General features: G+C 42.8%; 71 protein-coding genes, 2 rRNA genes, 1 pseudogene and 2 other annotated features (2 of these 76 running past the window's edge). Of the genes and pseudogenes, 71 read left to right on the top strand and 3 right to left on the bottom strand.

The annotated features are described in order from the left end of the window. The 65 genes and pseudogenes from gltX to MHH68_RS00935 form a co-directional block, all read left to right on the top strand. A protein-coding gene (gene gltX, locus MHH68_RS00615) for a glutamate--tRNA ligase (protein WP_061406513.1) crosses the window boundary here: on the top strand, positions 1-325 show its final stretch. The gene continues 1,127 nt to the left of window position 1, outside the view; 325 of the gene's 1,452 nt are visible here — the last part of the coding sequence; the start codon falls outside the window, past its left edge; it ends in the stop codon at positions 323-325. Next, positions 325-556: a binding site (T-box leader), on the top strand. (Overlaps the previous gene by 1 nt.) Before the next feature lie 82 nt (positions 557-638). Beyond that, on the top strand, positions 639-1,292 hold the full coding sequence (gene cysE / locus MHH68_RS00620) for a serine O-acetyltransferase (protein WP_012008691.1): 654 nt from the start codon (positions 639-641) through the stop codon (positions 1,290-1,292). Further along, positions 1,289-2,689, top strand: a complete 1,401-nt coding sequence (cysS, locus tag MHH68_RS00625) for a cysteine--tRNA ligase (protein ID WP_003217177.1) — start codon at positions 1,289-1,291, stop codon at positions 2,687-2,689. Before cysE ends, cysS begins: the two co-directional genes overlap by 4 nt. 3 nt (positions 2,690-2,692) lie before the next feature. Then, a complete protein-coding gene (locus MHH68_RS00630) occupies positions 2,693-3,124 on the top strand; it encodes a Mini-ribonuclease 3 (protein WP_003217007.1) in 432 nt (143 codons plus the stop codon). Then, complete coding sequence (rlmB, locus tag MHH68_RS00635) at positions 3,108-3,857, top strand: 23S rRNA (guanosine(2251)-2'-O)-methyltransferase RlmB (protein ID WP_003217141.1); 750 nt, start codon at positions 3,108-3,110, stop codon at positions 3,855-3,857. The genes MHH68_RS00630 and rlmB overlap by 17 nt, the downstream gene beginning before the upstream one ends. 2 nt (positions 3,858-3,859) lie before the next feature. Then, positions 3,860-4,372: a ribosome-dependent mRNA decay endonuclease Rae1/YacP gene (rae1, locus tag MHH68_RS00640; protein WP_003216949.1), complete on the top strand. Its 513-nt coding sequence runs from the start codon at positions 3,860-3,862 to the stop codon at positions 4,370-4,372. A gap of 63 nt (positions 4,373-4,435) precedes the next feature. Next, positions 4,436-5,092, top strand: a complete 657-nt coding sequence (sigH, locus tag MHH68_RS00645; RefSeq protein WP_003217132.1) for an RNA polymerase sporulation sigma factor SigH — start codon at positions 4,436-4,438, stop codon at positions 5,090-5,092. A 76-nt stretch (positions 5,093-5,168) separates the two neighbouring features. Beyond that, the gene (gene rpmG / locus MHH68_RS00650; RefSeq protein ID WP_012008694.1) at positions 5,169-5,318 is read left to right on the top strand and encodes a 50S ribosomal protein L33; all 150 of its coding nucleotides are present in this window, start codon (positions 5,169-5,171) and stop codon (positions 5,316-5,318) included. Positions 5,319-5,353: 35 nt separating this feature from the next. Next, positions 5,354-5,530, top strand: a complete 177-nt coding sequence (gene secE / locus MHH68_RS00655; protein WP_003216942.1) for a preprotein translocase subunit SecE — start codon at positions 5,354-5,356, stop codon at positions 5,528-5,530. A gap of 170 nt (positions 5,531-5,700) precedes the next feature. Beyond that, entirely contained in the window at positions 5,701-6,234 is a 534-nt protein-coding gene (gene nusG, locus MHH68_RS00660; protein WP_003217197.1) for a transcription termination/antitermination protein NusG, read from the top strand. A 171-nt stretch (positions 6,235-6,405) separates the two neighbouring features. Then, entirely contained in the window at positions 6,406-6,831 is a 426-nt protein-coding gene (gene rplK, locus MHH68_RS00665) for a 50S ribosomal protein L11 (RefSeq protein WP_003216956.1), read from the top strand. A 99-nt stretch (positions 6,832-6,930) separates the two neighbouring features. Continuing rightward, positions 6,931-7,629 carry a 50S ribosomal protein L1 gene (gene rplA / locus MHH68_RS00670; RefSeq protein ID WP_007496292.1) on the top strand — a complete coding sequence of 233 codons (699 nt, stop codon included), beginning with the start codon at positions 6,931-6,933 and terminating at the stop codon, positions 7,627-7,629. Positions 7,630-7,677: 48 nt separating this feature from the next. Beyond that, positions 7,678-7,818 (top strand) — a sequence feature (ribosomal protein L10 leader region). 69 nt (positions 7,819-7,887) lie between these two features. Then, positions 7,888-8,388, top strand: a complete 501-nt coding sequence (gene rplJ, locus MHH68_RS00675) for a 50S ribosomal protein L10 (RefSeq protein WP_003217048.1) — start codon at positions 7,888-7,890, stop codon at positions 8,386-8,388. Positions 8,389-8,429: 41 nt separating this feature from the next. Next, positions 8,430-8,795 carry a 50S ribosomal protein L7/L12 gene (rplL, locus tag MHH68_RS00680; RefSeq protein ID WP_008345418.1) on the top strand — a complete coding sequence of 122 codons (366 nt, stop codon included), beginning with the start codon at positions 8,430-8,432 and terminating at the stop codon, positions 8,793-8,795. A 97-nt stretch (positions 8,796-8,892) separates the two neighbouring features. Next, the gene (locus MHH68_RS00685) at positions 8,893-9,498 is read left to right on the top strand and encodes a class I SAM-dependent methyltransferase (protein ID WP_061406515.1); all 606 of its coding nucleotides are present in this window, start codon (positions 8,893-8,895) and stop codon (positions 9,496-9,498) included. Positions 9,499-9,753: 255 nt separating this feature from the next. Continuing rightward, the gene (gene rpoB / locus MHH68_RS00690; protein ID WP_041815109.1) at positions 9,754-13,335 is read left to right on the top strand and encodes a DNA-directed RNA polymerase subunit beta; all 3,582 of its coding nucleotides are present in this window, start codon (positions 9,754-9,756) and stop codon (positions 13,333-13,335) included. Positions 13,336-13,396: 61 nt separating this feature from the next. Beyond that, entirely contained in the window at positions 13,397-16,996 is a 3,600-nt protein-coding gene (rpoC, locus tag MHH68_RS00695; protein ID WP_061406517.1) for a DNA-directed RNA polymerase subunit beta', read from the top strand. A gap of 145 nt (positions 16,997-17,141) precedes the next feature. Beyond that, positions 17,142-17,390, top strand: a complete 249-nt coding sequence (locus MHH68_RS00700; protein ID WP_003216985.1) for a 50S ribosomal protein L7ae-like protein — start codon at positions 17,142-17,144, stop codon at positions 17,388-17,390. 112 nt (positions 17,391-17,502) lie between these two features. Then, positions 17,503-17,922, top strand: coding sequence for a 30S ribosomal protein S12 (gene rpsL, locus MHH68_RS00705; protein ID WP_003216962.1), 420 nt, complete (start codon positions 17,503-17,505; stop codon positions 17,920-17,922). Positions 17,923-18,042: 120 nt separating this feature from the next. After that, positions 18,043-18,513, top strand: coding sequence for a 30S ribosomal protein S7 (gene rpsG / locus MHH68_RS00710; RefSeq protein WP_003216884.1), 471 nt, complete (start codon positions 18,043-18,045; stop codon positions 18,511-18,513). 54 nt (positions 18,514-18,567) lie between these two features. Next, on the top strand, positions 18,568-20,646 hold the full coding sequence (fusA, locus tag MHH68_RS00715; protein ID WP_058015803.1) for an elongation factor G: 2,079 nt from the start codon (positions 18,568-18,570) through the stop codon (positions 20,644-20,646). Between the two features lie 118 nt (positions 20,647-20,764). Further along, complete coding sequence (gene tuf / locus MHH68_RS00720; RefSeq protein WP_058015804.1) at positions 20,765-21,955, top strand: elongation factor Tu; 1,191 nt, start codon at positions 20,765-20,767, stop codon at positions 21,953-21,955. Positions 21,956-22,065: 110 nt separating this feature from the next. Further along, positions 22,066-23,025 carry an alpha/beta hydrolase gene (locus tag MHH68_RS00725; protein ID WP_339164700.1) on the top strand — a complete coding sequence of 320 codons (960 nt, stop codon included), beginning with the start codon at positions 22,066-22,068 and terminating at the stop codon, positions 23,023-23,025. 218 nt (positions 23,026-23,243) lie between these two features. Beyond that, positions 23,244-23,552, top strand: a complete 309-nt coding sequence (rpsJ, locus tag MHH68_RS00730) for a 30S ribosomal protein S10 (RefSeq protein ID WP_003156464.1) — start codon at positions 23,244-23,246, stop codon at positions 23,550-23,552. Positions 23,553-23,589: 37 nt separating this feature from the next. Beyond that, a complete protein-coding gene (gene rplC / locus MHH68_RS00735) occupies positions 23,590-24,219 on the top strand; it encodes a 50S ribosomal protein L3 (RefSeq protein WP_012008703.1) in 630 nt (209 codons plus the stop codon). Between the two features lie 27 nt (positions 24,220-24,246). Further along, a complete protein-coding gene (gene rplD, locus MHH68_RS00740) occupies positions 24,247-24,870 on the top strand; it encodes a 50S ribosomal protein L4 (protein ID WP_003217216.1) in 624 nt (207 codons plus the stop codon). Then, positions 24,870-25,157 (top strand): 50S ribosomal protein L23, encoded by a 288-nt coding sequence (rplW, locus tag MHH68_RS00745; RefSeq protein WP_003217016.1) that lies wholly within the window; start codon positions 24,870-24,872, stop codon positions 25,155-25,157. Before rplD ends, rplW begins: the two co-directional genes overlap by 1 nt. 28 nt (positions 25,158-25,185) lie before the next feature. Further along, positions 25,186-26,019 carry a 50S ribosomal protein L2 gene (rplB, locus tag MHH68_RS00750; protein WP_003217065.1) on the top strand — a complete coding sequence of 278 codons (834 nt, stop codon included), beginning with the start codon at positions 25,186-25,188 and terminating at the stop codon, positions 26,017-26,019. 57 nt (positions 26,020-26,076) lie between these two features. Beyond that, the gene (gene rpsS, locus MHH68_RS00755) at positions 26,077-26,355 is read left to right on the top strand and encodes a 30S ribosomal protein S19 (RefSeq protein ID WP_003216920.1); all 279 of its coding nucleotides are present in this window, start codon (positions 26,077-26,079) and stop codon (positions 26,353-26,355) included. A 17-nt stretch (positions 26,356-26,372) separates the two neighbouring features. Then, complete coding sequence (gene rplV / locus MHH68_RS00760) at positions 26,373-26,714, top strand: 50S ribosomal protein L22 (protein WP_058015806.1); 342 nt, start codon at positions 26,373-26,375, stop codon at positions 26,712-26,714. Positions 26,715-26,717: 3 nt separating this feature from the next. Beyond that, complete coding sequence (gene rpsC / locus MHH68_RS00765; RefSeq protein ID WP_003217241.1) at positions 26,718-27,374, top strand: 30S ribosomal protein S3; 657 nt, start codon at positions 26,718-26,720, stop codon at positions 27,372-27,374. A 1-nt stretch (position 27,375) separates the two neighbouring features. Further along, positions 27,376-27,810, top strand: a complete 435-nt coding sequence (gene rplP, locus MHH68_RS00770) for a 50S ribosomal protein L16 (RefSeq protein ID WP_003156478.1) — start codon at positions 27,376-27,378, stop codon at positions 27,808-27,810. Further along, on the top strand, positions 27,800-28,000 hold the full coding sequence (gene rpmC, locus MHH68_RS00775; RefSeq protein WP_003217155.1) for a 50S ribosomal protein L29: 201 nt from the start codon (positions 27,800-27,802) through the stop codon (positions 27,998-28,000). The genes rplP and rpmC overlap by 11 nt, the downstream gene beginning before the upstream one ends. Positions 28,001-28,025: 25 nt before the next feature. After that, complete coding sequence (gene rpsQ, locus MHH68_RS00780) at positions 28,026-28,289, top strand: 30S ribosomal protein S17 (protein WP_012008705.1); 264 nt, start codon at positions 28,026-28,028, stop codon at positions 28,287-28,289. Positions 28,290-28,328: 39 nt separating this feature from the next. Beyond that, positions 28,329-28,697, top strand: a complete 369-nt coding sequence (gene rplN, locus MHH68_RS00785; RefSeq protein ID WP_003216882.1) for a 50S ribosomal protein L14 — start codon at positions 28,329-28,331, stop codon at positions 28,695-28,697. A 35-nt stretch (positions 28,698-28,732) separates the two neighbouring features. After that, entirely contained in the window at positions 28,733-29,044 is a 312-nt protein-coding gene (rplX, locus tag MHH68_RS00790) for a 50S ribosomal protein L24 (protein ID WP_003217151.1), read from the top strand. 25 nt (positions 29,045-29,069) lie between these two features. After that, entirely contained in the window at positions 29,070-29,609 is a 540-nt protein-coding gene (gene rplE / locus MHH68_RS00795) for a 50S ribosomal protein L5 (protein WP_003217159.1), read from the top strand. Positions 29,610-29,631: 22 nt separating this feature from the next. Continuing rightward, a complete protein-coding gene (rpsN, locus tag MHH68_RS00800) occupies positions 29,632-29,817 on the top strand; it encodes a 30S ribosomal protein S14 (RefSeq protein ID WP_008356542.1) in 186 nt (61 codons plus the stop codon). Between the two features lie 31 nt (positions 29,818-29,848). After that, the gene (gene rpsH / locus MHH68_RS00805) at positions 29,849-30,247 is read left to right on the top strand and encodes a 30S ribosomal protein S8 (protein ID WP_003217040.1); all 399 of its coding nucleotides are present in this window, start codon (positions 29,849-29,851) and stop codon (positions 30,245-30,247) included. Between the two features lie 31 nt (positions 30,248-30,278). After that, positions 30,279-30,815: a 50S ribosomal protein L6 gene (gene rplF, locus MHH68_RS00810; protein WP_058015807.1), complete on the top strand. Its 537-nt coding sequence runs from the start codon at positions 30,279-30,281 to the stop codon at positions 30,813-30,815. 32 nt (positions 30,816-30,847) lie between these two features. After that, positions 30,848-31,210, top strand: coding sequence for a 50S ribosomal protein L18 (rplR, locus tag MHH68_RS00815; RefSeq protein WP_003216951.1), 363 nt, complete (start codon positions 30,848-30,850; stop codon positions 31,208-31,210). A gap of 24 nt (positions 31,211-31,234) precedes the next feature. Further along, complete coding sequence (rpsE, locus tag MHH68_RS00820; protein WP_003217179.1) at positions 31,235-31,735, top strand: 30S ribosomal protein S5; 501 nt, start codon at positions 31,235-31,237, stop codon at positions 31,733-31,735. Between the two features lie 13 nt (positions 31,736-31,748). After that, positions 31,749-31,931 (top strand): 50S ribosomal protein L30, encoded by a 183-nt coding sequence (gene rpmD, locus MHH68_RS00825; protein WP_003217067.1) that lies wholly within the window; start codon positions 31,749-31,751, stop codon positions 31,929-31,931. Positions 31,932-31,961: 30 nt separating this feature from the next. Further along, the gene (gene rplO, locus MHH68_RS00830; RefSeq protein WP_339164704.1) at positions 31,962-32,402 is read left to right on the top strand and encodes a 50S ribosomal protein L15; all 441 of its coding nucleotides are present in this window, start codon (positions 31,962-31,964) and stop codon (positions 32,400-32,402) included. A 1-nt stretch (position 32,403) separates the two neighbouring features. Then, a complete protein-coding gene (secY, locus tag MHH68_RS00835) occupies positions 32,404-33,696 on the top strand; it encodes a preprotein translocase subunit SecY (RefSeq protein WP_012008710.1) in 1,293 nt (430 codons plus the stop codon). Positions 33,697-33,751: 55 nt separating this feature from the next. Further along, on the top strand, positions 33,752-34,405 hold the full coding sequence (locus MHH68_RS00840) for an adenylate kinase (protein ID WP_012008711.1): 654 nt from the start codon (positions 33,752-33,754) through the stop codon (positions 34,403-34,405). Beyond that, on the top strand, positions 34,402-35,148 hold the full coding sequence (gene map / locus MHH68_RS00845) for a type I methionyl aminopeptidase (RefSeq protein WP_003217210.1): 747 nt from the start codon (positions 34,402-34,404) through the stop codon (positions 35,146-35,148). The genes MHH68_RS00840 and map overlap by 4 nt, the downstream gene beginning before the upstream one ends. Before the next feature lie 27 nt (positions 35,149-35,175). Continuing rightward, positions 35,176-35,482, top strand: a pseudogene (locus tag MHH68_RS00850) (RNA-binding protein). Further along, a complete protein-coding gene (gene infA, locus MHH68_RS00855; protein ID WP_003217190.1) occupies positions 35,460-35,678 on the top strand; it encodes a translation initiation factor IF-1 in 219 nt (72 codons plus the stop codon). The pseudogene MHH68_RS00850 and the gene infA overlap by 23 nt, the downstream one beginning before the upstream one ends. A gap of 31 nt (positions 35,679-35,709) precedes the next feature. Continuing rightward, entirely contained in the window at positions 35,710-35,823 is a 114-nt protein-coding gene (gene rpmJ / locus MHH68_RS00860) for a 50S ribosomal protein L36 (protein ID WP_003156543.1), read from the top strand. 21 nt (positions 35,824-35,844) lie between these two features. Beyond that, the gene (gene rpsM, locus MHH68_RS00865) at positions 35,845-36,210 is read left to right on the top strand and encodes a 30S ribosomal protein S13 (protein ID WP_003217023.1); all 366 of its coding nucleotides are present in this window, start codon (positions 35,845-35,847) and stop codon (positions 36,208-36,210) included. 20 nt (positions 36,211-36,230) lie between these two features. After that, positions 36,231-36,626, top strand: a complete 396-nt coding sequence (gene rpsK / locus MHH68_RS00870) for a 30S ribosomal protein S11 (protein ID WP_003217231.1) — start codon at positions 36,231-36,233, stop codon at positions 36,624-36,626. Positions 36,627-36,801: 175 nt separating this feature from the next. Beyond that, complete coding sequence (locus MHH68_RS00875; protein ID WP_003217009.1) at positions 36,802-37,746, top strand: DNA-directed RNA polymerase subunit alpha; 945 nt, start codon at positions 36,802-36,804, stop codon at positions 37,744-37,746. Positions 37,747-37,822: 76 nt separating this feature from the next. Further along, positions 37,823-38,185: a 50S ribosomal protein L17 gene (rplQ, locus tag MHH68_RS00880; protein ID WP_003216944.1), complete on the top strand. Its 363-nt coding sequence runs from the start codon at positions 37,823-37,825 to the stop codon at positions 38,183-38,185. A 124-nt stretch (positions 38,186-38,309) separates the two neighbouring features. Further along, entirely contained in the window at positions 38,310-39,152 is an 843-nt protein-coding gene (locus tag MHH68_RS00885) for an energy-coupling factor ABC transporter ATP-binding protein (protein ID WP_008356549.1), read from the top strand. After that, a complete protein-coding gene (locus tag MHH68_RS00890) occupies positions 39,128-39,997 on the top strand; it encodes an energy-coupling factor ABC transporter ATP-binding protein (RefSeq protein ID WP_044139648.1) in 870 nt (289 codons plus the stop codon). The genes MHH68_RS00885 and MHH68_RS00890 overlap by 25 nt, the downstream gene beginning before the upstream one ends. Next, a complete protein-coding gene (locus tag MHH68_RS00895; protein ID WP_058015810.1) occupies positions 39,994-40,791 on the top strand; it encodes an energy-coupling factor transporter transmembrane protein EcfT in 798 nt (265 codons plus the stop codon). Before MHH68_RS00890 ends, MHH68_RS00895 begins: the two co-directional genes overlap by 4 nt. An 11-nt stretch (positions 40,792-40,802) precedes the next feature. After that, positions 40,803-41,546: a tRNA pseudouridine(38-40) synthase TruA gene (truA, locus tag MHH68_RS00900; RefSeq protein WP_268498230.1), complete on the top strand. Its 744-nt coding sequence runs from the start codon at positions 40,803-40,805 to the stop codon at positions 41,544-41,546. A gap of 166 nt (positions 41,547-41,712) precedes the next feature. Beyond that, complete coding sequence (gene rplM, locus MHH68_RS00905) at positions 41,713-42,150, top strand: 50S ribosomal protein L13 (RefSeq protein ID WP_003217042.1); 438 nt, start codon at positions 41,713-41,715, stop codon at positions 42,148-42,150. A gap of 20 nt (positions 42,151-42,170) precedes the next feature. Then, positions 42,171-42,563 carry a 30S ribosomal protein S9 gene (gene rpsI / locus MHH68_RS00910; RefSeq protein WP_003217273.1) on the top strand — a complete coding sequence of 131 codons (393 nt, stop codon included), beginning with the start codon at positions 42,171-42,173 and terminating at the stop codon, positions 42,561-42,563. A gap of 189 nt (positions 42,564-42,752) precedes the next feature. Then, positions 42,753-43,268, top strand: a complete 516-nt coding sequence (locus MHH68_RS00915) for a GNAT family protein (protein ID WP_061406523.1) — start codon at positions 42,753-42,755, stop codon at positions 43,266-43,268. 97 nt (positions 43,269-43,365) lie between these two features. Next, complete coding sequence (locus MHH68_RS00920) at positions 43,366-44,112, top strand: amidohydrolase family protein (protein WP_061406525.1); 747 nt, start codon at positions 43,366-43,368, stop codon at positions 44,110-44,112. Positions 44,113-44,132: 20 nt separating this feature from the next. Beyond that, the gene (locus tag MHH68_RS00925; RefSeq protein WP_339164708.1) at positions 44,133-44,606 is read left to right on the top strand and encodes a GNAT family N-acetyltransferase; all 474 of its coding nucleotides are present in this window, start codon (positions 44,133-44,135) and stop codon (positions 44,604-44,606) included. A gap of 108 nt (positions 44,607-44,714) precedes the next feature. Beyond that, positions 44,715-45,143, top strand: coding sequence for a serine hydrolase (locus MHH68_RS00930; RefSeq protein ID WP_339164710.1), 429 nt, complete (start codon positions 44,715-44,717; stop codon positions 45,141-45,143). Between the two features lie 48 nt (positions 45,144-45,191). Then, positions 45,192-45,794, top strand: coding sequence for a hypothetical protein (locus tag MHH68_RS00935; RefSeq protein ID WP_339164712.1), 603 nt, complete (start codon positions 45,192-45,194; stop codon positions 45,792-45,794). Positions 45,795-45,829: 35 nt separating this feature from the next. Here the strand turns inward: MHH68_RS00935 and MHH68_RS00940 are convergent, their stop codons facing one another. Beyond that, positions 45,830-46,399 carry a DUF4825 domain-containing protein gene (locus MHH68_RS00940; protein ID WP_339164713.1) on the bottom strand — a complete coding sequence of 190 codons (570 nt, stop codon included), beginning with the start codon at positions 46,397-46,399 and terminating at the stop codon, positions 45,830-45,832. 145 nt (positions 46,400-46,544) lie between these two features. Between MHH68_RS00940 and MHH68_RS00945 the strand changes: the two genes are divergently transcribed. The 3 genes from MHH68_RS00945 (at position 46,545) to MHH68_RS00955 (ending at position 48,922) form a co-directional block, all read left to right on the top strand. Next, positions 46,545-46,988, top strand: a complete 444-nt coding sequence (locus MHH68_RS00945) for a DUF2521 family protein (RefSeq protein ID WP_339164715.1) — start codon at positions 46,545-46,547, stop codon at positions 46,986-46,988. 58 nt (positions 46,989-47,046) lie between these two features. Next, complete coding sequence (cwlD, locus tag MHH68_RS00950) at positions 47,047-47,760, top strand: N-acetylmuramoyl-L-alanine amidase CwlD (RefSeq protein ID WP_008345202.1); 714 nt, start codon at positions 47,047-47,049, stop codon at positions 47,758-47,760. A 103-nt stretch (positions 47,761-47,863) separates the two neighbouring features. After that, positions 47,864-48,922, top strand: a complete 1,059-nt coding sequence (locus MHH68_RS00955; protein WP_339164717.1) for a P-loop NTPase — start codon at positions 47,864-47,866, stop codon at positions 48,920-48,922. Between the two features lie 38 nt (positions 48,923-48,960). On the opposite strand, the gene gerD is transcribed toward MHH68_RS00955, so the two are convergent. Further along, entirely contained in the window at positions 48,961-49,539 is a 579-nt protein-coding gene (gene gerD, locus MHH68_RS00960; RefSeq protein ID WP_339164718.1) for a spore germination lipoprotein GerD, read from the bottom strand. A gap of 90 nt (positions 49,540-49,629) precedes the next feature. Between gerD and MHH68_RS00965 the strand changes: the two genes are divergently transcribed. Then, entirely contained in the window at positions 49,630-50,232 is a 603-nt protein-coding gene (locus MHH68_RS00965) for a KinB-signaling pathway activation protein (RefSeq protein WP_058015820.1), read from the top strand. On the opposite strand, the gene pdaB is transcribed toward MHH68_RS00965, so the two are convergent. Beyond that, entirely contained in the window at positions 50,225-50,989 is a 765-nt protein-coding gene (gene pdaB, locus MHH68_RS00970) for a polysaccharide deacetylase family sporulation protein PdaB (RefSeq protein WP_339164720.1), read from the bottom strand. The genes MHH68_RS00965 and pdaB overlap by 8 nt on opposite strands. Positions 50,990-51,367: 378 nt before the next feature. On the opposite strand from pdaB, the gene MHH68_RS00975 reads away from it, so the two are divergent. Together MHH68_RS00975 and MHH68_RS00980 are read left to right on the top strand one after the other, a co-directional pair. Next, a 16S ribosomal RNA gene (locus tag MHH68_RS00975) occupies positions 51,368-52,916 on the top strand. 182 nt (positions 52,917-53,098) lie between these two features. Beyond that, positions 53,099-55,497, top strand: a 23S ribosomal RNA gene (locus MHH68_RS00980) (it continues 532 nt past the right edge of the window). The 16S and 23S rRNA genes sit together here, the layout of an rRNA operon.

Raw genomic sequence — 55,497 nt, forward strand, 5'->3', positions numbered from 1 at the left:
TGGAGCAGAAATTGTTGAGTTAACAGAGTTGTTCTTTAAGGAGCAAATTGAGTATAATCAAGAGGCGAAGGAAGTTCTAGCAGAAGAGCAAGTACCAGAAGTCATGGCATCTTTTGCTGGTCAGCTTGAACGACTTGAATCTTTCACACCTGATGAAATCAAGGCTGCTATTAAAGCGGTACAAAAAGAAACAGGGCATAAAGGCAAGAAACTCTTCATGCCAATTCGTGTGGCTGTCACAGGACAAACGCATGGCCCAGAACTTCCGCAAAGTATTGAACTACTAGGAAAAGAAACGGTATTAAACCGCATTAAACAAATATAAGGAAATCGTTGCGAGGGAGAAGTACAATGTTTTCGCCCATCACAGAAAGAGTCTCCACCGGCTGAAAGAGACTTATGGGCAGACGTTGGAAATGCACCCTCAAGACCCTTGAGGAACACGAGTACGTTAGTATGCAAGGGCGGTACCCTCCGTTATGGGATTAAGTTGAGAAGGCTGCGAAATGAGGGCTTTCTAAACAGAGTGGAACCGCGTTTTCAAAACGTCTCTGTCATATGGCAGAGGCGTTTTTTATTTGTCCAAAAAAGAGAGCAAGTCCGAAGAGAGATTGATGGGGAAGAACGGGGGGAAGCATGTGTTTTTCAAAATGCTGAAAGAAGACATTGATACTGTGTTTGATCAAGATCCTGCTGCTAGAAGCTATATTGAAGTAGTGCTAACCTATTCAGGGCTTCATGCGATTTGGGCTCATCGTATCGCGCATGCATTTTATAAGCGGAAGCTGTACTTTCTTGCTCGGATCATTTCTCAGGTCAGCCGGTTTTTCACAGGGGTGGAAATTCACCCTGCGGCAACCATTGGCAGGCGATTCTTCATTGACCACGGTATGGGAGTGGTGATTGGGGAAACATGTGAAATTGGAGACAACGTCACTGTTTTCCAAGGCGTGACATTAGGGGGAACAGGGAAAGAAAAGGGAAAGCGGCACCCGACCATTTTAGACGATGCGCTCATTGCGACAGGTGCAAAAGTGCTCGGTTCCATTACTGTCGGAAAAGGAGCCAAGATTGGAGCGGGGTCGGTCGTGTTAAAGGACGTACCGGACCATTCCACCGTTGTCGGTATACCTGGGCGAGTCGTCGTTCAAAATGGTAAGAAAATTAATCGTGATCTCAATCATCAAGATTTGCCAGATCCAATTTCCGATCGTTTCAAAGAATTGGAACGAGAAATGGAAAAGCTAAAAGGTGAGCTGGCTTCATTGAGCAGAAAGGAAGAACAATCATGACAATCAATATTTATAATACATTGACACGTAAGAAAGAAGAATTCGTCCCGCTTGAACCAGGAAAGGTCAAGATGTATGTGTGCGGACCAACCGTTTATAACTACATCCATATTGGGAATGCAAGACCTGCTATTGTTTATGACACTGTACGTAAGTATTTAGAATACAGTGGCTATGATGTGAACTTTGTCTCAAACTTTACAGATGTGGATGATAAACTCATCAAAGCAGCCAATGAACTCGGAGAAGATGTTCCGACGATTGCTGACCGTTTTATCCAAGCCTACTTTGAAGATGTCAGTGCACTAGGCTGCAAAAAAGCCGACCTTCACCCGCGAGTGACGGAAAATATGGATGATATCATTGCATTTATTGCGACATTGATTGAAAAGGGCTACGCCTATGAAGCAGATGGTGACGTGTATTACAGCACACGCTCATTTGAAGGCTACGGAAAGCTCTCTCACCAGTCGATTGATGAACTAAAGACAGGTGCCCGTATTCGTGTAGGTGAGAAGAAACGAGATGCGCTGGACTTTGCTTTATGGAAGGCCGCAAAGGACCAAGAAATCTCATGGGATAGCCCGTGGGGCGAAGGACGCCCAGGCTGGCATATCGAATGCTCAGCCATGGTTAAAAAATATTTAGGTGATACGATCGATATTCATGCAGGCGGACAGGATTTAACCTTCCCTCACCATGAAAATGAAATCGCTCAATCTGAGGCTTTGACAGGCAAACCTTTTGCAAAGTATTGGATGCATAACGGATATATTAATATTGAGAATGAAAAAATGTCAAAATCACTAGGCAACTTTGTGCTCGTGCATGACATTGTGAAAGAACAAGATCCTGACGTACTTCGATTCTTTATGTTGTCGGTTCACTACCGTCATCCAATTAACTACTCAATGGACTTACTAGAGAGTACAAAGAGTGCGTTTAACCGGCTCAAAACGTCGTATGCTAATTTACATCATCGCCTTGAAAGCAGCACGAATATCACAGAAGATAATGCTGAATGGCTGGCGAAGGTTGAAGAGCAGCGAGCGACGTTTATTTCTGAAATGAATGATGACTTCAATACGGCAAATGCGATCTCTGTTTTATTCGAACTTGCGAAACAGGCGAATTATTATATGGAAAATGATCATACTTCGGAGGAAGTGATCAAGGCATTTATCGGCTTGTTCCAAGAAATCACCTCTGTCCTTGGCTTCTCATTAGAAGAAAAGCATACGCTTGACGAAGAAGTAGAAGCGTTAATTGAAAAACGCAATGAGGCTAGAAGAAATCGTGATTTTGCGCTATCTGATCAAATTCGTGACCAGTTAAAGAGCATGAATATTGTATTGGAGGATACTCCTCAAGGTACTCGCTGGAAAAGAGGAGAATAGGTCATGTTGAATTTTGAAAAGCTGAAAGACGGTAAACAATTGAACGGACTTGCGCTTGCTTATATGGGTGATGCCATTTTTGAAGTCTACGTGAGGCATCACCTCCTCCAAACGGGGGCGACAAAACCAAATGAGCTGCACAAACGAGCAAGCAAAATTGTTTCAGCTAAATCTCAGGCAGCTATTTTATTTACGCTTCAGCAGCAAGGCTTTTTCACTGAAGCAGAAGAAGCGGTGTTGAAAAGAGGAAGAAATGCAAAATCAGGCACAGTGCCTAAAAACACAGACGTTCAAACGTATCGTTATAGTACGGCGTTTGAAGCGCTCATGGGTTATTTATTTATTGAAAAGCAGGACGAACGCTTAGAAGAGCTGATTAGTCAGGCGATTGAAATCGGAACGTCAGGGAGGAAGACAAATGAGTCAGCAACATGATTATGTGATTGGGAAAAATGCAGTGATTGAAACACTGAAGTCAGATCGGGAGTTATACAAGCTCTGGATGGCAGAAAACACTGTAAAAGGACAAGCACAGCAGGTCATTGAACTCGCAAAAAAACAAAATATCACCATTCAGTATGTTCCGAGGAAAAAGCTTGATCAAATGGTTACAGGTCAGCACCAGGGAATCGTTGCACAAGTAGCAGCATATGAATATGCAGAATTAGACGATTTATATCAAATCGCTGAACAGCGGAATGAACAGCCGTTCTTTCTGATCTTAGATGAAATTGAAGACCCACATAATTTAGGTTCCATTATGCGTACAGCAGATGCTGTAGGTGCACACGGGATTGTCATTCCGAAAAGGAGAGCGGTCGGCTTAACGACAACTGTTGCCAAAGCATCCACTGGAGCAATTGAACATATTCCTGTTGCCAAAGTCACCAATCTTTCAAGAGCTCTTGATGAGATGAAAGAAAGAGGAATCTGGGTCGCGGGAACAGATGCGTCTGCCAAACAGGATTACAGACAATTTGATGGCACGATGCCGCTTGCTCTCGTGATTGGCAGTGAAGGGAAAGGGATTGGCCGATTGATCAAAGAAAAGTGTGATTTTCTGATTAAGCTGCCTATGGCTGGAAAGGTCACTTCGTTAAACGCGTCAGTTGCTGCTAGTCTATTGATGTATGAAGTGTATCGAAAACGTTATCCGTTAGGAGAATAGAGATGGACATCCTCTTAGTCGATGGATACAACATGATAGGTGCATGGCCGCGGCTGCAGCACTTAAAGGAAAACAGCTTTGAAGAAGCCAGAGACATACTGATTCAAAATTTAGCAGAATATCAAGCATACACAGGGTATCGAGTCATTGTCGTATTCGATGCCCATATGGTCAAAGGAATCGAAAAAAAGCGGATCAATCACCGGGTAGAGGTCATCTTTACGAGAGAGAATGAAACAGCTGATGAGCGGATTGAAAAGCTTGCCCAGGATTTGAATAATATTCGGACGCAGATTCATGTGGCGACCTCAGACTTTACAGAACAATGGGCAATCTTTGGACAAGGAGCTCTTCGGAAGTCGGCTCGAGAGCTTTTAAGAGAGATTGAAGTGATCGAACGAAAGATTGAAACGAGAGTCAAAAAGATTACTTCTGATAAACCAGCATCCAAGATTGAATTGTCAGAAGATGTATTGAAAACGTTTGAAAAATGGCGGCGTGGGAATCTAGAATAGCTTGACGATATTTCAACCATTAATGTATAATATTTCTATCTAGGTGCGGTCGGGGGGATCGAAGTGAATCTAAACAACAGCAAGGATAAATCCATCAGAGAGCAATTTTGCCAGTTGGAAGATGAACAAGTCATTGAAAGGGTTCATGTCGGAGATAGTGATGCGCTAGATTACTTAATAACGAAATACCGCAATTTTGTACGTGCAAAAGCAAGATCTTATTTCTTGATTGGAGCGGATCGAGAGGACATTGTCCAAGAAGGGATGATCGGACTTTATAAGTCTATCCGCGATTTCAGAGAGGACAAGCTTACTTCATTTAAGGCTTTTGCAGAATTATGTATTACCCGCCAAATTATCACCGCAATTAAAACAGCTACTCGCCAAAAACATATCCCGTTAAATTCCTATGTATCATTAGATAAGCCAATATATGATGAAGAATCAGACAGAACATTGTTGGACGTCATTTCCGGTGCTAAAGCGCTTAACCCAGAAGATTTAATCATTAGCAAAGAAGAATTTGATGATATCGAAATGAAGATGGGTGAACTACTAAGCGAGCTGGAAAGAAAGGTTCTTGTGCTTTACCTTGATGGCAGATCCTATCAAGAGATTTCTGAAGATTTAAACCGTCATGTGAAATCAATTGATAACGCACTCCAAAGAGTAAAGAGAAAATTAGAGAAATATTTAGAGCTTCGCGAGATTAGTCTCTAATCAAACCTATATTGACAGCTTTTTCGACACTGTGATAAGGTACTAAGGAAATGATGTCGAGAAAATAGGTGTAAATATGAGGAAAAAGATTACTCTAGCCTGTAAAGACTGCGGAAGCCGCAATTATACGACAATGAAAAGTGATGCTTCAGCAGCTGAAAGATTAGAAGTTAAGAAATATTGCAAGACTTGTAATTCACATAAAACACATTTAGAAACGAAGTAAGATTTGCGTTCTTTAATCTGTGGAGGTCTTTTACAATGCGTATTATCAGTTTCTTAAAAAGTGTCGGAAAAGAAATGAAGAAGGTCAGCTGGCCAAAGAAAAACGAAATGATTCGTTACACAATCACTGTTATTTTAACAGTCGTATTCTTTGCAATCTTTTTCTCTTTTCTTGATATAGGAATCTCACAATTAATCGAATTAATTCATTAATACTTGAATAATGGTCTGCTGAACGTGCTATAATAGATCATAATATGACTTGCCAAAAAACCCGTTTTACGGGTTTTTTCAATTGCTTGAAAATATTTACCGGTACTCGAGATTCGTCAAATAGACATTACGAAATGTGGGGAGGGAAGGACTGAATAGTCCTGAACGAAATGGAAAAGAATTGGTATGTTGTGCATACGTACTCTGGCTATGAAAACAAAGTAAAAGCGAACTTGGAAAAGCGTGTTGAATCAATGGGCATGCAAGATAAGATCTTCCGCGTTGTCGTACCAGAAGAAGAAGAAACAGATATTAAAAATGGTAAGAAAAAAGTTGTCAAAAAGAAAGTATTCCCTGGCTATGTTCTAGTGGAAATCGTGATGACTGACGACTCTTGGTATGTTGTTCGTAATACACCAGGTGTCACAGGATTCGTTGGATCAGCTGGATCAGGCTCGAAGCCGACAGCGCTGCTGCCAGGCGAAGCTGAAACCATTCTGAAGAGAATGGGCCTTGAAGAACGCAAAACAGAAATCGACTTTGAATTGAAAGAAACAGTCAAGGTCATCGACGGACCATTTGCTAACTTCACAGGCTCTATTGAAGAGATTGATTACGATAAAAGCAAAGTCAAAGTATTCGTTAATATGTTTGGTAGAGAAACACCCGTGGAACTTGAGTTCACGCAGATCGATAAATTGTAATTCAAAAGAGCTTGAAATGAGTGTATAGAAGTGGTAATATAGCAAAGGTACGTCTTGAGTTCGCTCAAGATCGCTAGCTAGTTATTTCGTCATTCATATAAAGAATGAAGTTGTTGAGTGGGAGGGGGATTCCCCTATTACCACATCACGGACTTTAAGGAGGTGTGTCTCGTGGCTAAAAAAGTAGTTAAAGTTGTTAAATTGCAAATTCCTGCTGGAAAAGCTAACCCAGCTCCACCAGTTGGACCTGCACTAGGTCAAGCCGGTGTTAATATCATGGGATTCTGTAAGGAGTTTAATGCTCGTACAGCTGACCAAGCTGGTCTTATCATTCCTGTTGAAATTTCGGTTTTTGAAGACCGTTCATTTACATTTATTACTAAAACTCCACCTGCTGCAGTTTTACTTAAAAAAGCAGCTGGTATTGAGTCTGGTTCTGGTGAACCTAACCGTAATAAAGTGGCAACTGTTAAGCGTGATAAAGTACGCGAAATCGCGGAAACAAAAATGCCTGACTTAAACGCTGCTAGCGTTGAATCAGCTATGCGCATGGTTGAAGGTACTGCACGCAGTATGGGTATTGTCATCGAAGATTAATTTATTGTCTTGTTGGGTTGCGAGTTTGGTTTTGACAAGTTCGCAACCCTTATTCGTGGGAGGTTATTCCGCTAAAACCACATAAGGAGGATTTTTATAATGGCTAAAAAAGGTAAAAAGTATGTAGAAGCTGCTAAGCTGATCGAACGTACTAAAGCGTATGATGTAGCTGAAGCTGTTTCTCTTACAAAAAAAGCAAATACAGCGAAATTTGATGCGACTGTAGAAGTTGCTTTTCGTTTGGGCGTAGACCCTCGTAAAAACGATCAACAAATCCGCGGTGCAGTTGTACTTCCTAACGGAACTGGTAAAACTCAACGCGTTCTTGTGTTCGCTAAAGGCGAAAAAGCAAAAGAAGCAGAAGCTGCTGGAGCAGACTATGTTGGAGATTCTGATTACATCACTAAAATCCAACAAGGCTGGTTTGAATTCGATGTAATCGTTGCGACACCTGACATGATGGGTGAAGTTGGTAAGATCGGTCGTGTACTTGGACCAAAAGGTCTTATGCCAAACCCTAAAACAGGAACTGTTACATTCGAAGTAGAAAAAGCAATCAATGAAATCAAAGCTGGTAAAGTAGAATACCGCGTTGATAAAGCTGGTAACATCCACGCGCCAATCGGAAAGGTTTCTTTCGAGGACGAAAAGCTTGTTGAGAACTTTGCAACAATCTATGACACAATCCTTAAAGCAAAACCTGCAGCGGCTAAAGGTGTATACGTGAAAAACGTTTCTGTTACATCTACTATGGGCCCTGGCGTGAAAGTGGATCCATCTTCTTTCTCTGCAAAATAAAACTTGACTTATCACAATCATTTTGATAATATCAAAATGTTGTAAAATAGAATATGTCCATTTATACCGTAGACAGCAGGGGCCTTATGGCTTAATTAACCCGCCGAGGTGTATATGTCACAGTCTTACGTTAACGTATGCTTGTATATACAGCCTCCATGTCTTAATGGAGGCTTTTTATATGGAGAACCGTTCGTTAGGAACGTGATGGCCTGATCGGTATAAGTGTTACACAAACAATGTACAGGAGGTGTAACCATGAGCAATGCAATCGATACAAAAAAAGTTGTCGTTGATGAAATTACTTCTAAATTTAAAGATAGTATGTCTACTGTCATTGTAGATTACCGCGGTCTTTCAGTTTCTGAAGTGACTGAACTTCGTAAACAGCTTCGTGACGCTGGCGTAGAATTCAAAGTTTACAAAAATACTTTGACTCGCCGTGCAGTTGAACAAGTTGAACTAACGGGTTTAAACGATTTCTTAACAGGTCCAAACGCTATCGCATTCAGTAACGAAGATGTTATCGCACCTGCGAAAATCATCAACGAATTTGCGAAAAGCCACGAAGCTTTAGAAATCAAAGCTGGTGTCATCGAAGGAAACGTAGCGACTGTAGAAGAAGTGAAGGCTCTTGCGGAACTTCCGTCTCGCGAAGGCTTACTATCTATGTTGCTTAGCGTTCTTCAAGCTCCAGTTCGTAACCTTGCTCTTGCTACTAAAGCAGTTGCAGATCAAAAAGAAGAACAAGGCGCTTAATGCGTACTTGACGTAAAAAACTTAAAATGGAGGAATTACAAATGGCTTTAAATATCGAAGAAATCATTGCTTCAGTTAAAGAAGCAACTGTACTTGAGTTAAACGACTTAGTAAAAGCAATCGAAGAAGAATTTGGCGTAACTGCTGCTGCTCCTGTAGCTGTAGCTGCTGGTGGCGGTGCTGCTGCTGAAGAAAAAACTGATTTTGATCTAGTACTTGCTGGTGCTGGAGACCAAAAAATCAAAGTTATCAAAGTGGTTCGTGAAATCACTGGTCTTGGCTTGAAAGAAGCTAAAGAACTTGTTGACAACACTCCAAAACCACTTAAAGAAGGTATTGCTAAAGAAGAAGCTGAAGAACTTAAAGCTAAGCTTGAAGAAGTTGGCGCTTCTGTAGAAGTTAAGTAATCTTCGCCTAATCTTTTGGGAAAGCTCGCTTTTACTGGCGGGCTTTTTCTTTTCTATTCTCCTGAAACGATTGAATCCAGAGGAGGTCCAATTCACCATGAGTGACCACTATTATACGGAAAAGCCATCAGTGAAAAGCAATAAACAGACATGGGACTTCACCTTGAGAAACCGTACCTATACTTTTACAAGTGACAGTGGAGTGTTTTCTAAGAAAGAAGTCGACTTTGGTTCGAGGCTTTTAATTGAAGCTTTTGAAGAACCTGACGTGGGTGGCGATGTCTTAGATGTCGGTTGCGGTTATGGACCGATTGGCTTATCGTTAGCAAACGAAATGACGAGCCGCACCATTCATATGATTGATGTGAACGAAAGAGCAGTCGAACTTTCAAAGGAAAACGCTAAACATAATCGCATTGATAATGTCCGCATCTATCAAAGTGATTTGTTCTCGAATGTTCATTCATCAGCTGCTTTTGCCTCTATACTGACCAATCCCCCAATACGGGCAGGGAAGAAAGTTGTACATGCGATCTTTGAAAAAAGTGCTGATCATTTATTGCCGGAAGGTGAGTTGTGGGTGGTTATTCAGAAAAAGCAGGGCGGACCATCTGCGATTGAGAAATTAGAACAGCTCTTTGGAGAAGTCGAAGTTGTATTGAAAAAAAAGGGCTACTATATTATCAAAGCTAAAAAAGTTTGACGCAGTTTCCTAGCTGTGTTAACATTATAAAATGCCAATGTGTATATTTTGCTTGATAGGCTTAAAAAACAACTATTTTGTATAAATTATGCATACTTGGGAAAACTAATAAAATCGGTATTTGTTTTTGGATGTGGTTTTCTTATTTTAGAAACCCTTTTTTCTTTTGTCTTGTAAAAGTATTTCTTTACTGACATTTGAAAGGCTGAAATACTTTTTACACATATAATACGCATGATTTGAGGGGTGAATCAGTTGACAGGTCAACTAGTTCAGTATGGACGACACCGCCAGCGCAGAAGCTACGCACGCATAAGCGAAGTGTTAGAATTACCAAATCTCATTGAAATTCAAACCTCTTCTTATCAGTGGTTTCTTGATGAGGGTCTTAGAGAGATGTTTCAAGATATATCCCCAATTGAGGATTTTACTGGTAACCTTTCTCTTGAATTCATTGATTACAGCCTAGGGGATCCTAAGTATCCTGTAGCAGAATCAAAAGAACGTGATGTAACTTACTCTGCTCCACTAAGAGTAAAAGTTCGTTTAATTAACAAAGAAACTGGAGAAGTAAAAGACCAAGATGTGTTCATGGGTGATTTCCCAATCATGACAGACACAGGTACTTTTATCATTAACGGTGCGGAACGTGTAATCGTTTCTCAGTTAGTACGTTCTCCAAGTGTATATTTCAGTGGTAAAGTAGACAAAAACGGTAAAAAAGGTTTTACTGCGACTGTCATTCCAAACCGTGGCGCATGGTTAGAATACGAAACTGATGCGAAGGATGTAGTCTATGTACGCATCGATCGCACACGTAAGTTGCCGGTTACGGTTCTTTTGCGTGCTCTCGGCTTCAGCTCTGATCAAGAGATTCTTGACCTCATTGGCGAGAATGAATACTTACGCAACACGCTGGAAAAAGACAATACAGAGAATGCGGATAAAGCACTTCTCGAAATCTACGAGCGTCTCCGTCCTGGAGAGCCGCCAACTGTTGAAAATGCGAAAAGCCTGCTAGACTCTCGCTTCTTCGATCCGAAGAGATATGACCTGGCAAATGTTGGACGCTACAAGATTAATAAAAAGCTTCATATTAAAAATAGACTGTTCAATCAAAAATTGGCTGAGACGTTAGTTGACCCTGAAACAGGTGAAATTCTAGCAGAAAAAGGTCAAATTTTAGACAGAAGAGTTCTTGATAAAGTTCTTCCATACTTAGAAAACGGCATCGGATTTAGAAAGCTATATCCAAATGGTGGCGTAGTAGAAGATGAAGTAGAACTTCAATCTATTAAGATTTATGCACCGTCTGATCAAGAAGGCGAGCAAGTGATCAACGTGATCGGGAATGCATACGTAGAGGAAGCTGTGAAAAACATCACGCCTTCTGACATCATTGCATCGATCAGTTACTTCTTCAACCTTCTTCATGGTGTAGGTGACACAGATGATATCGATCACCTTGGTAACCGTCGCCTGCGTTCTGTAGGTGAGCTTCTGCAGAACCAATTCCGTATTGGTTTAAGCAGAATGGAGCGTGTTGTTCGTGAAAGAATGTCGATCCAAGACACAAACACGATCACACCTCAGCAACTAATCAATATTCGTCCTGTGATCGCTTCTATCAAAGAGTTCTTTGGTAGTTCTCAGCTTTCTCAGTTCATGGATCAAACAAACCCGCTTGCTGAATTGACGCACAAACGTCGTCTGTCAGCGCTTGGGCCTGGTGGTTTGACACGTGAGCGTGCAGGAATGGAAGTTCGTGACGTTCACTACTCTCACTATGGTCGTATGTGTCCGATTGAAACACCAGAGGGTCCAAACATTGGTTTGATCAACTCTCTATCTTCATTTGCAAAAGTGAATCGTTTCGGCTTTATTGAAACACCTTACCGCAGGGTTGATCCTGAAACAGGTAAAGTGACACCGAGAATCGACTACTTAACTGCTGATGAAGAGGATAACTACGTAGTAGCACAAGCGAACGCTCTTCTAGCTGATGATGGTTCGTTTATCGATGATAATATCATTGCTCGTTTCAGAGGGGAAAACACCGTTGTTCCTCGAAACCGCGTTGACTACATGGACGTTTCGCCAAAGCAGGTTGTTTCTGCAGCGACAGCATGTATTCCATTCTTAGAAAACGATGACTCTAACCGTGCTCTAATGGGAGCGAACATGCAACGTCAGGCTGTGCCTTTGATGCAGCCGGAATCACCGATTGTTGGTACAGGTATGGAGTATGTATCAGGTAAAGACTCTGGTGCTGCTGTCATCTGCCGCTACCCAGGTGTTGTAGAACGTGTTGAAGCAAAAAATATTTGGGTTCGCCGCTATGAAGATGTCGACGGACAACAAGTCAAAGGAAACCTAGACAAATACAGCTTGCTGAAATTTGTCCGCTCTAACCAAGGGACTTGCTACAACCAGCGTCCAATCGTAAGTGTTGGAGATGAAGTCGTAAAAGGAGAAATCCTTGCAGACGGTCCTTCAATGGAAAAAGGTGAATTGGCTCTAGGACGTAACGTCATGGTCGGCTTCATGACTTGGGACGGTTATAACTACGAGGATGCGATCATCATGAGTGAGCGCCTTGTAAAAGATGACGTCTACACGTCGATTCATATTGAAGAATATGAATCAGAAGCTCGTGATACAAAGCTTGGACCGGAAGAAATCACTCGTGATATTCCAAACGTTGGGGAAGATGCTTTACGCAACCTTGACGAGCGTGGAATCATCCGTATCGGTGCAGAAGTAAAAGACGGAGACCTTCTTGTAGGGAAAGTAACGCCTAAAGGTGTAACCGAACTAACAGCTGAAGAACGTCTATTACATGCAATCTTCGGTGAAAAGGCTCGTGAAGTACGTGATACGTCTCTACGTGTTCCACACGGCGGCGGCGGAATTATCCACGACGTCAAAGTCTTTAACCGTGAAGATGGAGATGAATTACCTCCGGGTGTTAACCAGTTAGTCCGCGTATACATCGTTCAGAAGCGTAAGATTTCTGAAGGTGACAAAATGGCCGGACGACATGGTAACAAAGGGGTTATCTCTAAAATCCTTCCAGAAGAAGATATGCCGTATCTTCCAGATGGAACACCGATTGATATCATGTTAAACCCTCTAGGGGTACCATCTCGTATGAACATCGGTCAGGTACTTGAGCTTCATATGGGTATGGCTGCACGTTACCTTGGCATCCACATTGCGTCACCAGTATTTGATGGTGCGCGTGAGGAAGATGTTTGGGAAACGCTTGAAGAAGCAGGTATGTCCCGTGATGCGAAAACAGTCCTTTATGACGGTCGAACTGGTGAACCATTCGATAACCGTGTATCAGTCGGAATCATGTACATGATCAAACTGGCTCACATGGTTGACGATAAACTTCACGCACGTTCAACTGGTCCATACTCACTTGTTACGCAGCAGCCACTTGGCGGTAAAGCACAGTTTGGTGGTCAGCGTTTCGGAGAGATGGAAGTATGGGCACTTGAAGCTTACGGTGCAGCATACACACTTCAAGAGATCTTAACAGTTAAATCGGATGACGTTGTGGGTCGTGTGAAAACATACGAAGCCATCGTCAAAGGGGATAACGTCCCTGAACCAGGTGTCCCTGAATCATTCAAAGTGTTAATCAAAGAACTTCAAAGTTTAGGTATGGATGTCAAAATCCTATCTGGCGATGAAGAAGAGATAGAAATGAGAGATTTAGAAGACGATGAGGAAACGAAGAAAGCAGACGGATTAGCGTTATCTAATGACGAAGATGCTGCAGACCTCGCACCTGTCGATCTTGAACGTGACGCAGTCACAAAAGAATAGCAGAAACGATTAGAGCAAGTGACTAGGGTATAACCCGAAGATTAAAAGGGAGGTAGGCCCCTTGCTAGATGTGAACAATTTTGAGTATATGAACATCGGTCTCGCATCACCTGATAAAATCCGTTCTTGGTCTTTTGGTGAAGTGAAAAAGCCTGAAACGATTAACTATCGTACACTGAAACCTGAAAAGGATGGTCTCTTTTGTGAACGTATCTTCGGACCGCAAAAAGACTGGGAATGTCATTGTGGAAAGTATAAACGCGTTCGTTATAAGGGTGTTGTGTGTGACCGTTGTGGTGTAGAAGTAACACGGGCAAAAGTCCGTCGTGAGAGAATGGGGCATATTGAACTGGCTGCCCCAGTTTCCCACATTTGGTATTTCAAAGGTATCCCAAGCCGTATGGGTCTTGTTCTTGATATGTCACCACGTGCGTTAGAAGAAGTGATTTACTTCGCTTCTTACGTTGTGACAGATCCGGGCAACACACCGCTTGAGAAGAAACAACTTCTTTCTGAGAAGGAATTCCGTGCTTATTTAGATAAATACGGTAATACATTCTCAGCAGCTATGGGTGCAGAAGCAATCAATAAACTTCTTCAAGATATCGATCTTGTCAAAGAAGTAGATACACTGAAAGAAGAGCTGAAAACTGCTCAAGGACAGCGTCGTACACGTGCGATTAAACGCCTTGAAGTGCTAGAAGCCTTCCGTAACTCAGGAAACAAACCATCATGGATGATTCTTGATGTACTTCCGGTTATTCCGCCAGAATTACGTCCAATGGTTCAGCTTGATGGTGGACGTTTTGCTACTTCTGACTTAAACGACCTTTATCGTCGTGTCATCAACCGTAACAATCGTCTGAAACGTTTATTAGATCTTGGCGCGCCAAGCATCATCGTTCAGAACGAGAAGCGTATGCTTCAAGAAGCTGTCGATGCCTTGATTGATAATGGACGTAGAGGCCGACCAGTAACAGGACCAGGAAACAGACCATTGAAATCTCTTTCTCATATGTTGAAAGGGAAACAAGGACGTTTCCGCCAAAACTTGCTTGGTAAACGTGTTGACTATTCTGGACGTTCCGTTATTGTCGTAGGACCACATTTGAAAATGTATCAGTGTGGACTTCCGAAAGAAATGGCTCTTGAATTATTCAAACCATTCGTGATGAAGGAGCTTGTTGAAAAAGGTTTAGCTCACAACATCAAGAGTGCGAAGCGTAAAATTGAGCGCGTGCAGCCGGAAGTATGGGATGTTTTAGAATCAGTGATTCGCGAGCACCCAGTCTTACTAAACCGTGCACCGACTCTTCACAGACTTGGTATTCAAGCGTTTGAACCTACACTTGTGGAAGGACGCGCAATTCGTCTGCATCCACTTGTATGTACAGCCTACAACGCTGACTTTGACGGTGACCAAATGGCGGTTCACGTACCATTATCTGCTGAGGCTCAAGCTGAAGCTCGTATCTTAATGCTTGCTGCTCAAAACATTTTGAACCCGAAAGATGGAAAACCTGTTGTTACGCCATCTCAGGATATGGTGCTTGGTAACTACTACCTTACACTTGAGCGTAAAGGTGCTATCGGAGAAGGTATGGTCTTCAAAGATACGAACGAAGCCCTTCTAGCTTATCAAAATGGGTATGTGCATCTTCATACACGTGTAGCTGTTGCAGCTAACTCGTTGAAGAATGTGACATTCACTGATGAACAGCGTTCTAAATTGTTGATTACAACAGTTGGAAAATTGATCTTTAACGAAATCTTACCGGAATCATTCCCTTACATGAATGAGCCGACAAAGAGCAATATTGAAGAAAAAACGCCTGACCGCTTCTTCCTTGAAAAAGGTGAAGATGTCAAAGTGGCGATCGAGAAACAAGAAATCAATGCGCCGTTCAAAAAAGGTATTTTAGGTAAAATCATTGCGGAAATCTTTAAGAGATTCCATATCACTGAGACATCTAAAATGCTTGACCGCATGAAAAATCTTGGTTTCAAATACTCTACTAAAGCGGGTATTACGGTTGGGGTTTCTGATATCGTCGTATTAGATGATAAACAGAAGATCCTCGAAGAAGCGCAAGCAAAAGTAGATAACGTCATGAAGCAATTCAGACGTGGTTTGATTACTGAAGAAGAGCGTTACGAGAGAGTCATTTCGATCTGGAGTTCTTCTAAAGATGTCATCCAAGGTAAACTGATGAAGTCCCTTGATGAAGTCAACCCAATCTACATGATGAGTGACTCTGGAGCGCGTGGTAACGCATCTAACTTCACTCAGCTGGCTGGTATGCGTGGTCTGATGGCCAACCCGGCTGGACGTATTATCGAACTTCCGATCAAATCTAGTTTCCGTGAAGGTTTAACCGTATTGGAATACTTTATTTCCACTCACGGAGCGCGTAAAGGTCTTGCCGATACAGCCCTTAAAACAGCTGACTCAGGTTACCTCACGCGTCGTCTCGTCGACGTTGCACAGGATGTTATCATCCGTGAAACAGATTGCGGTACAGACCGTGGTATCTTGGCGAAGTCCATTAGAGAAGGAAATGAAATTATTGAGAAACTTGAAGAACGTCTAATTGGACGTTTTGCAAGAAAACCAATTGTTCATCCTGAAACGGGCGAAGTCATTGTTGGCGAAAACGAACTAATTGATGAAGATAAAGCACTTGAAGTAGTTGAAGCAGGAATTGAGGAAGTATGGATCCGTTCTGCATTTACATGTAACACGCCTCATGGTGTATGTAAACGATGCTACGGCCGTAACCTTGCAACTGGTACTGACGTTGAAGTCGGTGAAGCAGTTGGAATCATCGCTGCTCAATCAATCGGTGAGCCAGGAACACAGCTTACAATGCGTACGTTCCACACCGGTGGGGTAGCAGGAGACGATATCACACAAGGTTTACCTCGTATCCAAGAGCTATTTGAAGCGCGTAATCCGAAAGGGCAAGCGACCATTTCTGAAATTGATGGTGTCGTTGCTGAAATTAACGATGTTCGTGACAAGCAGCAGGAAATTGTGGTTCAAGGCGACGTTGAAACTCGTTCTTACACAGCTCCTTACAATGCACGTCTGAAAGTTGTTGAAGGTGACAAAGTCACTCGTGGTCAAGTACTGACAGAAGGTTCGATCGATCCGAAAGAACTTCTTAAAGTGACTGACATGACAGCTGTTCAAGAATATCTGCTTCATGAAGTACAAAAAGTATACCGTATGCAAGGGGTAGAAATCGGAGATAAGCACGTTGAGGTAATGGTTCGCCAAATGCTTCGTAAAGTGCGTGTCGCTGATGCAGGGGATACAGATGTATTACCAGGCACACTTCTTGATGTACATCAATTCACTGATGCGAACAAAAAAGTACTATTCGAAGGCAAGCGCCCTGCAACAGGCCGCCCAGTTCTTCTTGGTATTACAAAAGCATCGCTTGAAACAGACTCATTCTTGTCTGCAGCATCCTTCCAAGAAACGACTCGTGTCCTAACAGATGCGGCGATCAAAGGAAAACGTGATGAACTGCTTGGCTTGAAAGAGAATGTTATCATCGGTAAACTTGTTCCAGCTGGAACAGGAATGCCAAACTACCGTAAAGTTAAGCCGGTTTCACAAGTGCAGCCGTCTGACGATATGGTTCCTGTAGAGTAATCTTTCTCGTGAGATTCCTATAAAATCATCAAAAAATGGTGAAGGATGTCAAGATAATCTGTCATATGATATTGACATCCTTCTGCCATGATGATAATATAACCAAGGTGCTCAAAATAAAACCTGTTACTTTGGAGGATATTCGATGTCTTATGATAAAGTATCACAGGCCCAATCCATTATTATTGGTACGAAGCAAACAGTAAAAGCTCTGAAACGAGATTCAGTAAAGGAAATCGTCGTAGCGAAAGATGCTGATCCTGCTTTAACAGCTAGTGTAACAAAACTAGCGCAAGAGAAGGGTGTAGACATTCTAGTGGTAGATTCCATGAAAAAGCTCGGCAAAGCCTGCGGAATTGAAGTTGGGGCAGCAGCTGTTGCCATTATGTTATAGCGTACTTGTTTTGTTTTTGCATGTGTAAATGCAAAAGCATTGTTTTTTGCCTTTTAATGAACCACCTGGGTATGTGGGTTATAAAAAAAGCAACGAAGGGAGGAATAACAACATGCCTACAATTAATCAGCTAATACGCAAAGGACGCGTGAGTAAAGTTGAAAACTCAAAGTCTCCTGCACTTAACAAAGGATACAACAGTTTCAAAAAAGAGCACACTAACGTAACATCTCCACAGAAGCGCGGGGTTTGTACTCGTGTCGGTACAATGACACCGAAAAAACCAAACTCAGCACTACGTAAATATGCTCGTGTACGTTTGTCTAACCTGATTGAGGTAACAGCTTACATTCCTGGTATCGGACATAATCTACAAGAGCACAGTGTAGTACTTATCCGTGGCGGACGTGTAAAAGACTTACCGGGTGTACGTTACCACATCGTTCGTGGTGCGCTTGATACTGCCGGAGTTGACGGTCGTATGCAAGGACGTTCTAAATACGGAACAAAACGCCCTAAACAAAGCAAATAATACAAACAAACATAAGGGTTTTTAGAAGTTGATATCAGATCAGTGGAGTCAGGCAACTGACAATGATATTGAGATGAGAGACAGATAGAAATCCTTTTAAATGAGAAGGGAGGCTATCAGATGCCACGTAAAGGTCCTGTAGCAAAAAGAGACGTATTGCCAGATCCAATTTACAATTCTAAACTTGTATCTCGTTTGATCAACAAAATGATGATCGACGGTAAAAGAGGAAAGTCACAAACAATTCTCTACAAGTCATTTGATATCATCAAAGAACGTACTGGTAATGAAGCGATGGAGGTTTTCGAACAAGCCTTGAAAAACATCATGCCAGTTCTTGAAGTTAAAGCACGTCGTGTAGGTGGAGCTAACTACCAAGTTCCTGTAGAAGTTCGCCCAGACCGTCGTACTACTTTAGGTCTTCGCTGGTTAGTAAACTACGCTCGTCTTCGTGGAGAAAAAACGATGGAAGAGCGTCTTGCTAACGAAATCCTTGACGCAGCTAACAACACTGGTGCTGCTGTTAAGAAACGTGAAGATACACACAAAATGGCAGAAGCGAACAAAGCATTCGCTCACTACCGCTGGTAGGATTTATACCAAACTAAAAAAACTATTCCCTAATAAGGAAGGAGAAATTACCCAATGGCAAGAGAGTTCTCCTTAGACAAGACTCGTAATATTGGTATCATGGCTCACATCGATGCCGGTAAAACGACAACGACTGAGCGTATCTTATACTACACTGGTCGTATCCATAAAATTGGTGAAACTCACGAAGGAGCTTCCCAAATGGACTGGATGGAGCAGGAGCAAGAACGTGGTATTACAATCACTTCTGCTGCTACTACAGCACAATGGAAAGGTTACCGTGTAAACATCATCGATACACCAGGACACGTAGACTTCACTGTTGAAGTTGAACGTTCTTTACGTGTACTTGATGGTGCGGTAGCAGTTCTTGATGCACAATCAGGTGTAGAGCCACAAACTGAAACAGTTTGGCGCCAAGCAACAACTTACGGAGTACCTCGTATCGTATTCGTTAACAAAATGGATAAAACCGGTGCGGACTTCCTTTACTCTGTAAGCACATTAAGAGATCGTCTTCAAGCGAACGCTCATGCAATTCAATTGCCGATCGGCGCTGAAGATCAATTCGAAGGAATCATCGACCTTGTAGATAACGTAGCATACTTCTACGAAGATGACCTTGGAACTCGCTCTGATGCACAAGAAATCCCTGCTGAGTATAAAGACAAAGCTGAAGAGCTTCGCAACAGCCTTATTGAAGCTGTCGCTGAGCTTGATGAAGAGCTTATGGAAAAATACCTTGAGGGTGAAGAAATTACAATTCCTGAATTGAAAGCTGCAATCCGTAAAGGAACGTTGAATGTTGAATTCTACCCAGTTCTTGTTGGATCTGCTTTCAAAAACAAAGGTGTTCAGCTTGTCCTTGATGCTGTGCTTGATTACCTTCCTGCACCAACTGATGTTGCTGCAATCAAAGGTATCTTGCCAGATTCAAATGAAGAGGTTGTTCGTGAGTCTACTGATGACGCACCATTCGCAGCTCTTGCATTTAAAGTTATGACTGACCCTTATGTTGGGAAACTAACTTTCTTCCGCGTATACTCTGGAACACTTGCTTCAGGTTCATACGTGAAGAACTCTTCTAAGAACAAGCGTGAGCGTGTTGGACGTATCCTTCAAATGCACGCAAACAGCCGTGAAGAAATCTCTACTGTATATGCAGGGGATATCGCAGCAGCTGTTGGTCTTAAAGATACATCTACTGGTGACACTCTTTGTGACGAGAAAGATACTGTTATCCTTGAGTCTATGGAATTCCCAGAGCCAGTTATCGATGTAGCAATCGAGCCTAAATCAAAGGCTGACCAAGATAAAATGGGTATCGCTTTAGCTAAACTAGCTGAAGAGGATCCTACATTCCGTACACAAACAAACCCTGAAACTGGTCAAACGATCATCTCTGGTATGGGTGAGCTTCACCTTGATATCATTGTTGACCGTATGAAGCGTGAGTTCAAGGTTGAAGCTAACGTAGGAGCTCCTCAAGTTGCGTACCGTGAAACATTCCGTTCTGGTGCAAAAGTTGAAGGTAAATTCGTACGTCAGTCTGGTGGACGTGGTCAGTTCGGACACGTTTGGATCGAATTCGAACCAAACGAAGAAGGCGCAGGCTTCGAATTTCAAAATGCAATCGTCGGTGGGGTTGTTCCTCGTGAATACATTCCAGCTATTCAAGCAGGTCTTGAAGATTCACTTGAAAATGGTGTATTAGCTGGATTCCCATTAATCGACATCAAAGCTAAATTATTTGATGGATCTTACCACGATGTTGACTCGAACGAAATGGCGTTTAAAATTGCTGCATCTATGGCATTGAAAAATGCTGTTAGCAAATGTAACCCAGTTCTACTTGAGCCAATGATGAAAGTGGAAGTCGTTATCCCTGAAGAATACATGGGAGACATCATGGGTGATATCACATCTCGTCGTGGACGTGTAGAAGGTATGGAAGCTCGCGGTAACGCTCAAGTTGTTCGCGCAATGGTTCCACTTTCTGAAATGTTCGGATATGCAACTTCACTCCGTTCTAACACACAAGGACGCGGTACTTTCACTATGCACATGGATCACTACGAAGAAGTGCCTAAGAGCATTAGTGAAGAAATCATCAAAAAAAATAAAGGTGAATAATTGATTTTGCCTTTAAACTAAAGTATAACTACTATTGAAGATCAGAAAGTGAGAGGTAACTCTTCACTTTCTATCACTCTATACCAAATACAATGAACCTTTAAGGAGGATTTTTAGAATGGCTAAAGAAAAATTCGACCGTTCCAAATCGCATGCTAACATTGGTACAATTGGACACGTTGACCATGGTAAAACAACTCTAACTGCTGCTATCTCAACAGTTCTTCATAAGAAGTCTGGTAAAGGATCAGCTATGGGATATGACCAAATCGATGGTGCTCCAGAAGAGCGCGAGCGTGGAATCACAATCTCAACTTCACACGTCGAGTATGAAACAGACACTCGTCACTATGCACACGTAGACTGCCCAGGACACGCTGACTACGTTAAAAACATGATCACTGGTGCTGCTCAAATGGACGGCGCGATCTTAGTAGTATCTGCTGCTGATGGTCCAATGCCACAAACACGTGAGCACATCCTACTTTCTCGTAACGTAGGTGTACCATACATCGTAGTATTCCTTAACAAATGTGACATGGTTGACGATGAAGAGTTACTTGAACTTGTTGAAATGGAAGTTCGTGACCTTCTTTCTGACTATGACTTCCCTGGTGACGATGTTCCAGTTATCAAAGGTTCTGCTCTTAAAGCTCTTGAAGGAGATGCTGATTACGAAGCAAAAATCTTTGAACTTATGGACGCGGTTGATGAGTACATCCCAACTCCAGAGCGTGACACTGACAAGCCATTCATGATGCCAGTTGAGGACGTATTCTCAATCACTGGTCGTGGAACAGTTGCTACTGGTCGTGTTGAGCGTGGACAAGTTAAAGTCGGCGACGAAGTTGAAATCATCGGTCTTCAAGAAGACAATGGTAAAACAACTGTTACAGGTGTTGAAATGTTCCGTAAGCTTCTTGACTATGCTGAAGCTGGTGACAACATCGGTGCATTACTTCGTGGTGTATCTCGTGAAGATATCCAACGTGGTCAAGTACTTGCTAAACCAGGTACAATCACTCCACATAGCCGTTTCAAAGCTGAAGTTTATGTACTTTCTAAAGAAGAGGGTGGACGTCATACTCCATTCTTCGCTAACTACCGTCCGCAGTTCTACTTCCGTACAACTGACGTAACTGGTATCGTACATCTTCCAGAAGGTACTGAAATGGTAATGCCTGGCGATAACACTGAGATGGAAGTTGAACTTATCTCTACTATCGCTATCGAAGAAGGAACTCGTTTCTCTATCCGTGAGGGTGGACGTACTGTAGGTTCTGGCGTCGTTTCAACTATCATTAAGTAATAAAACATATAAAAGAGACTCCTTGCAAAAGGGTCTCTTTTTTTGCTTTTCCAGATCAGAACGGCTACTATAAGCTATAGAATATAAATGGAACCGAGAGGATCACTGGAATGGCGAAGACATATTTGAAGAAATGGTTAATCGGCGGAGTTGATCAATGGATTATGATCAAAGAAGATCACACAAGTGAAACGAAGCCTGTTCTATTATTTGTACACGGTGGGCCTGGCTCCGCTCAAATCAGTTATATTGATTCGTTTCATGAGGGGCTTAATCGGGATTTTACAGTGGTTCATTGGGATCAGCGAGGTGCGGGACTTTCCTATCAAAAGAATCTCCCCGATAGCTCCATGACCATTCAGCAATTTATTGAAGATACGATTGAACTCACAGAGAAGGTCCTTTCATATCTAGGTCAATCAAAACTGTACATCGCCGGATATTCATGGGGGTCATTAATCGCCATACAAGCAGTACATAAACGCCCAGATTTATATCATGCTTATTATGGAATTAGTCAGGTAGTAGATGTATTAAAAGAGGATATTGTGTCGTACGAGCTTCTTTTGAAGAAATACCATCGTAATCGGTTGTTTACATGGTGTTTGCGATTACTGACGCCTCCTCCGTGGAAACGAATATCAGCTCATGCTCTGTTCTCTCTATATAAAGAGCTCGGAAGCGTAGGTTTCACACACAAGTGGAGGCCGCTGATTCAAATGCTGCGCGGGTTTCTTTTTAGTAAGACATATCAGCTCAAAGATAAGTGGAATTTCCTGAAAGGACAGAAGCTTAGTCAGGACATGCTATGGGATGAATTGATGAATGAGAGCATTGAATACCGAGTTTCTACTATATTAATACCTTGTTACTTTATCATTGGTGAATATGACATGATTACACCAGCTGCTGTATCAAAACCATATGTTGAGAAATTAACAGCACCAATCAAAGAATGGTTCACCTTTAAAGAATCTGCACATTCCCCGCATCTAGAAGAACCAGAAGAATTTATTCGTACCATAAAAAAGACTGCTGTACATCATCTTCAGGGAAAGCTTGATTTATAGGTTCAACCCCTGTATAATATGAAAAGTGTGCAAATCATAAATTTATCCGATTTATTATTGCAACACGCAGGCCAATTTGGTACAATAGTGCATGTTGGTCTTTGACTGCGATGAAGTGAGAGGTTGCTGACACACCCGGCCGCTTTGCCATGGCAAGGTGATCAGGTTTTTCTCACGGAGAACTGTCTAACGTAAGTAGGCGAAAAGGAGGGAAAATAATGGCAAAACAAAAAATTCGTATTCGTTTAAAAGCATATGATCATAGAATTCTTGATCAATCTGCTGAGAAGATTGTTGAAACGGCTAAGCGTTCTGGTGCTAGTGTATCTGGTCCAATTCCGCTTCCAACTGAAAAATCAGTTTACACAATCCTTCGTGCGGTGCATAAGTACAAAGATTCTCGTGAGCAATTTGAGATGCGTACTCACAAACGTCTAATCGACATCGTGAATCCAACTCCACAAACAGTTGATGCACTTATGCGTTTAGATTTACCATCTGGTGTAGATATCGAAATCAAACTTTAATTCAAATAGAAAACACATATTATAGGAGGTGTGACTAATGACCAAAGGAATCTTAGGTAGAAAAATTGGTATGACGCAAGTATTCGCAGAAAACGGTGATCTTATCCCTGTAACTGTTGTTGAGGCTGCTGCTAACGTTGTTCTTCAAAAGAAGACTACTGACACGGATGGCTATGAAGCAATCCAAATCGGTTTTGACGACAAACGTGAAAAGCTTTCTAACAAACCAGAGAAGGGCCACGTTGCTAAAGCGGAAACTGCTCCTAAGCGCTTCGTAAAAGAATTACGCGGTGCGGAGTTAGATGCGTATGAAGTTGGTCAGGAAGTCAAAGTTGATATTTTCGCAAATGGAGATATCGTAGATGTAACAGGAACATCAAAAGGTAAAGGATTCCAAGGGGCTATCAAGCGCCACGGACAATCACGCGGACCAATGACTCACGGTTCACGTTATCACCGTCGTCCTGGTTCAATGGGACCTGTTGATCCAAACCGAGTATTCAAAGGTAAACTTCTTCCAGGTCGTATGGGCGGAGAGCAAATCACTGTCCAAAACCTTGAGATCGTTAAAGTTGATGCAGAACGCAATCTTCTATTGATCAAAGGAAATGTACCAGGAGCTAAAAAATCTCTAGTAACTGTAAAGAGTGCAGTTAAATCTAAATAACTCTCTTAGGAAAGGAGGAAACAAGTCATGCCAAAAGTAGCATTATTTAACCAAAACGGTTCTACTAACGGTGAAATCGAATTAAACGCTTCTGTGTTTGGAATTGAGCCAAACGAAAGCGTAGTATTCGATGCTATTCTTATGCAAAGAGCTTCCTTACGTCAAGGAACTCACAAAGTAAAAACTCGTTCTGAAGTACGTGGCGGAGGTCGTAAGCCTTGGAGACAGAAGGGTACTGGTCGTGCTCGTCAAGGTTCTATCCGTTCACCACAATGGCGCGGAGGCGGTATCGTATTCGGTCCAACACCACGCAGCTATTCTTATAAATTACCTAAAAAAGTTCGCCGCTTGGCTATCAAGTCAGTATTGTCTTCTAAAGTAATCGACAACAACATCATCGTTCTTGAAGATCTGACTCTTGATGCAGTGAAAACGAAAGAATTCGCAGGCATCCTTAAGGGATTATCTGTCGAGAAGAAAGCGTTGATTGTCACTGCGGATGCAAACGAAACAGTTGCTTTATCTGCTCGTAACATCCCTGGAGTAACAGTTGTTGAAGCTAACGGTATCAACGTTCTTGACGTTGTCAACCACGAGAAACTTCTGATCACTAAAGCAGCGGTTGAAAAAGTAGAGGAGGGACTTGCATAATGAAAGATCCTCGTGATGTTCTAAAGCGCCCTATCATTACTGAACGTTCTGCTGATCTAATGACAGAGAAGAAGTACACGTTCGAAGTTGATGTCAGAGCTAACAAAACAGAAGTGAAAGATGCTGTTGAAGAAATCTTTGGAGTGAAAGTTGAGAAAGTCAACGTTCAAAACTACAAAGGAAAATCTAAACGCGTTGGACGCTACACTGGTATGACTAGCCGTCGCAGAAAAGCGATCGTGAAATTAACTGCTGACAGCAAAGAAATCGAAATTTTTGAAGCGTAAATCTTAAAAAGAAGGAGGGAAATTCAAAATGGCGATTAAAAAGTATAAACCAACCAGTAATGGTCGTCGTGGCATGACTACTTCAGATTTTGCTGAAATCACGACTGACAAACCAGAAAAATCGTTGCTTGCGCCGCTTCACAGAAAAGGCGGACGTAACAACCAAGGTAGAATGACTGTTCGTCATCAAGGTGGCGGTCATAAACGTCAATACCGTATCATCGACTTTAAGCGTGATAAAGACGGTATACCTGGACGCGTTGCTACAATCGAGTATGATCCAAACCGTTCAGCGAACATCGCTCTTGTAAACTATGCAGATGGTGAGAAACGTTACATTCTTGCTCCGAAAGGAATCCAAGTTGGTACTGAAGTTACTTCTGGACCAGAATCTGACATCAAACCAGGTAACGCTCTTCCACTTATCAACATCCCAGTTGGTACAGTTGTGCATAACATTGAATTAAAACCAGGTAAAGGTGGACAATTAGTTCGTTCTGCTGGTACTTCTGCTCAAGTTCTTGGTAAAGAAGGTAAATACGTTCTTGTACGTTTGAACTCAGGAGAAGTTCGTATGATTCTTTCTGCTTGCCGTGCGACTATCGGTCAAGTTGGAAACGAGCAACACGAATTAATTAACATCGGTAAAGCTGGACGTTCACGCTGGAAAGGCGTACGCCCAACAGTTCGTGGTTCTGTAATGAACCCTAACGATCACCCACACGGTGGTGGTGAAGGACGCGCTCCAATCGGACGTAAATCACCAATGTCTCCATGGGGCAAACCGACTCTTGGATTCAAGACTCGTAAGAAAACCAACAAGTCTGATAAATTCATTGTACGTCGTCGTAAAAACAAGTAACGGGGTTGTCTACGGTTCATTTAGGACCGTAGTTCAATCACGAAGGGAGGTTCCACAATGGCTCGCAGCTTAAAAAAAGGACCATTTGTTGATGATCATTTGATGGCTAAAGTCGAGAAATTGAATGAAACTGACAAAAAGCAAGTCGTAAAAACTTGGTCTCGTCGTTCTACAATTTTCCCACAATTCATCGGTCACACAATCGCTGTCTATGATGGACGCAAACATGTACCTGTTTTCATTTCTGAAGATATGGTAGGTCACAAATTGGGCGAATTCGCACCAAGCCGTACTTACAAAGGTCATGCTAGTGACGATAAAAAAACAAGACGCTAATGAGAGGAGGCTTTTAAATGCAAGCTAAAGCTGTCGCAAGAACAGTCCGTATTGCTCCTCGTAAAGCACGTCTAGTAATGGACCTGATCCGAGGTAAGCAAGTAGGAGAAGCAGTTTCTATCTTAAACCTTACACCTAAGGCTGCTTCACCAATTATTGAAAAAGTATTAAAATCTGCTATCGCAAACGCTGAGCACAACTACGAGTTGGACGCTAACAGCCTAGTGATTTCACAAGCATTCGTTGACGAAGGTCCAACACTTAAGAGATTCCGTCCACGTGCTATGGGTCGTGCGAGCGCAATTAACAAACGTACTAGCCACATTACAATCGTTGTATCAGAAAAGAAGGAGGGATAATCCGTGGGTCAAAAGGTAAATCCAGTAGGTCTTCGTATTGGCGTCATTCGTGATTGGGAATCTAAATGGTTCGCAGGAAAAGATTACGCTGACTTCTTACATGAAGACTTGAAAATCCGTGAATTCATCAGCAAGCGTTTGTCTGACGCGTCTGTTTCTAAAGTAGAAATCGAACGTGCTGCAAACCGCGTAAATATCACAATCCACACGGCTAAACCAGGTATGGTAATTGGTAAAGGCGGATCTGAAGTTGAAGCACTTCGTAAAGCTCTTAACAGCCTAACTGGCAAACGTGTACACATCAACATCCTTGAAATCAAAAGAGCAGATCTTGATGCTCAGCTAGTTGCTGAAAACATCGCTCGTCAACTTGAAAATCGTATTTCATTCCGTCGTGCACAAAAACAAACAATCCAACGCACAATGCGTGCTGGAGCACAAGGAATCAAAACAATGGTTTCTGGTCGTCTTGGCGGTGCAGATATTGCTCGTTCTGAATATTACAGTGAAGGTACTGTTCCGTTGCACACACTTCGTGCTGACATCGACTATGCTACTGCTGAAGCTGACACTACTTATGGTAAGCTTGGCGTAAAAGTATGGATCTATCGTGGAGAAGTCCTTCCAACTAAGAAGAATACTGCGGAAGGAGGAAAATAATATGTTATTGCCAAAACGCGTGAAGTATCGCAGAGAACATCGTGGAAAAATGCGTGGTCGTGCAAAAGGTGGTACTGAAGTACATTTCGGTGAGTACGGTATCCAAGCTCTAGAAGCTTCTTGGATCACAAACCGTCAAATCGAAGCTGCTCGTATTGCTATGACTCGTTACATGAAACGTGGCGGTAAAGTTTGGATTAAAATTTTCCCTTCTAAGCCATACACAGCAAAACCTCTAGAAGTCCGCATGGGTTCCGGTAAAGGTGCTCCAGAAGGATGGGTAGCTGTAGTAAAACCGGGCAAAGTTTTATTTGAAATTTCTGGTGTGTCTGAAGAAGTTGCTCGTGAAGCTCTTCGTCTTGCATCTCACAAATTGCCAATTAAAACGAAGTTCGTAAAACGTGAAGAAATTGGTGGTGAATCAAATGAAAGCTAATGAAATTCGTGACCTTACCACTGCTGAAATTGAACAAAAAGTAAAGTCTCTTAAAGAAGAACTTTTCAATCTTCGTTTCCAATTAGCGACTGGGCAGCTTGAAAACACTGCTCGCATTCGTGAAGTGCGTAAATCAATCGCACGCATGAAAACTGTGATTCGTCAAAGAGAAATCGCTGCTAATAAATAATAATTAGAGGGGAGGCCCCGCAAACATGAGCGAACGTAACCAACGTAAAGTGTATCAAGGTCGTGTTGTTTCTGACAAAATGGATAAAACCATCACTGTTGTAGTTGAAACATACAAAAAGCATTCACTTTATGGCAAACGTGTAAGATACTCTAAAAAGTTAAAAGCACATGATGAAAACAACCAAGCAAAAATCGGAGACATCGTAAAGGTGATGGAAACTCGTCCTTTATCTGCGACTAAACGCTTTCGTCTAGTTGAAGTTGTCGAAGAAGCCGTTATTATCTAATAAAGTTCGGATTTCTTTTTCCGAAAGGAGGTAACATTAATGATTCAACAGGAGACTCGTTTAAAAGTAGCTGACAACTCTGGCGCACGCGAAGTACTAACGATTAAAGTTCTTGGTGGCTCTGGACGTAAGACGGCTAACATCGGTGATGTCATTGTTTGTACGGTTAAACAAGCAACACCAGGAGGCGTTGTCAAAAAAGGTGAAGTTGTGAAAGCAGTTATCGTTCGTACAAAGAGCGGAGCTCGCAGAAACGATGGATCTTACATCAGCTTTGATGAAAATGCATGTGTCATTATCCGTGACGACAAGAGCCCACGTGGAACTCGTATCTTCGGACCAGTAGCACGTGAACTTCGTGAAAACAACTATATGAAAATTGTTTCTCTAGCACCAGAAGTACTTTAATGAATACAATCCGCGACTCAAGGAGGTGCGATTAAATGCATGTTAAAAAGGGCGATAAAGTAGTGGTTATCTCTGGTAAAGATAAAGGTAAACAAGGAGTCATCCTTGCTGCTTTCCCTAAGAATGACCGTGTTTTAGTAGAAGGTATTAACCTTGTGAAAAAACACTCTAAACCAACCCAAGCTAACCCTCAGGGCGGAATTTCTGAACAAGAAGCGCCGATCCACGTATCAAACGTTATGCCGCTTGATCCTAAAACGGGTGAAGTGACACGTGTTGGGTATAAAGTTGAGGACGGAAAGAAAGTCCGTGTAGCGAAAAAATCTGGGCAAGTTCTAGATAAATAGTAAATAAGGAAGGGAGGTCTTTCTCATGAACCGCCTTAAAGAAAAGTATGTAAAAGAAATTACACCTGCATTAGTTTCTAAGTTTGAATACAAATCAGTAATGCAGGTGCCAAAAATCGAAAAAATCGTGATCAACATGGGTGTTGGTGACGCCGTTCAAAACGCTAAAGCAATCGATACTGCTGTTGAAGAATTAACGTTTATCGCTGGTCAAAAACCTGTCGTTACTCGTGCGAAGAAGTCTATTGCTGGATTCCGTCTACGTGAAGGAATGCCAATCGGTGCGAAAGTAACACTTCGCGGAGAGCGCATGTACGATTTCCTTGATAAACTTATTTCTGTATCTTTACCACGTGTACGTGACTTCCGCGGGATTTCTAAGAAATCTTTCGACGGTCGTGGAAACTACACGCTTGGTATTAAAGAACAGTTAATCTTCCCAGAAATTGATTACGATAAAGTAACAAAAGTCCGCGGTATGGATATCGTTATCGTTACGACTGCCAATACGGACGAAGAAGCACGTGAGTTATTAACTCAAGTAGGTATGCCGTTCCAGAAATAATCAATGAAAGGGAGGCGAAATCGTGGCTAAAAAGTCTATGATTGCGAAACAACAACGCAAACAAAAGTTTAAAGTTCAAGAGTATACGCGCTGCGAACGTTGTGGACGTCCACATTCAGTAATTCGCAAGTTTAAACTTTGCCGTATTTGTTTCCGCGAACTTGCATATAAAGGACAAATTCCTGGCGTTAAAAAAGCCAGCTGGTAATCCCCATAAATGGGAAGGAGGTTATTAAATAATGGTTATGACAGATCCGATTGCAGATTTGCTGACTCGTATTCGCAATGCGAACATGGTACGTCATGAGAAGCTAGAAGTACCGGCTTCAAAAATCAAAAGAGAAATTGCTGAAATCTTAAAGCGTGAAGGTTTTATCCGTGACGTTGAATATGTTGAAGACAGCAAACAAGGAATTATCCGTATGTTCCTTAAATATGGCCAAAACAACGAACGTGTTATCACTGGTCTAAAAAGAATCAGTAAACCTGGTTTACGTGTATATGCGAAATCAAATGAAGTACCACGTGTACTTAACGGACTTGGAATCGCAATTATTTCTACATCACAAGGTGTTTTATCGGACAAAGAAGCCCGTGCTAAACAAGCTGGTGGAGAAGTACTTGCTTACGTATGGTAAAAAAAGTTTAAGATGAATGGAGGTGCTTGGTATGTCTCGTATAGGTAAAAAACTAATCGAGATCCCTTCAGGAGTTACTGTGACAAACAACGATAACACAGTGACAGTAAAGGGACCAAAAGGTGAACTAACTCGTACATTTCACCCTGATATGGAAATTAAAATTGAGGACAGCGTCTTAACTGTAAGCCGTCCGTCTGATCATAAAGAACACCGTGCTTTACATGGTACAACACGTAGCTTAATTGCAAACATGGTTGAAGGTGTATCTAAAGGTTTCGAAAGAGGTTTAGAACTTATCGGTGTCGGTTACCGTGCAGCTAAATCTGGAAACAAACTTGTTCTTAACGTTGGATACTCTCATCCAGTTGAAATCGTTCCTGAGGCTGGAGTTGAAGTCGAAGTTCCATCTCAAACGAAAGTAGTCGTTAAAGGTATCGATAAAGAGCGTGTGGGAGCTCTAGCTTCTAACATCCGCGCTGTCCGTTCTCCAGAGCCTTACAAAGGTAAAGGAATTCGTTACGAAGGTGAATTCGTTCGCCGTAAAGAAGGAAAAACTGGTAAGTAAGATCGCTTAATGTGAAGAAAGGAGTGACTCGGATGATTACGAAAACTAGCAAAAACGCTACTCGTCTTAAAAGACACGCTCGTGTTCGTGCGAAACTTTCAGGTACTGCTGAAAGACCTCGCCTTAACGTTTTCCGTTCTAACAAGAACATCTACGCTCAAGTAATTGATGATGTTAACGGTGTAACACTTGTAAGTGCTTCTACTCTTGATAAAGAGTTAAAGATCGAGAATAGTTCTGACGCTGCAGCTGCTACTAAAGTTGGCGAACTTGTTGCAAAACGTGCTGTTGAAAAAGGAATTTCTAACGTGGTATTTGACCGCGGAGGATACTTATATCATGGACGTGTAAAAGCTCTAGCTGAAGCTGCTCGTGAGGCTGGACTTAAATTTTAATAAAAGAAGGAGGGACACATCCGAATGAGTCGTATTGACCAAAGCAAATTAGAGTTAGAAGAACGCTTAGTTACGGTTAACCGCGTAGCGAAAGTTGTTAAAGGTGGACGTCGTTTCCGTTTTGCAGCTTTAGTTGTTGTCGGTGACAAAAACGGTCATGTAGGTTTCGGTACTGGTAAAGCACAAGAAGTACCAGAAGCGATCCGCAAAGCTGTTGAAGATGCGAAAAAGAATTTAATTGAAGTACCAATGGTTGGAACTACAATTCCACATGAAATCATCGGTCGATTCGGTGCAGGAAACGTTCTATTGAAGCCTGCTTCAGAAGGTACAGGAGTTATCGCTGGAGGCCCAGTGCGTGCGGTTCTTGAGCTTGCTGGTCTAGCTGATATCCTTTCTAAATCTCTAGGTTCTAATACACCGATCAACATGATCCGCGCAACACTTCAGGGTTTAAGTGAACTTAAACGTGCTGAAGATGTTGCGAAGCTTCGTGGAAAATCTGTAGAAGACCTGTTAGGATAAGGAGGGAACAATAATGGCAAATAAATTAGAAATTACCCTCAAACGCAGTGTAATCGGTCGCCCAGAAGATCAGCGTGTCACTGTTCGAACTCTTGGTCTAAAGAAAACAAACCAAACAGTCGTACATGAAGACAATGCAGCGATCCGCGGCATGATTAACAAGGTGTCTCATTTAGTTTCTGTTAAAGAACAATAAAACATTTTTAATCGATAAGGAGGTGCCCAAATGAAACTTCATGAATTGAAGCCTTCAGAAGGTTCACGTAAAGAACGCAACCGTGTTGGTCGTGGTATAGGATCAGGTAACGGTAAAACTTCTGGTAAAGGTCATAAAGGTCAAAACGCTCGTTCTGGCGGCGGTGTACGCCCTGGATTCGAAGGTGGTCAGATGCCTTTATTCCAACGTCTTCCAAAACGTGGTTTTACAAACATCAACCGTAAAGATTACGCGGTAATCAACTTAGACAGATTAAACAGTTTTGACGAAGGAACGGAAGTAACTCCTGAACTTCTTCTAGAGACTGGTGCAATAAGCAAGTTAAAAGCAGGAGTAAAAATTCTTGGCAACGGTAAATTAGATAAAAAATTAACTGTAAAAGCCAATAAATTCTCTGCTTCTGCTAAAGAAGCGATTGAAGCTGCTGGCGGTACAGCCGAGGTGATCTAACTTGTTTAAGACAATCTCCAATTTTATGCGCGTGAAAGATATACGGAATAAGATTATATTCACTCTTTTAATGTTAATCGTCTTTCGTATAGGTGCTTTCATCCCTGTGCCTAATGTGAACGCCGAAGTTCTCCAGGCACAGGATCAAATGAGTGTTTTCGGGATCCTCAACACGTTTGGGGGCGGGGCACTTTTCCAATTCTCCATTCTTGCAATGGGGATTATGCCGTATATCACTGCTTCGATCATCATTCAGCTCTTGCAGATGGATGTTGTTCCGAAGTTCACTGAGTGGTCAAAGCAAGGAGAGGTTGGCCGCCGAAAATTAGCACAATTCACAAGGTATTTTACAATTGTTCTAGGTTTTATCCAGGCGTTAGGAATGTCATATGGATTCAATAATATGGCAGGAGGCATGCTGATTGAAAACCCAGGTGTTTCAACGTACCTCTTAATTGCGGTCGTACTCACTGCGGGAACAGCATTTTTAATGTGGCTGGGAGAGCAGATTACTGCTCACGGCGTTGGTAACGGTATTTCGATTATTATCTTTGCCGGTATCATCGCAGGTATCCCTCAAACATTAAAACAAGTGTACGCTCAGCAGTTTGTAGGTGGAGATGGACAGCTGTTCATGCAAATCCTGAAAATTGCCCTTATTGTCATTGCTATCCTTGTCATTGTTATCGGTGTTATTTACATTCAAATGGCAGTGAGAAAGATTGCGATTCAATATTCAAAAGGAACTGGCCGTGCACAAATGTCTGCTAGTCAAGCAACGCATCTTCCATTGAAAGTGAATCCAGCAGGGGTGATTCCAGTCATCTTTGCCGTTTCATTCATTATTACTCCGCAGACGGTCGCATCGTTCTTCGGAACCAATAATGTGACAACTTGGATAACCAACAACTTTGACTATACTAAGCCAATCGGTATGACGATTTATGTAGCACTGATTGTTGCTTTCACATATTTTTATGCCTTTGTCCAAGTGAATCCTGAACAAATGGCTGAAAATCTGCAAAAGCAGGGTGGCTATATCCCGGGAGTTCGTCCAGGGAAAATGACTCAAGATAGAATTACGAGCATTTTGTACCGACTCACGTTTGTGGGCGCCATTTTCTTAGCCGTGATTTCAATACTTCCTATCTTTTTCATTCAATTCGCTGGATTACCTTCCGCTGCACAAATTGGCGGCACAAGTCTTCTCATTGTTGTAGGTGTTGCACTTGAAACAATGAAACAGCTTGAAAGCCAATTAGTGAAACGAAACTACCGTGGATTTATGAAATAAAACAGAGGGCTGGGCTCCTGCCCAACCTCTCTAAGTAAGGAAGGGGAAATCCGAAATGAACTTAGTCTTAATGGGGCTTCCGGGTGCTGGTAAAGGCACTCAGGCAGAACGAATTGTTGATGATTATGGGATCCCTCATATCTCAACAGGAGATATGTTCCGCGCTGCTATGAAAGAGGAGACACAACTTGGGCTCGAAGCAAAATCCTTTATCGATAAAGGAGAGCTTGTTCCTGATGAGGTCACAATCGGTATTGTTAGAGAAAGACTTGGCAAAAATGATTGTGAGCAAGGTTTTCTTCTGGACGGATTTCCGCGAACAGTCGCTCAGGCTGAAGCTTTAGAAGACATTCTAAAGGACCTTGGCAGAACGATTGATTATGTCATTAATATTAAAGTCGATAAAGATGCTTTGATGGAGCGTCTGACTGGCCGAAGAATTTGCAAAAATTGCGGAGCAACATATCATTTAGTATTCAATCCACCTGCGAAAGAAAATGTTTGCGATAAGTGTGGAGGCGAGCTTTATCAACGTGCAGATGATAATGCAGAAACCGTTTCGACTAGACTTGAAGTAAACTTAAAGCAGACTGAACCTTTACTGAACTTCTATTCAGAAAAAGGATATCTTGCAAACATTGACGGTGCAAAACACATTAACGATGTATATGCAGATATCAAGGACCTGCTTGGGGGATTAAATAAATGATTATCTGTAAAACTCCTCGCGAGCTTGAGATTATGAGAGAAGCTGGACGCATTGTCGCACTGACTCATGAAGAGCTGAAGAAACATATAAAACCAGGTATTTCGACAAAAGAATTGGATCAAATTGCCGAACGTTTTATTACAAAGCAGGGTGCAATCCCATCTTTTAAAGGGTATAATGGTTTTCGCGGGAGCATTTGCGTTTCGGTGAATGAAGAACTCGTTCACGGTATTCCTGGTAAACGGGTTTTACGTGATGGTGACATCATTAGTATCGATATTGGCGCGAAGTTAAATGGCTATCATGGTGACTCTGCTTGGACTTATCCAGTTGGGGTAATCAGCGATGAAGACCGCAAACTACTGGAAGTCACAGAGGAATCTCTATATAAAGGCTTACAGGAAGCAAAGCCAGGCGAACGTCTGTCAAACATTTCCCATGCCATACAAACGTATGTAGAAAACGAGAATTTCTCAGTTGTTAGAGAATATGTTGGACATGGGGTCGGACAGGATCTTCATGAGGACCCTCAAATTCCTCATTATGGTCCGCCCAACAAAGGCCCGCGGCTAAAACCTGGAATGGTGTTGGCCATCGAACCGATGGTGAACGCAGGCAGCCGATATGTGAAAACATTGGCTGATAACTGGACGGTTGTAACGGTTGATGGGAAAAAGTGTGCTCACTTTGAGCATACGATTGCGATTACAGATACAGGTTTTGATATACTGACTAAGATTTAGGTCTTCACTGAAGCCTTTCAGGCCCAAATCGGGCAGGTTGTCTGTATAGTCCAAAGGAAAGAACAAGATCAGTATACAGGTGTCATCGGCATGTTCGGTGGCTGCCATGTACTAATCGCAGACGGAGAAAAGCGTAAATTTCATTCTCCTAAGAAAAAATATCAATCATATAACCTTTATGGTTGCGTATCTCCGGAAGTTCAGAACAGTATATTCAAAACAGGTCGGGTGATAGATGGACAATTGAGATGAACTCATTTGGACATTTGTCAGAGAGCAAGTTACTGATTTGAAGAAGGGAGAACACTTGAATGGCGAAAGACGATGTAATTGAAGTGGAAGGTACTGTAGCAGAAACTTTGCCAAATGCAATGTTCAAAGTTGAACTAGAGAATGGTCATACAGTTTTGGCTCATGTATCAGGAAAAATCCGTATGCACTTCATTCGCATTTTACCTGGAGACAAAGTTACGGTAGAATTATCTCCATATGACTTAACTCGTGGTAGAATTACGTACCGTTACAAATAAAGCAACTCCGGAAGAAGGAGGTTGGAAACACATGAAAGTGAGACCATCTGTTAAACCTATCTGTGAAAAATGTAAGGTTATTCGCAGAAAAGGAAAAGTAATGGTGATCTGTGAAAACCCAAAACATAAACAAAAACAAGGCTAATAACAAGGAGGTGCCCAAATCATGGCTCGTATTGCTGGTGTAGATATTCCACGTGATAAACGTGTTGTCATTTCTTTAACATATGTTTTTGGAATTGGTCGTACGACTGCGCAACAAGTCCTTAAAGAAGCAGGTGTTTCTGAAGACACTCGCGTTCGCGATCTAACTGAAGACGAACTTGGTAAAATCCGTGATATCATTGACAAACTTAAAGTAGAAGGTGACCTTCGTCGTGAAGTTTCACTTAACATTAAGCGTCTAATTGAAATCGGAAGCTACCGCGGAATCCGTCATCGTAGAGGACTTCCTGTTCGTGGACAAAACACAAAAAACAACGCGCGTACTCGTAAAGGTCCGCGTCGTACTGTAGCTAACAAGAAAAAATAAGTAAAGGAGGTAGTTAAAGAATGGCTGCTGCTCGTAAACAAAATACGCGTAAACGTCGCGTGAAAAAGAATATTGAAGCTGGAATCGCTCATATCCGTTCCACTTTCAACAACACGATTGTAACGATTACTGATGTTCATGGAAACGCAATTTCTTGGTCAAGTGCTGGTGCATTAGGATTCAGAGGTTCTCGTAAATCTACTCCTTTCGCTGCACAAATGGCTGCTGAAACTGCTGCTAAAGGTTCTATCGAACATGGTCTTAAAACACTTGAAGTAACTGTTAAAGGTCCTGGTTCTGGTCGTGAAGCTGCAATTCGTGCACTTCAAGCTGCAGGTCTTGAAGTTACTGCAATCAGAGACGTAACTCCAGTTCCTCATAACGGATGCCGTCCACCAAAACGTCGCCGCGTGTAATTTGTTTGTATAGATTTTGTGTCCCTGTCAATAATGGGTTATGATACAGTTATTTATGAGACGAATACACGACTCGTTGCCTGAGCACATACGGGACTAAACAATGAGGAATTTCGGATGGAATCTCATATGATTCTATTCGAGGTTTCGACGTTTTGAAGGAGGGTTTTATTAGATGATCGAAATTGAAAAACCAAAAATCGAAACGGTTGAAATCAGCGACGATGCCAAGTATGGCAAGTTTGTCGTAGAGCCACTTGAGCGTGGATATGGTACCACTTTAGGGAACTCCCTTCGTCGTATCCTTTTATCCTCACTTCCTGGTGCAGCTGTAACATCGATCCAGATAGATGGTGTCTTACACGAATTCTCAACGATCGAAGGCGTGGTTGAAGATGTTACAACGATTATCTTAAACATTAAAAAGCTTGCACTCAAAATCTACTCTGAAGAAGAGAAGACGCTTGAAATTGATGTACAAGATGAAGGTACTGTAACAGCTGCTGATATTACACACGACAGCGATATTGAAATCTTAAATCCAGATCTCCACATCGCAACTCTTGGCAAGAATGCGAGCTTCCGTGTTCGCTTAACTGCACAAAGAGGTCGCGGGTATAATCCTGCTGATGCAAACAAAAGAGACGATCAGCCAATCGGTGTGATTCCGATCGACTCAATCTATACACCTGTATCTCGTGTGACTTATCAAGTGGAGAACACCCGTGTTGGGCAAATCACAAACTATGATAAATTAACACTAGATGTATGGACTGATGGAAGCACAGGACCGAAAGAAGCGATCGCTCTAGGTTCTAAGATTTTAACTGAACACCTGAATATTTTCGTTGGGTTAACTGACGAAGCTCAGCATGCTGAAATTATGGTTGAGAAAGAAGAAGACCAAAAAGAAAAAGTGCTTGAAATGACAATTGAAGAGCTTGATCTTTCTGTTCGTTCTTACAACTGTTTGAAGCGTGCGGGTATTAATACTGTTCAAGAGCTTGCTAACAAGACAGAAGAGGATATGATGAAAGTTCGTAACCTTGGACGTAAATCTCTTGAAGAAGTGAAAGCGAAACTAGAAGAACTTGGACTGGGTCTTCGTAAAGACGATTGACTAGTTTCATTGTGAACTAGGATTTTCGTGTGTTTTTTATTCATACAGCATTCTCTAACTAAGGAGGGGACATCACATGGCATACAGAAAGCTAGGACGCACTAGTGCACAACGTAAAGCAATGCTTCGTGACCTAACGACTGATTTGATCATCAACGAACGCATCGAAACAACTGAAACACGTGCGAAAGAACTTCGCTCTGTAGTTGAAAAAATGATCACTCTTGGCAAACGCGGAGATCTTCATGCTCGCCGTCAAGCTGCAGCTTACATTCGTAATGAAGTAGCTAACGCTGAAACAAACCAAGATGCACTTCAAAAATTATTCGCTGACGTTGCAACTCGCTACGAAGATCGCCAAGGTGGATACACTCGTATCATGAAGCTTGGACCTCGTCGCGGCGATGGCGCACCAATGGCTGTCATTGAATTAGTTTAATCACATAGCGTGTATCTAAGAAAGGGCGGGACAGTTCATAACTGGATCTATGCCCTTTTTTAGATACTACGGCTTTTTAGCAAGAAGCAAAGAAGAGGTTGAGCTGAGAGGAGGTCCGGTAGAGATGGGGAAGACATTAATTGACGTAAAGGACATTGTATTTCGTTATCACAAGGATGCGGACAAGCCCGCTTTAGATCAAGTGTCATTGCATGTGAATCAAAATGAATGGCTCGCCATTGTTGGTCATAACGGTTCAGGTAAATCCACACTTGCCCGTGTACTGAATGGGCTCATTTTACCGGATGCTGGAACGGTCAAGGTTGGAGAGATTGAGCTGAAAGAAGAGAGTGTCTGGGATATCCGCAAAAAGGTCGGAATGGTCTTTCAAAACCCAGATAACCAATTCGTTGGCTCAACGGTTCGTGATGATGTGGCTTTTGGTTTAGAAAATAACGGGGTTGAGCGGGAATTGATGATAGAACGTGTAGATTGGGCTGTCAAACAGGTCAATATGCAGGAGTTTCTTGATCAAGAGCCGCACCATCTATCAGGCGGGCAAAAGCAGAGAGTCGCCATTGCAGGCGTACTTGCCGCAAGCCCTGACATCATGATCTTGGATGAAGCAACATCGATGCTTGATCCGATTGGCCGTGAAGAAGTGTTAGAGACTGTTAGACTACTGAAGGAACAAGGAACGGTCACAGTCATTTCCATCACACATGATTTAGACGAGGCCGCCAAGGCAGACCGGGTCATTGTCATGAATGGCGGGAAAAAATTTGCCGAGGGAACCCCAGAGGAAGTTTTTGAATTAGACGAACAGCTAGTTCAAATTGGACTTGATCTGCCATTCTCCTATCGGTTGAGCAAACAATTGAAGCAGCAAGGTGTACCGCTTGCAAATGCCCATTTGACACAAGAAGGATTGGTGAAAGAGCTATGGACATTACGATCAAAGAATTAGAGCATCGTTATCAAATGAAAACGCCGTTTGAGCGTCTCGCTTTGTATGATGTCAATGCTTCCATCCAAGAGGGCAGCTATGTTGCTGTCATTGGTCATACAGGCTCTGGCAAGTCCACGTTGCTGCAGCATTTAAATGGCTTGCTCAAACCAACGAAGGGGAGCATTGCGCTTGGGGATACCGTCTTACAAGCCAATAAAAAGCAGAAGGATTTAAAGTCCCTCAGGAAAAAAGTAGGCATCGTGTTTCAGTTTCCTGAGCATCAGCTCTTTGAAGAAACGATCCTTAAGGATATCTGCTTTGGACCAATGAATTTCGGTGTTCCTCAGGAAAAGGCAGAAGCAAAGGCGAAGGAAATGCTGAAGCTGGTTGGTCTTCCTGAATCCTTATTATCTCGATCTCCCTTTGAACTAAGCGGCGGTCAAATGAGACGTGTGGCGATTGCAGGTGTTCTAGCGATGGAACCGGAAGTGCTTGTGCTGGATGAGCCGACTGCAGGGTTAGATCCACGCGGACGTAAGGAAATCATGGACATGTTCTATGAGCTTCATCAAAAGGCAAACCTCACCACGATTCTGGTTACACACAGTATGGAGGATGCTGCTCATTATGCGGATCAAATGATTGTGATGCATAAAGGAACGGTGAAGGCGACAGGTACGCCGAGAGAATTGTTTGCCAATCGTACAGACATGTCTTCGTTTGGTCTCGACCTCCCAGAAACGATTAAATTCCAGCAGACTGTAGAAGAAAAGCTGGGTATTACGTTTCCAAGGCCGCTTCTGACCATGGATGAAATGGCAGAAGCCTTAACAGCTCTTTATCAGGAGGACACGACATCATGATGGATAGTATGATTATCGGCAAATATGTGCCAGGTACATCCTTTGTCCATCGTCTTGATCCAAGGACAAAGCTGTTATCAATTTTCTTTTTTGTCTTTATTGTCTTTTTTGCTAATAATTACATCACTTACGGGCTTTTAGGTGTCTTTACCCTCCTTGTGGTGATGGTTTCTCAGGTGCCGCTATACTTTATTCTAAAGGGAATGAAGCCGATCCTATGGATTGTCCTGTTTACTTTTATTCTGCATATTTTTATGACTAAGGATGGCGCTTTGCTATTTCACTTTGGTTTTTTAAATATTTATGAAGAAGGTCTAAAGCAGGGGATTTTCATTTCTCTCCGTTTTGTCTATCTCATCATGATGACGACACTTCTGACGTTAACCACAACGCCTATAGAAGTGACAGACGGTATGGAAAAGCTGCTTCACCCATTCCGTAAAATCAAACTGCCTGTTCATGAACTTGCTCTCATGATGTCCATCTCTCTTCGGTTTATTCCAACTTTACTAGAAGAGACGGACAAAATCATGAAGGCACAAATGGCAAGAGGTGTTGATTTTACAAGCGGACCTCTTAAAGATCGCATGAAAGCCATCGTTCCTTTACTTGTTCCACTTTTCGTCAGTGCGTTTAAGCGTGCAGAGGAACTGGCGACCGCTATGGAAGCGAGAGGCTACCGCGGAGGAGAGGGGCGGACGAAATACCGTCAGCTTGTCTGGGGTATGAAAGACACGTTCACACTGCTCTTATTCATCCTGTTAACAGCACTCCTTGTGCTTCTGAGAAATTAGGTGATTCCTAGATGAAGGTCAAATGTACCGTATCCTACGATGGGACACATTTTAAAGGCTATCAGGTGCAGCCTGGGCAGCGAACTGTACAGACGGAGATCGAGTCGGCTCTTGCAAGAATGCATAAACAGGATGAACTGATTCCGATTGTGGCTTCTGGCCGGACGGACAGCGGTGTCCATGCGAAGGGGCAGGTCATCCATTTCGACACGCCGCTCTCGATCCCGATGGAAAGATGGCCTTTTGCCCTCAATAGTCTCCTGCCGGATGACATCAGGGTTCTAAAGGCTGAGGAAGTGGATGAATCGTTTCATGCACGTTTTAGTGTCGTTTCGAAGGAGTATCGTTATAAGGTCTCAACGGAAACGCACCAAAATGTGTTCACGAGACAGTATGCCTGCCACTTTCCTTACCGGCTGGATGCAGACAAAATGAGAGAAGCTGCTGGGCACCTCATTGGCACACACGATTTCACAAGCTTTTGTGCGGCCAATACAGAGGTTCAGGACAAGGTGAGGGAGATTTACACCCTTGAGTGGAAAAACGTCTCAGACGGGCTTGAAATGCGTGTGAGAGGAAATGGCTTTTTATACAACATGGTGCGAATTATCGCTGGAACGTTACTTGAAATCGGATCTGGTAAATTCCACCCTGATGAGATAAAAGCCATGCTTGCCGCCCGAAATCGCGAAGCGGCAGGCAAGACTGCGCCTAGTCACGGACTGTATTTATGGGAAGTTATCTATGACAACTAAACCAGGTGTAACATGTTCTTGACACAGGAAGCAGAAAGTTATAAGATATCATATGGTATGTATTTCAACCCCACAAATAAGCCCCGGAAGACTTATCTTGTGTTTTGAAATAGAACGTAGCATTTGATTCAAGGAAAATTCATTGATTTATTTAGGAGGGAAACTCATGCGTACAACACCAATGGCGAACGCAAGCACAATTGAGCGCAAATGGCTAGTTGTTGATGCGGCAGGCAAGACTCTAGGTCGTCTTTCTACTGAAGTAGCATCACTTTTGCGCGGTAAGCACAAACCAACTTATACACCACACGTTGATACAGGTGATCATGTCATCATCATCAATGCTGAGAAAATCGAACTAACAGGTAAGAAATTGACGGACAAAATTTACTACCGTCACACAATGCACCCAGGTGGTTTGAAACAAAGAACTGCTCTTGAGATGCGTACAAACTACCCTGAAAAAATGTTGGAGCTTGCTATCAAAGGTATGCTTCCAAAGGGTCCATTAGGCCGTCAAATGTTCAAAAAATTAAATGTGTACCGTGGTTCTGAGCATCCACATCAAGCACAACAACCTGAAGTTTACGAACTTCGCGGTTAATTATAAGGGAGGTTAACAATTTGGCACAGGTTCAATATTACGGTACAGGTCGTCGTAAAAGTTCTGTAGCGCGCGTTCGCTTAGTTCCAGGTGAAGGCCGTATCGTCGTTAATAATCGTGAAATTACTGAATACATTCCATTCGCTGCTTTAATCGAAGACGTGAAACAACCTTTGAACATCACAGAAACAGCTAACAGCTACGATGTTCTTGTAACTGTTCACGGTGGTGGATTCTCTGGTCAAGCTGGAGCAATTCGTCACGGTATCTCTCGTGCTCTTCTAGAAGTAGATCCTGAGTACCGTACATCACTTAAACGTGCTGGACTTCTTACTCGTGACCCTCGTATGAAAGAGCGTAAGAAATACGGTCTTAAAGGCGCACGTAGAGCTCCTCAGTTCTCAAAACGTTAATCAATTTTATATTGTATGGACGTTTTACAAAGGTTTGTTACAGACAAACCTTATAAAAAAAGCATCAGCTTCGTGCTGGTGCTTTTTTTTGTGCTTTTTATGTGATAGATCATGACTGGTCTCTTCCTCTTGAATACGTATAAAATATGAGTATAGAAGTTTTCTGTTAAAAAAGATGGAGGTTGTCCTATGAATCTAACGACAGAAAGATGTCTCATTCGACCATTTACGGATGATGATTGGCAGGATGTCTATGCCTATACATCTGATCCGGTCGTGATGAAGTATATTCCGGAAGATGTATTTTCTAAAGGAGATGCGAAGAGTTTTGTCAAAAATAATCGTCATGAAGATGCTAAGTATGTTGCTGTCCTTTTAAAAGAAGATCATACATGTATCGGGCATATCGCATTTCATCCTTACTTTGGTGATCACACATATGAAATTGGCTGGGTCTTCAATCCTGCATATCAAAACAAAGGCTATGCATCTGAAGCGGCTTATGCTGTACTACATCATGGCTTTCACACAATGAATTTACATCGGATTATTGCCACTTGTCAGCCTGAAAATGTGCCATCGTGGAGAGTGATGGAGAAATTGGGGATGAGAAGAGAAGGATATTTTAAAAAATGTATACCACAAGGAAATGAGTGGTGGGATGAGTTTTACTATGCCATCTTACGGGAGGAATGGGAAACTTGATAAGTTTTCTTGATATGAAGTAATTCGTCATTCCAAATATCCCTTGGCTTTCGCTATTGATATAATCAGATCAAATAAGCAGAAGAGGGGCGCGCGCATGAGGATCTTTGATGCACATTTTCATATCATTGATTTTGATTTTCCCATTCAAGAAAACCAAGGGTATACACCGCCTAGTTATGTGGTGAATGATTATAGGAGAGAGACGGCTGATCTGGGGATTGTAGGTGGAGCCATTGTCTCAGGGTCATTTCAAGGCTTTGATCAAGGCTATTTGTTGAAGGCGCTGGATGAACTGGGTCCAGCCTTTTGCGGTGTGACTCAATTACCTTTTACGGCAACTGATGATGAGATTGTTCATTTGGATCAACATGGGGTGAAGGCTTTACGTTTTAATGTGAAGCGGGGCGGTTCGGAGGATATTTCGAAGCTCGATTATTTTGCGAGAAGGGTGTATGAGCTGGCGGGATGGCATAGTGAGCTCTACATAGATGCTAAGCATCTCCCTGACATCTCATCTACGCTTGAACAGCTGCCAGCCGTTTCGATTGATCATTTAGGCTTGTCGGAAGAAGGTTTGCCGCATTTGCTCAAGCTGGTTGATAAAGGGGTTCGGGTAAAAGCAACTGGTTTTGGACGAGTCGATTTAAACGTTGAACATGCATTGACGTCCATTTATCAAACGAATCCTGATGCACTGATGTTTGGTACAGACCTTCCATCCACTAGAGCAAAGCGTCCATTTGAATACGGTGATGTTGAGTTGATTCAACAGCTCTTTGATGAAAAGGCAGCTGATCACATCTTATATAAGAACGCACATCAATGGTATTTTGGTCAATAATTTCATAGGAGGTGTGTTCAATGGGGTTCAGTCAACTGACGTTCAGAGAAGCCAAGCTGGATGATCTCGACAAAATCGTCTTCATGCTCGCGGATGATATGTTAGGTCAAAAAAGAGAGCATTACACGCAACCATTATTAGAAAACTATATTGAAGCCTTTCATTCAATAGATGCTGATCCCAATATTGAACTCATTGTTGCGTGTGATCAGGAAGAAGCAGTCGGTGTTCTTCAATTGAACATGACGCCATTTCTTACACATCAAGGAGGATGGAGAGCTTCAATAGAAGGAGTTCGTACGGCCTCGACTCATAGAGGAAAAGGAATTGGCACGATGTTGATAAAAAAGGCTATTCAACATGCAAGCGACCGCGGCTGTCATATGATTCAGCTAACAACAGACAAACAGAGATCAGATGCACGCCGTTTTTACGAAAAGTTGGGCTTTGAAGCTACGCATGATGGGATGAAGCTGCAAATTCATCGTCAATAAACACACAAAGAAGCAAAGGTATTCATAATCCTTTGCTTTTTTGTGCCTTTATTTCAAATATTTGTTATGTTAAATATATAAAACCTCTGTTATTTGGAAAGGAGAAACATGTTACTCAAAGTTGGTCTAGTTGTCATAGTTGCAGTCATACTTTACGTGGTGGTTCAAATCTGGCTGTATAAAAGAGATATGAATAAAACAAAGGAAGATCTTTTGACATTTGTCACGAAAAACAAAAAGGACGTATCAGCGACAATGATTGAAAATGAAGATGTGGTATTAGATCGGAATGGTGATCAAAAAACACCATTTGCAAGTACGGTGAAATTAATGGTTTTGCTTCATTTTGTTAAAACTGTCTCTAGCGGTGACATCAAGCTAGATGAAAAAGTGGCATTGTCTGATATAGAGAAGTTTTTTATTGATAGAACAGATGGTGGTGCACACACGTACTGGCTTGAGGTCAATGATTTTTCTGAGCATGCAACTTTACTAGATGTTGCCAAAGGGATGATGCAATTCAGTTCGAATGCTTGAACGGATTATTTGATTGACTTGCTCGATTTAGAAAGGATCAATGATCAGATGAAACAAGCAGGTCTTACAGAACATGATGAACTCATGCCGCTGACGCCAATGCTTTTGTGGTCCGCTTATGTATCTGATCGTCGGCGAGATGCATACAAGAAAATGAGCGGTGTATCCGAAGAACAATACAAATCTCTAATGAATGAGATTTTTAATATCATGAAAAATGACCCAAAGCATAAAAAGGCGTTAGAAGAAAAAATGAAAAAAAAGAACTTATTAAGCTGGCGTATACAATCATTACTGACGCAAAAGATGACAAAGTCTACAACCAATGAATATACACATTTTATGAAACGTCTTCATGACGAGCTGTTAACAACAGAAGAAAAGAGTCTTTTTAGTCAAATCGTACTGGGAGAAACATTGAAAAAGGAAACAGATCAATATTTTTGGTATAAAGGCGGAGCAACGTTGTTTGTTTTTACAGGTGCTTTATATCGAAAAACAGATACATCATCAATATCCATTTCTTTTTTTATCAATGATCCGAAAGCGAATCATTCTCACTGGGTTGGAGAAGTATTCAATGAATTTATACTGACTGCAGCAGTGGATCAAAACTTTCGACAACGATTGATTCAAGCTTTTACTAAATAATCAAAAAAAACAGAGGGAGACAGCCCTCTGTTTTTTTAATTTTGCATGGGAAACGATTTGTATACATCTTGGCGTTTCTCTTTTGACTTCACAACTCCATCAACCAGTTCCTTCTGCAAAAGTGCTACATCGTCTTGGTACTCTTTAAAGGAGTGAGGGAGCTTTTTTTCTAGCTGTTTTCTTTGAAACGTGACGGATTGTTTGTCGTTAGAGTTTATCTTGAGTGTCACTTGCTCAGCATTATCGATAAGAATAAAAAGTGCCAATGCGTTATATAAGTAGTTCTTTTCAATGGTATCCTTCTTGTCAAACCAAAATGTATCAAATTGTTCTTCTGTATAATTGCCATTTTCTTTCACGCCATATGTCACTTTTAGCTCTTTTTCATCTATGATTTCATACTCACGAATCACGTTACCTGGAAGATCTGATAAAATAGCGCCAATTGCTCCGTTGTCTCCAATATAAGAATTTTTGTGCTTAGAAAGCTGTTTTAATGATATGTCTTCTATTCCTTTTATGTCGCTCTTCTGCTCAGTAGCCTTACTGCTGCATCCAGATAAGGCGACTGTTAGTAGCAATAGGATATACATCCACTTCTTCATGAATTTTGCCCCTTTTCATTCTTTCTATATATAAATGTTCATTTTATCACAATTTTCCAACCCATTAGCTCATTGATTTCCATTTACTGAACTGCATGTTTTGTTCAAAGCAACGAACAATACAAAGAAAAAAGGAGTTCAGTCTATGGCAGAGGTTCTTTCATTTTATCAATTGAAAACAAAACGAGATGTCACGCTTGAAAAGAAGCTGTTGCGTACATTGTCTCTTCAACAGGTGACGGTCGCTTCTGAGAAATTCACGAAGAAGCTGTTCCCATTTGCAGATGATCCAGCTGGGATTATGAGTGATGGCTGTATCGATTTCGCCATTGAAGCTTTTTTAGCTGGTGGGAGATACGGTGAGTCAAGCAAGTACGGTGAATCGTTCGATGATATAAAGAAGCGATCAGTTCAAGAAGAAGATGAGCTGGCTGAGGAGCTAGCAGGGTGTTTGCAATCGTGGGCGAATATGTTCCGAATGGAGCGGAGGATGTCATGTCTGTATCCATTTGCGAAGGATTTTTTAAACATGTGGTGGCAGGAAGGCTTTCGAGAATCAGAAAAAAGGCATAAGCTTCGGCTGCACTAAGCATATTTCCAGCCCTTGTCCCATATCTATAAAATAATGGTGTATGGGAGGGACAGGGATGAAAAGAAAGCTGAAATGGACAGGGTTTTTAATCGGGTTTATTGTCCTCTTATTCTTATTCAGGTTTCAATTTCTAAATGATGATTCGTGGAAATCGTGGAACTTGCCTCTGAGCGGCAAGATCATCTATTTAGATCCGGGTCATGGCGGTCCAGATGGCGGGGCTGTAGGAGGAGAACTGCTTGAAAAAGAGATTGCACTGGATGTATCCATGAAGATACGTGACTATTTGCAGGAGCAGGGAGCACTTGTTCTTATGACCCGCGAGGATGATTCTGATTTATCATCAAAGAATACAAAGGGATATGCGCGGAAGAAAGCGGAGGATTTAAGAAACCGTGTAAAAGCCATCAATGAGTCTGAAGCGGATCTCTATTTAAGTATTCATTTAAATGCGATCCCATCGAACAAATGGAGCGGCGCACAGACGTTTTTTTACGGAAAATATGAAGAGAATGAAAAGGCAGCGAAGTTCATACAAGATGAATTACGCAATAATCTTGAAAACACAGATCGAAAGGCGAAGCGTATCAATGGCATCTATTTAATGCAAAATGTCACAAAGCCCGGAGCTCTTGTGGAAATTGGATTTCTCTCCAATCCGAAAGAGGCCGGCCAGCTGGCAACACCTAAATATCAAGATCAAATAGCCGCCTCCATTTATAAAGGCATATTAAGATATTTAACAGAGCAAAAAGAGCCGCCTGAATAAGGGGCTTTTTCCTTTTGAACGCAGGCAAACAGGACAGACATTGTAAGGATATGTATGATATACTTGGATTGTAAACGAATTCAATAAAGGGTGAGGTTCTGCTATGATCGGACAAGATGATGTGAGAAAACTAGTTGGGAAGATGGACGAACCTTTCCTTCATATACCGCTTGGTGAGCTGGATGCCATCAAGGAAATCAGTCTAAAGCCTGAAAAAGAACATGTAAGCTTAAAGGTGGCTATTGCCAAAACGGACACTGCTGAACAGATGAAGCTTCAGCAAGACATCGTACAAGCTTTGAAAGCAGAGGGCGCTAACACAGTAGGACTTCGTTTTGAAGAACTTCCTCAGGAAACACTTGAAAGGTTTATGCCGGCACAAGATGAGGAAGAAAATTTGCTCAACTCTAAAAATCCGCCTGAGTTCTTAGCGATTGCGAGTGGAAAGGGCGGCGTTGGGAAATCCACCGTGTCTGTCAATCTTGCTGTAGCACTGGCCCGTCTAGGGAAAAAAGTCGGCCTGATTGATGCAGATATTTATGGCTTTAGTGTACCGGATATGATGGGAATCACCGTCAGACCAACGGTTAAAGGGGATAAAATTATTCCTGTGGAACGCTTTGGTGTCAAAGTGATTTCAATGGGCTTTTTTGTTGAAGAAAATGCACCGGTCATTTGGAGAGGACCGATGCTTGGTAAAATGCTAAATAACTTCTTCCACGAAGTCGAGTGGGGAGAATTAGATTACTTACTATTAGACCTTCCACCTGGAACGGGAGATGTGGCGCTTGATATTCATACAATGCTTCCAAGCTGTAAAGAAATCATTGTCACAACACCGCATCCAACAGCTGCTTTCGTTGCTGCTAGAGCAGGCGCAATGGCACTGCAAACAGATCACGAGGTGCTGGGGGTCGTTGAGAATATGAGCTACTATGAAAGCAAGAAAACAGGTGAGAAGGAATATGTTTTTGGAAAGGGCGGCGGGGACAAGCTGGCGGAGGAGCTGCGAGTATCAGTCCTTGGTCAGATCCCTTTAAGACAGCCTGATTGGAATGAAGATGATTTTGCTCCATCTGTCTATGATGCGAGTCATCCGACAGGGGAAGTGTATCAACACATTGCCAATAAAGTCATTGAACAACTAGCAGTAAAAGCATAATGAAAGCCCGAGTGGACCTTGTGCCACTCGGGTGATGTTTAACTGTCGCTTCCTTGTGAACCGGAATCACTGCTGCTTTCAGATGCTGCTTTTTTCAGCTCATCTTCGAATTTCTTCTTATAGAGAGGGCTACTTAATGTTTCTGTAATGACTTTCTCTAAGTGCTTTCTGAACTCTTTGCTTTTGACCAGTTCACCGTATTTCTTTTCCATTTCGGGATCCTTGAGAATATCCATCATCAATTGCTGATAGTCAGGGTCCTTCATTAACTGTTTTAACATCTTTTCATGCTGTTGCTGCATGGATTTCGCGAAAGTCTCGGCAAATTTAGAATCCTCAAAGACCTTCTTCCAGAACTCTTTGCCTTTATCAGAAGTCAGTGTTTTCTCTATCGTTTTTTTCACAGTTTGTTCATCCATTACCAAAGCTTCATTCATTGCCTCGTCATTTAATAACTGTTGAATGGCCTTTTTACCGTCATCTGTCTTCAATATATCGACGACCATTTTCTTTGTTTCGTCATAGTCCATATTAGATGAGGATTGGGTTTTGGGAGCACAAGCTGTTAGAGATAAAAGGAGAAAACAGCTCATTATACGCAAGATGCCTTTTGACATACTGTGGCTCCTTTCGATACATGTCTTACTTTTAATATGAATGTTTCACGTAAATTTATACATAACAAAAATAGGGGTTGGATCAATTCAATGAAAAGTCGGGATTTAGTTCGTTTTTTCTTCTCTGTGCTAGCTGTTGGAGCGGTCATTACAAGCGTGGTAGGCTTTGCGCTGGAGTGGGGGAAATATCAGAAGCTTTTTATATCGTTTGACATTCTAGAAATCGCATCTGTGTTGTTTTGGTTCATTGGTGTGGGGATGATTTTTAGTGTCATTAGCCAGATGGGGTTTGTTGTCTTTTTGACGGTGCACCGGTTTGCGTTAGAGATTTTCCGATCGCATTCTTTATGGAATACCATTCAGTTGTTTCTGGTGATCTTTGTGCTGTTTGATTTAGCTTACTTGCGGTTTTTGCTTTTCGGGGAGAATGAATCATTTCTTCCATACTTATGGCTGCCTGTCTTTATCGGTGTGTTCGCATTGATCGTGGCTTACTTTAAACAGCAGCAGTCCTCTAAGAAAACATTTGTTTCCGCAATGTTTCTCATGGTTGTCATCACGTCGCTAGAATGGTTCCCGGCGCTTAGAGTTAACGAAGAGGACTGGCTGTATTTAATGCTATTCCCGCTATTAGGCTGTAATGCGTTTCAGTTATTAGCTATGCCGCGGTTTTCAAAGGCGAAAGCTACTTAACTTCCGATGACCTTGTTTTGGTATTGGAGATCAGTTCGCCAACCGTCACATTTTTTAAATTCTTCTCTTTGATTTGTTTCAAAATAGCTGGTAAGGCTTGAGCGGTTTGGGTTGCTGAATCTGAGGCATGGAAGAGAACAATGTCTCCGCTTTTCATTCGATCATTTACATTCTGAACAATCTGATCGATGCCTGGATTCAGCCAATCCTGTGAATTGACGCTGTAATGGACAACGGTATAACCGTACTGTGTGGCAATTTTTAATGCTTTTTCGTTAAATTGCCCAGTTGGCGGTCTTAATAGTTGAATGTCATCTAGTCCAAGCTTTTGAAATGAATTTTGTGCCCGGACAAGATCTTGCTTGATTTCACTATCTTCAAGCTGGCTATAATTTTTATAAGCATAGCCAAGGCTGCCAATTTGGTGGCCGTCCTCTCTAATTTGTTTGACGATATCAGGATGCCGCTCGGCCCAAGAAGCAGATAGAAAGAAAGTAGCGTTCTTTATATCGTGCTCTCGAAGGACATTTAAGATTGGGACTGCCTTCTCATCTCCCCAGCCGATATTAAAAGTCAGGGAGACATGTTTTGAGGAAGTCTCGCCTTTATAAATGGCTCGGGGCCCATGTTCTGTTTTAAATACCGACAGCGGCGGTGCCTTTTGTACATAAAAAAAGGTTGCAGCTGCAAGGGCTGCTACAAGAATAATGACAACTTGCTTCAGCCGTTTAATAGGCAACACATATAGTCGACTCAATTCAAACACTCCTGCCTTGTCCGAGATTGTTACTTGATTGTATGCAGGACAAGGGTTTGAGATGCATAATAAAACTATTTCAAAAAAAGTTTTGAAAAGGCGTTGACCGATAGAATGTTTTCGTGATATATTATTAATCGTCGCTGACACACAGTGACAAACACAAAACGCTTCGGGAAATAAACTTGAAAAAAGTTGTTGACATAAAATGAAGCGAAATGTTATATTATTAAAGCCGCTAAGAACGGCGAAGATGATCTTTGAAAACTAAACAAGACAAAACGTACCTGTTAATTCGAGTTTTTATAAAAAAATCCTATGAAACATCATAGGTAGTCAGTCAAACACTGACGAAAAACAAAACTTCGGTTTTGTACTTTTTCGGAGAGTTTGATCCTGGCTCAGGACGAACGCTGGCGGCGTGCCTAATACATGCAAGTCGAGCGAACAGAAGGGAGCTTGCTCCCGGATGTTAGCGGCGGACGGGTGAGTAACACGTGGGTAACCTGCCTGTAAGACTGGGATAACTCCGGGAAACCGGAGCTAATACCGGATAGTTCCTTGAACCGCATGGTTCAAGGATGAAAGACGGTTTCGGCTGTCACTTACAGATGGACCCGCGGCGCATTAGCTAGTTGGTGGGGTAATGGCTCACCAAGGCGACGATGCGTAGCCGACCTGAGAGGGTGATCGGCCACACTGGGACTGAGACACGGCCCAGACTCCTACGGGAGGCAGCAGTAGGGAATCTTCCGCAATGGACGAAAGTCTGACGGAGCAACGCCGCGTGAGTGATGAAGGTTTTCGGATCGTAAAGCTCTGTTGTTAGGGAAGAACAAGTGCGAGAGTAACTGCTCGCACCTTGACGGTACCTAACCAGAAAGCCACGGCTAACTACGTGCCAGCAGCCGCGGTAATACGTAGGTGGCAAGCGTTGTCCGGAATTATTGGGCGTAAAGGGCTCGCAGGCGGTTTCTTAAGTCTGATGTGAAAGCCCCCGGCTCAACCGGGGAGGGTCATTGGAAACTGGGAAACTTGAGTGCAGAAGAGGAGAGTGGAATTCCACGTGTAGCGGTGAAATGCGTAGAGATGTGGAGGAACACCAGTGGCGAAGGCGACTCTCTGGTCTGTAACTGACGCTGAGGAGCGAAAGCGTGGGGAGCGAACAGGATTAGATACCCTGGTAGTCCACGCCGTAAACGATGAGTGCTAAGTGTTAGGGGGTTTCCGCCCCTTAGTGCTGCAGCTAACGCATTAAGCACTCCGCCTGGGGAGTACGGTCGCAAGACTGAAACTCAAAGGAATTGACGGGGGCCCGCACAAGCGGTGGAGCATGTGGTTTAATTCGAAGCAACGCGAAGAACCTTACCAGGTCTTGACATCCTCTGACAACCCTAGAGATAGGGCTTTCCCTTCGGGGACAGAGTGACAGGTGGTGCATGGTTGTCGTCAGCTCGTGTCGTGAGATGTTGGGTTAAGTCCCGCAACGAGCGCAACCCTTGATCTTAGTTGCCAGCATTTAGTTGGGCACTCTAAGGTGACTGCCGGTGACAAACCGGAGGAAGGTGGGGATGACGTCAAATCATCATGCCCCTTATGACCTGGGCTACACACGTGCTACAATGGACAGAACAAAGGGCTGCGAGACCGCAAGGTTTAGCCAATCCCATAAATCTGTTCTCAGTTCGGATCGCAGTCTGCAACTCGACTGCGTGAAGCTGGAATCGCTAGTAATCGCGGATCAGCATGCCGCGGTGAATACGTTCCCGGGCCTTGTACACACCGCCCGTCACACCACGAGAGTTTGCAACACCCGAAGTCGGTGAGGTAACCTTTATGGAGCCAGCCGCCGAAGGTGGGGCAGATGATTGGGGTGAAGTCGTAACAAGGTAGCCGTATCGGAAGGTGCGGCTGGATCACCTCCTTTCTAAGGATATATGGAGCAGCGTGCGTTTTCGTCTTGTTTAGTTTTGAAGGATCATTCCTTCAAAACATGTCTCTAGCGAGACAGGATTGTTCTTTGAAAACTAGATAACAATAAGTAATACATTCACATTGAATGCAATGCAAAGTTCATCACACATAGTGATTCTTTCTAAAGTAAGAAATGGTTAAGTTAGAAAGGGCGCACGGTGGATGCCTTGGCACTAGGAGCCGATGAAGGACGGGACGAACACCGATATGCTTCGGGGAGCTGTAAGCAAGCTTTGATCCGGAGATTTCCGAATGGGGAAACCCACTGCTCGTAATGGAGTAGTATCCATACTTGAATACATAGAGTATGAGAAGGCATACCCGGGGAACTGAAACATCTAAGTACCCGGAGGAAGAGAAAGCAAATGCGATTCCCTGAGTAGCGGCGAGCGAAACGGGAACAGCCCAAACCAAGAGGCTTGCCTCTTGGGGTTGTAGGACACTCTATACGGAGTTACAAAGGAACGATATAAGCGAAGAGGTCTGGAAAGGCCCGCCAAAGAAGGTAACAGCCCTGTAACTGAAATGTTGTTCTCTCCAGAGTGGATCCTGAGTACGGCGGAACACGTGAAATTCCGTCGGAATCCGGGAGGACCATCTCCCAAGGCTAAATACTCCCTAGTGACCGATAGTGAACCAGTACCGTGAGGGAAAGGTGAAAAGCACCCCGGAAGGGGAGTGAAATAGATCCTGAAACCGTGTGCCTACAAGTAGTCAGAGCCCGTTAAAGGGTGATGGCGTGCCTTTTGTAGAATGAACCGGCGAGTTACGATCCCGTGCAAGGTTAAGCAGAAGATGCGGAGCCGCAGCGAAAGCGAGTCTGAATAGGGCGCATGAGTACGTGGTCGTAGACCCGAAACCAGGTGATCTACCCATGTCCAGGGTGAAGTTCAGGTAACACTGAATGGAGGCCCGAACCCACGCACGTTGAAAAGTGCGGGGATGAGGTGTGGGTAGGGGTGAAATGCCAATCGAACCTGGAGATAGCTGGTTCTCTCCGAAATAGCTTTAGGGCTAGCCTCAAGGTAAGAGTCTCGGAGGTAGAGCACTGATTGGACTAGGGGCCCCTACCGGGTTACCGAATTCAGTCAAACTCCGAATGCCGATGACTTATCCTTGGGAGTCAGACTGCGAGTGATAAGATCCGTAGTCGAAAGGGAAACAGCCCAGACCGCCAGCTAAGGTCCCAAAGTATACGTTAAGTGGAAAAGGATGTGGAGTTGCTTAGACAACCAGGATGTTGGCTTAGAAGCAGCCACCATTTAAAGAGTGCGTAATAGCTCACTGGTCGAGTGACTCTGCGCCGAAAATGTACCGGGGCTAAACGTATCACCGAAGCTGCGGACTGTTCTTACGAACAGTGGTAGGAGAGCGTTCTAAGTGCTGTGAAGTCAGACCGGAAGGACTGGTGGAGCGCTTAGAAGTGAGAATGCCGGTATGAGTAGCGAAAGACGGGTGAGAATCCCGTCCACCGAATGCCTAAGGTTTCCTGAGGAAGGCTCGTCCGCTCAGGGTTAGTCGGGACCTAAGCCGAGGCCGAAAGGCGTAGGCGATGGACAACAGGTTGATATTCCTGTACCACCTCCTCACCATTTGAGCAATGGGGGGACGCAGGAGGATAGGGTAAGCGCGGTATTGGATATCCGCGTCCAAGCAGTTAGGCTGGGAAATAGGCAAATCCGTTTCCCGTGAAGGCTGAGCTGTGATGGCGAGCGAAATTTAGTAGCGAAGTTCCTGATTCCACACTGCCAAGAAAAGCCTCTAGCGAGGTGAGAGGTGCCCGTACCGCAAACCGACACAGGTAGGCGAGGAGAGAATCCTAAGGTGATCGAGAGAACTCTCGTTAAGGAACTCGGCAAAATGACCCCGTAACTTCGGGAGAAGGGGTGCTTCTTAGGGTGTTAAAGCCCCGAGAAGCCGCAGTGAATAGGCCCAGGCGACTGTTTAGCAAAAACACAGGTCTCTGCGAAGCCGTAAGGCGAAGTATAGGGGCTGACGCCTGCCCGGTGCTGGAAGGTTAAGAGGAGCGCTTAGCGTAAGCGAAGGTGCGAATTGAAGCCCCAGTAAACGGCGGCCGTAACTATAACGGTCCTAAGGTAGCGAAATTCCTTGTCGGGTAAGTTCCGACCCGCACGAAAGGCGCAACGATCTGGGCACTGTCTCAACGAGAGACTCGGTGAAATTATAGTACCTGTGAAGATGCAGGTTACCCGCGACAGGACGGAAAGACCCCGTGGAGCTTTACTGCAGCCTGATATTGAATGTTGGTACAGCTTGTACAGGATAGGTAGGAGCCTTGGAAACCGGAGCGCTAGCTTCGGTGGAGGCATCGGTGGGATACTACCCTGGCTGTATTGACCTTCTAACCCGCTGCCCTTATCGGGCAGGGAGACAGTGTCAGGTGGGCAGTTTGACTGGGGCGGTCGCCTCCTAAAATGTAACGGAGGCGCCCAAAGGTTCCCTCAGAATGGTTGGAAATCATTCGCAGAGTGTAAAGGCACAAGGGAGCTTGACTGCGAGACCTACAAGTCGAG

Origin of the sequence: Bacillus sp. FSL K6-2841 (assembly GCF_037976435.1) — a bacterium.
In the GTDB taxonomy this organism is placed as follows: Bacteria; Bacillota; Bacilli; order Bacillales; family Bacillaceae; genus Bacillus; species Bacillus pumilus.

Bases quoted from the DNA above. Each gene is read 5' to 3' on its own strand.
- MHH68_RS00875 (WP_003217009.1), top strand. From the start codon at position 36,802: ATGATCGAAATTGAAAAACCAAAAATCGAAACGGTTGAAATCAGCGAC.
- rplA (WP_007496292.1), top strand. From the start codon at position 6,931: ATGGCTAAAAAAGGTAAAAAGTATGTAGAAGCTGCTAAGCTGATCGAA.
- rplM (WP_003217042.1), top strand. From the start codon at position 41,713: ATGCGTACAACACCAATGGCGAACGCAAGCACAATTGAGCGCAAATGG.
- rplD (WP_003217216.1), top strand. From the start codon at position 24,247: ATGCCAAAAGTAGCATTATTTAACCAAAACGGTTCTACTAACGGTGAA.
- MHH68_RS00895 (WP_058015810.1), top strand. From the start codon at position 39,994: ATGATGGATAGTATGATTATCGGCAAATATGTGCCAGGTACATCCTTT.
- rpmC (WP_003217155.1), top strand. From the start codon at position 27,800: ATGAAAGCTAATGAAATTCGTGACCTTACCACTGCTGAAATTGAACAA.
- rpsQ (WP_012008705.1), top strand. From the start codon at position 28,026: ATGAGCGAACGTAACCAACGTAAAGTGTATCAAGGTCGTGTTGTTTCT.
- rplB (WP_003217065.1), top strand. From the start codon at position 25,186: ATGGCGATTAAAAAGTATAAACCAACCAGTAATGGTCGTCGTGGCATG.
- rplX (WP_003217151.1), top strand. From the start codon at position 28,733: ATGCATGTTAAAAAGGGCGATAAAGTAGTGGTTATCTCTGGTAAAGAT.
- nusG (WP_003217197.1), top strand. From the start codon at position 5,701: ATGGAAAAGAATTGGTATGTTGTGCATACGTACTCTGGCTATGAAAAC.
- rpmG (WP_012008694.1), top strand. From the start codon at position 5,169: ATGAGGAAAAAGATTACTCTAGCCTGTAAAGACTGCGGAAGCCGCAAT.
- MHH68_RS00955 (WP_339164717.1), top strand. From the start codon at position 47,864: ATGATCGGACAAGATGATGTGAGAAAACTAGTTGGGAAGATGGACGAA.
- truA (WP_268498230.1), top strand. From the start codon at position 40,803: ATGAAGGTCAAATGTACCGTATCCTACGATGGGACACATTTTAAAGGC.
- rpsL (WP_003216962.1), top strand. From the start codon at position 17,503: ATGCCTACAATTAATCAGCTAATACGCAAAGGACGCGTGAGTAAAGTT.
- rplC (WP_012008703.1), top strand. From the start codon at position 23,590: ATGACCAAAGGAATCTTAGGTAGAAAAATTGGTATGACGCAAGTATTC.
- MHH68_RS00840 (WP_012008711.1), top strand. From the start codon at position 33,752: ATGAACTTAGTCTTAATGGGGCTTCCGGGTGCTGGTAAAGGCACTCAG.
- rpsS (WP_003216920.1), top strand. From the start codon at position 26,077: ATGGCTCGCAGCTTAAAAAAAGGACCATTTGTTGATGATCATTTGATG.
- MHH68_RS00940 (WP_339164713.1), bottom strand. From the start codon at position 46,399: ATGAAGAAGTGGATGTATATCCTATTGCTACTAACAGTCGCCTTATCT.
- rpsK (WP_003217231.1), top strand. From the start codon at position 36,231: ATGGCTGCTGCTCGTAAACAAAATACGCGTAAACGTCGCGTGAAAAAG.
- MHH68_RS00925 (WP_339164708.1), top strand. From the start codon at position 44,133: ATGGGGTTCAGTCAACTGACGTTCAGAGAAGCCAAGCTGGATGATCTC.
- rpsJ (WP_003156464.1), top strand. From the start codon at position 23,244: ATGGCAAAACAAAAAATTCGTATTCGTTTAAAAGCATATGATCATAGA.
- rplO (WP_339164704.1), top strand. From the start codon at position 31,962: ATGAAACTTCATGAATTGAAGCCTTCAGAAGGTTCACGTAAAGAACGC.
- rplE (WP_003217159.1), top strand. From the start codon at position 29,070: ATGAACCGCCTTAAAGAAAAGTATGTAAAAGAAATTACACCTGCATTA.
- MHH68_RS00930 (WP_339164710.1), top strand. From the start codon at position 44,715: ATGTTACTCAAAGTTGGTCTAGTTGTCATAGTTGCAGTCATACTTTAC.
- fusA (WP_058015803.1), top strand. From the start codon at position 18,568: ATGGCAAGAGAGTTCTCCTTAGACAAGACTCGTAATATTGGTATCATG.
- rpsH (WP_003217040.1), top strand. From the start codon at position 29,849: ATGGTTATGACAGATCCGATTGCAGATTTGCTGACTCGTATTCGCAAT.
- rplJ (WP_003217048.1), top strand. From the start codon at position 7,888: ATGAGCAATGCAATCGATACAAAAAAAGTTGTCGTTGATGAAATTACT.
- rplW (WP_003217016.1), top strand. From the start codon at position 24,870: ATGAAAGATCCTCGTGATGTTCTAAAGCGCCCTATCATTACTGAACGT.
- rpmJ (WP_003156543.1), top strand. From the start codon at position 35,710: ATGAAAGTGAGACCATCTGTTAAACCTATCTGTGAAAAATGTAAGGTT.
- MHH68_RS00630 (WP_003217007.1), top strand. From the start codon at position 2,693: ATGTTGAATTTTGAAAAGCTGAAAGACGGTAAACAATTGAACGGACTT.
- MHH68_RS00935 (WP_339164712.1), top strand. From the start codon at position 45,192: ATGAAACAAGCAGGTCTTACAGAACATGATGAACTCATGCCGCTGACG.
- rplQ (WP_003216944.1), top strand. From the start codon at position 37,823: ATGGCATACAGAAAGCTAGGACGCACTAGTGCACAACGTAAAGCAATG.
- rlmB (WP_003217141.1), top strand. From the start codon at position 3,108: ATGAGTCAGCAACATGATTATGTGATTGGGAAAAATGCAGTGATTGAA.
- rpsM (WP_003217023.1), top strand. From the start codon at position 35,845: ATGGCTCGTATTGCTGGTGTAGATATTCCACGTGATAAACGTGTTGTC.
- MHH68_RS00915 (WP_061406523.1), top strand. From the start codon at position 42,753: ATGAATCTAACGACAGAAAGATGTCTCATTCGACCATTTACGGATGAT.
- rplL (WP_008345418.1), top strand. From the start codon at position 8,430: ATGGCTTTAAATATCGAAGAAATCATTGCTTCAGTTAAAGAAGCAACT.
- rplN (WP_003216882.1), top strand. From the start codon at position 28,329: ATGATTCAACAGGAGACTCGTTTAAAAGTAGCTGACAACTCTGGCGCA.
- MHH68_RS00885 (WP_008356549.1), top strand. From the start codon at position 38,310: ATGGGGAAGACATTAATTGACGTAAAGGACATTGTATTTCGTTATCAC.
- rae1 (WP_003216949.1), top strand. From the start codon at position 3,860: ATGGACATCCTCTTAGTCGATGGATACAACATGATAGGTGCATGGCCG.
- MHH68_RS00700 (WP_003216985.1), top strand. From the start codon at position 17,142: ATGTCTTATGATAAAGTATCACAGGCCCAATCCATTATTATTGGTACG.
- cwlD (WP_008345202.1), top strand. From the start codon at position 47,047: ATGAAAAGAAAGCTGAAATGGACAGGGTTTTTAATCGGGTTTATTGTC.
- map (WP_003217210.1), top strand. From the start codon at position 34,402: ATGATTATCTGTAAAACTCCTCGCGAGCTTGAGATTATGAGAGAAGCT.
- MHH68_RS00945 (WP_339164715.1), top strand. From the start codon at position 46,545: ATGGCAGAGGTTCTTTCATTTTATCAATTGAAAACAAAACGAGATGTC.
- MHH68_RS00890 (WP_044139648.1), top strand. From the start codon at position 39,128: ATGGACATTACGATCAAAGAATTAGAGCATCGTTATCAAATGAAAACG.
- rplR (WP_003216951.1), top strand. From the start codon at position 30,848: ATGATTACGAAAACTAGCAAAAACGCTACTCGTCTTAAAAGACACGCT.
- MHH68_RS00920 (WP_061406525.1), top strand. From the start codon at position 43,366: ATGAGGATCTTTGATGCACATTTTCATATCATTGATTTTGATTTTCCC.
- cysS (WP_003217177.1), top strand. From the start codon at position 1,289: ATGACAATCAATATTTATAATACATTGACACGTAAGAAAGAAGAATTC.
- infA (WP_003217190.1), top strand. From the start codon at position 35,460: ATGGCGAAAGACGATGTAATTGAAGTGGAAGGTACTGTAGCAGAAACT.
- rpmD (WP_003217067.1), top strand. From the start codon at position 31,749: ATGGCAAATAAATTAGAAATTACCCTCAAACGCAGTGTAATCGGTCGC.
- MHH68_RS00965 (WP_058015820.1), top strand. From the start codon at position 49,630: ATGAAAAGTCGGGATTTAGTTCGTTTTTTCTTCTCTGTGCTAGCTGTT.
- rplV (WP_058015806.1), top strand. From the start codon at position 26,373: ATGCAAGCTAAAGCTGTCGCAAGAACAGTCCGTATTGCTCCTCGTAAA.
- gerD (WP_339164718.1), bottom strand. From the start codon at position 49,539: ATGTCAAAAGGCATCTTGCGTATAATGAGCTGTTTTCTCCTTTTATCT.
- rpsG (WP_003216884.1), top strand. From the start codon at position 18,043: ATGCCACGTAAAGGTCCTGTAGCAAAAAGAGACGTATTGCCAGATCCA.
- tuf (WP_058015804.1), top strand. From the start codon at position 20,765: ATGGCTAAAGAAAAATTCGACCGTTCCAAATCGCATGCTAACATTGGT.
- rpsE (WP_003217179.1), top strand. From the start codon at position 31,235: ATGAGTCGTATTGACCAAAGCAAATTAGAGTTAGAAGAACGCTTAGTT.
- rplF (WP_058015807.1), top strand. From the start codon at position 30,279: ATGTCTCGTATAGGTAAAAAACTAATCGAGATCCCTTCAGGAGTTACT.
- MHH68_RS00685 (WP_061406515.1), top strand. From the start codon at position 8,893: ATGAGTGACCACTATTATACGGAAAAGCCATCAGTGAAAAGCAATAAA.
- rplP (WP_003156478.1), top strand. From the start codon at position 27,376: ATGTTATTGCCAAAACGCGTGAAGTATCGCAGAGAACATCGTGGAAAA.
- secE (WP_003216942.1), top strand. From the start codon at position 5,354: ATGCGTATTATCAGTTTCTTAAAAAGTGTCGGAAAAGAAATGAAGAAG.
- MHH68_RS00725 (WP_339164700.1), top strand. From the start codon at position 22,066: ATGGCGAAGACATATTTGAAGAAATGGTTAATCGGCGGAGTTGATCAA.